This is a genomic window from Pseudomonas sp. SDO5215_S409 (assembly GCF_054071325.1).
In genome coordinates, this window is the sequence record NZ_JBSVWN010000027.1 from 1 (window position 1) to 55389 (window position 55389).

At 62.4% G+C, this 55389-nt stretch carries 54 protein-coding genes and 2 pseudogenes (1 of these 56 only partly in view); 40 read left to right on the plus strand and 16 right to left on the minus strand.

Features of this window, described 5'->3' with window-relative positions; all coding sequences use genetic code 11:
- The first annotated feature begins 230 nt into the window (after window positions 1-230).
- The 14 genes from ACW9H9_RS15355 to ACW9H9_RS15420 all read left to right on the plus strand — a co-directional run bounded on the left by ACW9H9_RS15355 (window position 231) and on the right by ACW9H9_RS15420 (window position 16425).
- Window positions 231-1412, plus strand: coding sequence for a cystathionine beta-lyase (locus tag ACW9H9_RS15355; protein WP_457344131.1), 1182 nt, complete (start codon window positions 231-233; stop codon window positions 1410-1412).
- The gene (locus tag ACW9H9_RS15360; protein WP_457344130.1) at window positions 1409-2428 is read left to right on the plus strand and encodes an amino acid ABC transporter substrate-binding protein; all 1020 of its coding nucleotides are present in this window, start codon (window positions 1409-1411) and stop codon (window positions 2426-2428) included. Before ACW9H9_RS15355 ends, ACW9H9_RS15360 begins: the two co-directional genes overlap by 4 nt.
- Before the next feature lie 217 nt (window positions 2429-2645).
- On the plus strand, window positions 2646-3554 hold the full coding sequence (locus tag ACW9H9_RS15365) for an alpha/beta hydrolase (protein WP_457344129.1): 909 nt from the start codon (window positions 2646-2648) through the stop codon (window positions 3552-3554).
- An 81-nt stretch (window positions 3555-3635) separates the two neighbouring features.
- A complete protein-coding gene (locus ACW9H9_RS15370) occupies window positions 3636-4265 on the plus strand; it encodes a LysE family translocator (RefSeq protein ID WP_457344128.1) in 630 nt (209 codons plus the stop codon).
- A 124-nt stretch (window positions 4266-4389) separates the two neighbouring features.
- Window positions 4390-6579, plus strand: coding sequence for an OsmC domain/YcaO domain-containing protein (locus tag ACW9H9_RS15375; protein ID WP_457344127.1), 2190 nt, complete (start codon window positions 4390-4392; stop codon window positions 6577-6579).
- A gap of 118 nt (window positions 6580-6697) precedes the next feature.
- The gene (locus ACW9H9_RS15380) at window positions 6698-8353 is read left to right on the plus strand and encodes a ShET2/EspL2 family type III secretion system effector toxin (protein WP_457344126.1); all 1656 of its coding nucleotides are present in this window, start codon (window positions 6698-6700) and stop codon (window positions 8351-8353) included.
- A gap of 66 nt (window positions 8354-8419) precedes the next feature.
- On the plus strand, window positions 8420-9718 hold the full coding sequence (locus ACW9H9_RS15385; protein WP_457344125.1) for an ankyrin repeat domain-containing protein: 1299 nt from the start codon (window positions 8420-8422) through the stop codon (window positions 9716-9718).
- Window positions 9719-9879: 161 nt separating this feature from the next.
- The gene (locus ACW9H9_RS15390) at window positions 9880-10383 is read left to right on the plus strand and encodes a sigma-70 family RNA polymerase sigma factor (RefSeq protein ID WP_457344124.1); all 504 of its coding nucleotides are present in this window, start codon (window positions 9880-9882) and stop codon (window positions 10381-10383) included.
- A 29-nt stretch (window positions 10384-10412) separates the two neighbouring features.
- Window positions 10413-11387 (plus strand): FecR family protein, encoded by a 975-nt coding sequence (locus ACW9H9_RS15395; protein ID WP_457344133.1) that lies wholly within the window; start codon window positions 10413-10415, stop codon window positions 11385-11387.
- Window positions 11388-11494: 107 nt separating this feature from the next.
- Window positions 11495-13900, plus strand: coding sequence for a TonB-dependent siderophore receptor (locus tag ACW9H9_RS15400; RefSeq protein WP_457344123.1), 2406 nt, complete (start codon window positions 11495-11497; stop codon window positions 13898-13900).
- A 231-nt stretch (window positions 13901-14131) separates the two neighbouring features.
- Complete coding sequence (locus ACW9H9_RS15405; RefSeq protein ID WP_457344122.1) at window positions 14132-15070, plus strand: type III secretion effector protein; 939 nt, start codon at window positions 14132-14134, stop codon at window positions 15068-15070.
- A gap of 79 nt (window positions 15071-15149) precedes the next feature.
- Window positions 15150-15428 (plus strand): type III secretion protein, encoded by a 279-nt coding sequence (locus ACW9H9_RS15410; protein ID WP_457344121.1) that lies wholly within the window; start codon window positions 15150-15152, stop codon window positions 15426-15428.
- Window positions 15429-15590: 162 nt separating this feature from the next.
- Entirely contained in the window at window positions 15591-15818 is a 228-nt protein-coding gene (locus tag ACW9H9_RS15415) for a hypothetical protein (protein ID WP_457344120.1), read from the plus strand.
- Window positions 15808-16425, plus strand: a complete 618-nt coding sequence (locus ACW9H9_RS15420; protein WP_457344119.1) for a type III secretion effector protein — start codon at window positions 15808-15810, stop codon at window positions 16423-16425. The genes ACW9H9_RS15415 and ACW9H9_RS15420 overlap by 11 nt, the downstream gene beginning before the upstream one ends.
- A gap of 35 nt (window positions 16426-16460) precedes the next feature.
- Here the strand turns inward: ACW9H9_RS15420 and ACW9H9_RS15425 are convergent, their stop codons facing one another.
- The gene (locus tag ACW9H9_RS15425; protein WP_457344118.1) at window positions 16461-17612 is read right to left on the minus strand and encodes an MFS transporter; all 1152 of its coding nucleotides are present in this window, start codon (window positions 17610-17612) and stop codon (window positions 16461-16463) included.
- A 319-nt stretch (window positions 17613-17931) separates the two neighbouring features.
- Between ACW9H9_RS15425 and ACW9H9_RS15430 the strand changes: the two genes are divergently transcribed.
- Window positions 17932-18891 carry a diaminopimelate epimerase gene (locus ACW9H9_RS15430; RefSeq protein WP_457344117.1) on the plus strand — a complete coding sequence of 320 codons (960 nt, stop codon included), beginning with the start codon at window positions 17932-17934 and terminating at the stop codon, window positions 18889-18891.
- Here the strand turns inward: ACW9H9_RS15430 and codA are convergent.
- The 3 genes from codA to ACW9H9_RS15445 all read right to left on the minus strand — a co-directional run bounded on the left by codA (window position 18885) and on the right by ACW9H9_RS15445 (window position 21825).
- Window positions 18885-20123 carry a cytosine deaminase gene (gene codA / locus ACW9H9_RS15435; RefSeq protein ID WP_457344116.1) on the minus strand — a complete coding sequence of 413 codons (1239 nt, stop codon included), beginning with the start codon at window positions 20121-20123 and terminating at the stop codon, window positions 18885-18887. The two genes, ACW9H9_RS15430 and codA, sit on opposite strands and share 7 nt — an antisense overlap.
- Window positions 20124-20312: 189 nt before the next feature.
- Window positions 20313-20669 carry a 6-carboxytetrahydropterin synthase QueD gene (gene queD / locus ACW9H9_RS15440; protein ID WP_457344115.1) on the minus strand — a complete coding sequence of 119 codons (357 nt, stop codon included), beginning with the start codon at window positions 20667-20669 and terminating at the stop codon, window positions 20313-20315.
- A gap of 76 nt (window positions 20670-20745) precedes the next feature.
- Window positions 20746-21825, minus strand: coding sequence for a patatin-like phospholipase family protein (locus tag ACW9H9_RS15445; RefSeq protein WP_457344114.1), 1080 nt, complete (start codon window positions 21823-21825; stop codon window positions 20746-20748).
- Between the two features lie 148 nt (window positions 21826-21973).
- Between ACW9H9_RS15445 and ACW9H9_RS15450 the strand changes: the two genes are divergently transcribed.
- From ACW9H9_RS15450 to ACW9H9_RS15465, 4 genes are read left to right on the plus strand one after another with little or no spacing between them, the layout of a single operon-like run.
- On the plus strand, window positions 21974-22102 hold the full coding sequence (locus tag ACW9H9_RS15450; protein WP_457344113.1) for a hypothetical protein: 129 nt from the start codon (window positions 21974-21976) through the stop codon (window positions 22100-22102).
- Entirely contained in the window at window positions 22102-22425 is a 324-nt protein-coding gene (locus ACW9H9_RS15455; RefSeq protein WP_457344112.1) for a PepSY domain-containing protein, read from the plus strand. The genes ACW9H9_RS15450 and ACW9H9_RS15455 overlap by 1 nt, the downstream gene beginning before the upstream one ends.
- Window positions 22425-23093, plus strand: a complete 669-nt coding sequence (locus ACW9H9_RS15460; RefSeq protein ID WP_457344111.1) for a response regulator transcription factor — start codon at window positions 22425-22427, stop codon at window positions 23091-23093. The genes ACW9H9_RS15455 and ACW9H9_RS15460 overlap by 1 nt, the downstream gene beginning before the upstream one ends.
- Window positions 23090-24409, plus strand: coding sequence for a sensor histidine kinase (locus ACW9H9_RS15465; protein WP_457344110.1), 1320 nt, complete (start codon window positions 23090-23092; stop codon window positions 24407-24409). Before ACW9H9_RS15460 ends, ACW9H9_RS15465 begins: the two co-directional genes overlap by 4 nt.
- Before the next feature lie 93 nt (window positions 24410-24502).
- Here ACW9H9_RS15465 and ACW9H9_RS15470 read toward each other — a convergent pair whose 3' ends face one another.
- Window positions 24503-26650: a methyl-accepting chemotaxis protein gene (locus ACW9H9_RS15470; RefSeq protein ID WP_457344109.1), complete on the minus strand. Its 2148-nt coding sequence runs from the start codon at window positions 26648-26650 to the stop codon at window positions 24503-24505.
- A gap of 253 nt (window positions 26651-26903) precedes the next feature.
- Here ACW9H9_RS15470 and ACW9H9_RS15475 point away from each other — a divergent pair, with 253 nt between their 5' ends.
- From ACW9H9_RS15475 to ACW9H9_RS15485, 3 genes and pseudogenes are all read left to right on the plus strand, one after another.
- Window positions 26904-28226, plus strand: a complete 1323-nt coding sequence (locus ACW9H9_RS15475; protein ID WP_457344108.1) for a Na+/H+ antiporter family protein — start codon at window positions 26904-26906, stop codon at window positions 28224-28226.
- A 70-nt stretch (window positions 28227-28296) separates the two neighbouring features.
- Window positions 28297-29118: pseudogene (locus ACW9H9_RS15480) on the plus strand (cache domain-containing protein); the annotation flags it as partial.
- Between the two features lie 102 nt (window positions 29119-29220).
- Window positions 29221-29976, plus strand: coding sequence for a methyl-accepting chemotaxis protein (locus tag ACW9H9_RS15485; RefSeq protein ID WP_457370433.1), 756 nt, complete (start codon window positions 29221-29223; stop codon window positions 29974-29976).
- Window positions 29977-29979: 3 nt separating this feature from the next.
- Here ACW9H9_RS15485 and ACW9H9_RS15490 read toward each other — a convergent pair whose 3' ends face one another.
- Window positions 29980-30654, minus strand: a complete 675-nt coding sequence (locus ACW9H9_RS15490) for a GntR family transcriptional regulator (RefSeq protein ID WP_457344107.1) — start codon at window positions 30652-30654, stop codon at window positions 29980-29982.
- Window positions 30655-30728: 74 nt separating this feature from the next.
- Window positions 30729-32312, minus strand: a complete 1584-nt coding sequence (locus tag ACW9H9_RS15495; RefSeq protein ID WP_457344106.1) for an aldehyde dehydrogenase (NADP(+)) — start codon at window positions 32310-32312, stop codon at window positions 30729-30731.
- Between the two features lie 375 nt (window positions 32313-32687).
- Here ACW9H9_RS15495 and ACW9H9_RS15500 point away from each other — a divergent pair, with 375 nt between their 5' ends.
- The 9 genes from ACW9H9_RS15500 to ACW9H9_RS15540 all read left to right on the plus strand — a co-directional run bounded on the left by ACW9H9_RS15500 (window position 32688) and on the right by ACW9H9_RS15540 (window position 40369).
- A complete protein-coding gene (locus ACW9H9_RS15500) occupies window positions 32688-33446 on the plus strand; it encodes an ABC transporter substrate-binding protein (protein WP_457344105.1) in 759 nt (252 codons plus the stop codon).
- Window positions 33447-33739: 293 nt separating this feature from the next.
- A complete protein-coding gene (locus ACW9H9_RS15505) occupies window positions 33740-34405 on the plus strand; it encodes an amino acid ABC transporter permease (RefSeq protein ID WP_457344104.1) in 666 nt (221 codons plus the stop codon).
- A 10-nt stretch (window positions 34406-34415) separates the two neighbouring features.
- Entirely contained in the window at window positions 34416-35066 is a 651-nt protein-coding gene (locus ACW9H9_RS15510) for an amino acid ABC transporter permease (protein ID WP_457344103.1), read from the plus strand.
- A complete protein-coding gene (locus ACW9H9_RS15515; protein WP_457344102.1) occupies window positions 35059-35781 on the plus strand; it encodes an amino acid ABC transporter ATP-binding protein in 723 nt (240 codons plus the stop codon). The genes ACW9H9_RS15510 and ACW9H9_RS15515 overlap by 8 nt, the downstream gene beginning before the upstream one ends.
- 103 nt (window positions 35782-35884) lie before the next feature.
- Entirely contained in the window at window positions 35885-36820 is a 936-nt protein-coding gene (locus tag ACW9H9_RS15520; protein ID WP_457344100.1) for a dihydrodipicolinate synthase family protein, read from the plus strand.
- Window positions 36821-36897: 77 nt separating this feature from the next.
- Entirely contained in the window at window positions 36898-37935 is a 1038-nt protein-coding gene (locus ACW9H9_RS15525; protein WP_457344099.1) for a trans-3-hydroxy-L-proline dehydratase, read from the plus strand.
- Window positions 37936-37945: 10 nt separating this feature from the next.
- Complete coding sequence (locus tag ACW9H9_RS15530) at window positions 37946-38140, plus strand: tautomerase family protein (RefSeq protein WP_457344098.1); 195 nt, start codon at window positions 37946-37948, stop codon at window positions 38138-38140.
- A 205-nt stretch (window positions 38141-38345) separates the two neighbouring features.
- Window positions 38346-39209 carry a dioxygenase family protein gene (locus tag ACW9H9_RS15535; RefSeq protein WP_457344097.1) on the plus strand — a complete coding sequence of 288 codons (864 nt, stop codon included), beginning with the start codon at window positions 38346-38348 and terminating at the stop codon, window positions 39207-39209.
- A gap of 98 nt (window positions 39210-39307) precedes the next feature.
- Window positions 39308-40369: an AI-2E family transporter gene (locus ACW9H9_RS15540; protein ID WP_457344096.1), complete on the plus strand. Its 1062-nt coding sequence runs from the start codon at window positions 39308-39310 to the stop codon at window positions 40367-40369.
- Window positions 40370-40408: 39 nt separating this feature from the next.
- Here the strand turns inward: ACW9H9_RS15540 and mgrA are convergent, their stop codons facing one another.
- Entirely contained in the window at window positions 40409-41440 is a 1032-nt protein-coding gene (gene mgrA / locus ACW9H9_RS15545) for an L-glyceraldehyde 3-phosphate reductase (protein WP_457344095.1), read from the minus strand.
- 247 nt (window positions 41441-41687) lie between these two features.
- Between mgrA and ACW9H9_RS15550 the strand changes: the two genes are divergently transcribed.
- Entirely contained in the window at window positions 41688-42602 is a 915-nt protein-coding gene (locus tag ACW9H9_RS15550; RefSeq protein ID WP_457344094.1) for a LysR family transcriptional regulator, read from the plus strand.
- 279 nt (window positions 42603-42881) lie between these two features.
- Here the strand turns inward: ACW9H9_RS15550 and ACW9H9_RS15555 are convergent, their stop codons facing one another.
- From ACW9H9_RS15555 to ACW9H9_RS15565, 3 genes are all read right to left on the minus strand, one after another.
- Window positions 42882-43061 carry a hypothetical protein gene (locus tag ACW9H9_RS15555; RefSeq protein WP_457344093.1) on the minus strand — a complete coding sequence of 60 codons (180 nt, stop codon included), beginning with the start codon at window positions 43059-43061 and terminating at the stop codon, window positions 42882-42884.
- Window positions 43062-43165: 104 nt separating this feature from the next.
- Window positions 43166-43360: a hypothetical protein gene (locus tag ACW9H9_RS15560; protein ID WP_457344092.1), complete on the minus strand. Its 195-nt coding sequence runs from the start codon at window positions 43358-43360 to the stop codon at window positions 43166-43168.
- 230 nt (window positions 43361-43590) lie between these two features.
- Window positions 43591-43938 (minus strand): hypothetical protein, encoded by a 348-nt coding sequence (locus ACW9H9_RS15565; RefSeq protein ID WP_457344091.1) that lies wholly within the window; start codon window positions 43936-43938, stop codon window positions 43591-43593.
- Between the two features lie 155 nt (window positions 43939-44093).
- Between ACW9H9_RS15565 and ACW9H9_RS15570 the strand changes: the two genes are divergently transcribed.
- Window positions 44094-44912 carry a shikimate 5-dehydrogenase gene (locus ACW9H9_RS15570; RefSeq protein WP_457344090.1) on the plus strand — a complete coding sequence of 273 codons (819 nt, stop codon included), beginning with the start codon at window positions 44094-44096 and terminating at the stop codon, window positions 44910-44912.
- A 43-nt stretch (window positions 44913-44955) separates the two neighbouring features.
- Here the strand turns inward: ACW9H9_RS15570 and ACW9H9_RS15575 are convergent, their stop codons facing one another.
- Window positions 44956-45597 carry a YceH family protein gene (locus ACW9H9_RS15575; protein ID WP_457344089.1) on the minus strand — a complete coding sequence of 214 codons (642 nt, stop codon included), beginning with the start codon at window positions 45595-45597 and terminating at the stop codon, window positions 44956-44958.
- Window positions 45598-45724: 127 nt separating this feature from the next.
- Here ACW9H9_RS15575 and ACW9H9_RS15580 point away from each other — a divergent pair, with 127 nt between their 5' ends.
- A complete protein-coding gene (locus ACW9H9_RS15580) occupies window positions 45725-46234 on the plus strand; it encodes a DUF1993 domain-containing protein (RefSeq protein ID WP_457344088.1) in 510 nt (169 codons plus the stop codon).
- A gap of 92 nt (window positions 46235-46326) precedes the next feature.
- On the opposite strand, the gene nhaR is transcribed toward ACW9H9_RS15580, so the two are convergent.
- Window positions 46327-47226 carry a transcriptional activator NhaR gene (gene nhaR / locus ACW9H9_RS15585; protein WP_457344087.1) on the minus strand — a complete coding sequence of 300 codons (900 nt, stop codon included), beginning with the start codon at window positions 47224-47226 and terminating at the stop codon, window positions 46327-46329.
- 135 nt (window positions 47227-47361) lie between these two features.
- Between nhaR and ACW9H9_RS15590 the strand changes: the two genes are divergently transcribed.
- Together ACW9H9_RS15590 and ACW9H9_RS15595 are read left to right on the plus strand one after the other, a co-directional pair.
- The gene (locus ACW9H9_RS15590) at window positions 47362-47613 is read left to right on the plus strand and encodes a hypothetical protein (protein ID WP_457344086.1); all 252 of its coding nucleotides are present in this window, start codon (window positions 47362-47364) and stop codon (window positions 47611-47613) included.
- A gap of 28 nt (window positions 47614-47641) precedes the next feature.
- Window positions 47642-48388 carry a TerC family protein gene (locus tag ACW9H9_RS15595; RefSeq protein ID WP_457344085.1) on the plus strand — a complete coding sequence of 249 codons (747 nt, stop codon included), beginning with the start codon at window positions 47642-47644 and terminating at the stop codon, window positions 48386-48388.
- A gap of 13 nt (window positions 48389-48401) precedes the next feature.
- On the opposite strand, the gene ACW9H9_RS15600 is transcribed toward ACW9H9_RS15595, so the two are convergent.
- Entirely contained in the window at window positions 48402-49103 is a 702-nt protein-coding gene (locus tag ACW9H9_RS15600; RefSeq protein ID WP_457344084.1) for a histidine phosphatase family protein, read from the minus strand.
- A 218-nt stretch (window positions 49104-49321) separates the two neighbouring features.
- Between ACW9H9_RS15600 and ACW9H9_RS15605 the strand changes: the two genes are divergently transcribed.
- The 4 genes and pseudogenes from ACW9H9_RS15605 (at window position 49322) to ACW9H9_RS15620 (ending at window position 53100) form a co-directional block, all read left to right on the plus strand.
- Entirely contained in the window at window positions 49322-50020 is a 699-nt protein-coding gene (locus ACW9H9_RS15605; RefSeq protein ID WP_457344083.1) for a glutathione S-transferase N-terminal domain-containing protein, read from the plus strand.
- A gap of 8 nt (window positions 50021-50028) precedes the next feature.
- Entirely contained in the window at window positions 50029-50871 is an 843-nt protein-coding gene (locus ACW9H9_RS15610) for a PhzF family phenazine biosynthesis protein (protein WP_457344082.1), read from the plus strand.
- A 111-nt stretch (window positions 50872-50982) separates the two neighbouring features.
- Window positions 50983-51957: a porphobilinogen synthase gene (gene hemB / locus ACW9H9_RS15615; RefSeq protein ID WP_457344081.1), complete on the plus strand. Its 975-nt coding sequence runs from the start codon at window positions 50983-50985 to the stop codon at window positions 51955-51957.
- A gap of 69 nt (window positions 51958-52026) precedes the next feature.
- Window positions 52027-53100, plus strand: a pseudogene (locus ACW9H9_RS15620) (DUF1615 domain-containing protein).
- Between the two features lie 9 nt (window positions 53101-53109).
- Here the strand turns inward: ACW9H9_RS15620 and ACW9H9_RS15625 are convergent.
- Both ACW9H9_RS15625 and ACW9H9_RS15630 read right to left on the minus strand, forming a co-directional pair.
- Window positions 53110-54693: a methyl-accepting chemotaxis protein gene (locus tag ACW9H9_RS15625; protein WP_457344080.1), complete on the minus strand. Its 1584-nt coding sequence runs from the start codon at window positions 54691-54693 to the stop codon at window positions 53110-53112.
- 188 nt (window positions 54694-54881) lie between these two features.
- On the minus strand, window positions 54882-55389 hold the end of the coding sequence (locus ACW9H9_RS15630) for an acetyl-CoA C-acetyltransferase (RefSeq protein ID WP_457344079.1). The gene runs 674 nt beyond the window's last position; only the last 508 of its 1182 coding nucleotides appear in the window; the start codon falls outside the window, past its right edge; it ends in the stop codon at window positions 54882-54884.

Consider the following 55389-nt stretch of genomic DNA (forward strand, 5'->3'; position numbering starts at 1 on the left):
CCTGCCTGACGGCAGGCCGTTACCGGCCCGCACACAAAAAATCTGACAGTCCCTTGTAGGGGATCACCTCTTGACGGGGTAAAGGCGGTTGATGGTTAAAAAACACATCGATCATGTCCGCCACTTAAATGCCCCCCTTCATTTTTATTTCCCAAAACCGCAAGAACGTTCAATTCCCCCCACGCCCCGCTTCTTATGATTTTCTCAACCCACACCGTTGAGCCCGTCCTATGTCCTTGCGTCCACAAACCTCGCTGCTAGACCCAACCCCCCGTGCCCCCGCCGGTTTTCGTTCCCTGGCCACTGCCACGCATCGCGGTTCCACCACGTTGTTCGACAATGCCCGTGCCGTGCGGGATGACTGGTGCCCCGAGCGCGTGGCCTATGCCTATGGCCTGCACGGCACGCCCACCAGCCTTGAACTGGCTGAGCGCATTGCGTTGCTGGAGGGCGCTGCGCATTGCTTTATCACGCCCGGTGGCCAGGCGGCGATTGCGCTGGTGTATTTGGCGTTTTGCGCCAGTGGCGATCATGTGTTGGTGCCGCAAAGTGCCTACGGCCCGAACAATGACCTGGCCCGTGACCTGTTGGCCAGGCTCGGGATTGTGGTGCAAACCTATGACCCGATGCTCGGCGCCGATATTGCCGCGTTGATCCGTCCCAATACGTCGCTGATCTGGTGCGAAAGCCCGGGCTCGGCAACGATGGAGGTGCAGGATGTGCCGGCCATTGTCGCCGTGGCCCGGGCCGCGGGGGTGGTGGTGGCGCTGGACAACACGTATGCGGCCGGTGTGTTGTTTGACGCGTTTGGCCATGGCGTGGATGTGTCGATTCAGGCGTTGACCAAGTACGTGGGGGGCCACAGTGATCTGCTGTTGGGCTCGGTGTCTACCTGCAACCCGGCGCATTACCAGGCGCTCGGGCAGGCCCGCTCGTTGCTGGGCATGGCGGTGTCGCCGGATGACTGCAGCCTGGCGCTGCGGGGGCTGCAAACCCTGTGGGTGCGCCTGGCACATTTGGAGGCCGCCACGCTGCAGGTGGCGCGTTGGCTCAAGGCGCGCCCGGAGGTTGAAGCGGTGTTGCACCCGGCCTTGCCCGACTGCCCCGGCCATGCGCTGTGGCAGCGTGATTTCACGGGCTCCAGCAGTGTGTTTTCGGTGGTCTTCGCGCCCGAGCTCAGCGGTGAGCCGCTGCTGGATTTCATCGATCACTTGAGCCTGTTCCATCTGGGCTACAGCTGGGGCGGTGTCACCAGCCTGGTGGCGCCGCATTTCAACCTCTCCCGCGACGTACGCCAGTACGGCGACCGGCTGGTGCGTTTCAACATCGGCCTGGAGCACGTCGACGACTTGATCGCCGACCTCGAACACGCCTTTTCCACCCATAAAAATCATTACGGAGATGCGCAATGAAAACCCTCACCGCTCTGATAGTCGCCGGCACCGTGCTTGGCGTCAGCGGCTTGGCCCAGGCTGGCGTCACCCTGGAGGCGATTCACAAAAAAGGTTTTATCCAGTGCGGCGTGTCCGACGGCATCCCCGGTTTTTCGGTGCCAGATAAAACCGGCAAGCAGCAGGGCCTGGACGTGGACGTGTGCCACGCCGTGGCCGCTGCGGTGTTTGGTGACGCCAATAAAGTGCATTTCACGCCCACCAACGGCAAGGAGCGTCTGGCGGCGTTGCAGTCCGGGGAGATCGATATTCTCTCGCGCAGCACCACCTGGACCAGCTCCCGGGACGCGGGCATGGGGTTGGTGTTTGCCGGGGTGACCTACTACGACGGCGCCGGTTTTATGGTCAACAAAAAGCTGGGCGTCAGCAGCGCCACGCAGCTGGACGGCGCCTCGCTGTGCATCCAGGCCGGCACCACCACCGAGCTCAACGCCTCGGATTTTTTCCGCAGCCATGGCCTTAAATACACGCCCATCACCTTTGACACGTCCGAAGAAACCGCCAAGGCCCTGCAAGCCGGGCGCTGTGATGTGATCACCGCTGACAAGTCGCAACTCAATGCGCAGCGCAGCCAGATGACCACGCCCGACGACTACGTGATCCTGCCCGAAACCATTTCCAAGGAGCCACTCGGCCCGGTGGTGCGTCGTGGCGATGACGAGTGGTTCAGCATTGTGCGCTGGACGCTCTTCGCCATGCTCAATGCCGAGGAGGCCGGGGTGACATCGGCCAATGTAGAGGCGCAGGCCGCGTCTACCCACAACCCCGATGTCGCGCGGTTGCTGGGGGCCGACGGTGACTACGGCAAGGACCTCAAGCTGCCCAAGGACTGGGTGGTGCAGGTGATCAAGCAAGTGGGCAACTACGGCGAAGCGTTCGACCGGGCCTTTGGCCCCGGCACGCCGCTGGCCATTGACCGGGGCCTGAACCGGCTGTGGAACCAGGGCGGCATCCAGTACGGCCCGCCGATTCGCTGAGGCGCCACCGGCAAGCGGGAGCGCGGCCCGTTCCCGCTTTTGATCTATGTTGACTGAATGACAAAGCCGTTTCGGTCACTCCCGCACGGCACTTTCACCCTGGTCCGCAACCTGCTGCTGGTGTGTCGCAACCCTTCAAACCCCTTTTGGAGTAACACCGATGCAGCTCAACCCCACCCATCAAAAACGCTTGATACAAGGACTGCAGGGCTTATGGATGGCCTTGATCCTCCTGGCCGCCTGCGTATGGCTGGCCCCCGCCGCCAAGGCCGACGGCGGCACGGTCGACGACACCTCGTCCATCAACAGCCAGGTGCTGGGCCAGGCCGTGAAATACACGGTCTACCTGCCGCCCGATTACCAGCGTTCCACCCGGTCCTACCCGGTGCTGTACATGATGCACGGCGGCGATGACGGTCGTTACAACGACTGGTTCGTGCAAGACAACCTGGGCAACCTGCTGGACCGCCTGATCACCGAAGGTGCGATCCCGGCGATGATCGTCATCACTCCCGATGGCCTGCGCAACCCGCAGAACCAGTACGCCACGTATTTCATGGACGATGCCGACGGCAAATTCCGCTGGGAAACCATGTTCATCACCGAGTTCATCCCGGCGATGCAAACGCATTACCGCATTCTGGACGACAAGCGTTTTCGCGCCATGGGCGGTTTGTCCATGGGCGGCTTCGCCTCGTTGATGTATGCCTTCAAATACCCGGACTTGTTCAGCGTGGCGGCGGTGATGAGCGCGGCGGTGCGCACCGATGAGCAAATCGTGCAGATGGACGCGCCGGGCTATGCGCGTCGCTATGGGCATGCCTGGGGGGAGGGGCTCAGCGGTGAGCAACGGCTCAACGCGCAGTACCATCACAAAAACGTGCTGGACCTGCTCAAGAGCACCCCGCTGGCCGACGTCAAAAAGACCCGCTATTACCTCGACGTCGGCACCGACGACCCGTTCTTCCAGGGCAATTCACTGCTGCACCTGGCGTTGAACAAGCTGGGCGTGCCCCATCAGTTTCACGCCCGGCCCGGCGCGCACAACTATGACTTCTGGGTGCCGGGCTCCGAGCCGTTGTTGCGGTTCGTGGGGCTGACCTTTGAGGAGCGCAACGCTCAATAAATGAAGGGCAGGTGTATTTGCCATGGCGTAGGCGATGGCAATACGCTTGGCCGGCGCACGTTGCGCAAGGAGCCTTCCCTAATGATCGACCTCTCGGTTCTGGCCCTGTTCGCAGGCGCCTGCATTGCCCTCAACCTCACCCCCGGCCCCGACATGCTGCTGATTGCCTCACGCAGTGTCAGCCAGGGGCGGGCGTCGGGTTTCATGTCGCTGGCCGGTATCCAGACGGGTACGTATTGCCATGCGTTGGCGGCGGCGCTGGGCCTGTCGCAGTTGTTTGTGACGGTGCCGGTGGCGTATGACGTGGTGCGTTTCGCGGGCGCTGCGTACCTGGCTTACCTGGCGTGGAAGTCCTTCACCGCCAAGGCCACGCCGCTTACGGTCAGCAGCGGGGCGGCGTTGCCCCTGGGGCAGATCTTCAAGCAGGGCCTGGTGACCAACCTGCTCAACCCCAAGATGGCCTTGTTCGTGCTCGCGCTGTTCCCGCAATTTGTGCAGCCGGGCCAGGGCTCGCTGGTGGTCCAGATGCTGGTGCTGGCCACGGTGCTGAATGTGACCGGGCTGCTGGTGAACGGCGCGGTGATCGTCCTGGCGGCCAAGTTGCGCCACAAAATGGTCAGCAACCTCAAGGTGGCCAGGCGTTTGAACCAGTTGCTGGGGGCGGTGTTCCTTGGCCTGGCGTGTCGGCTGGTGCTGGTGTCGGGGCGTTAGGCCCGGCATCCGGGCGCCGCGTTTGGTCGGATTACCCACGTGGCGTGATGTTTGACGACACACGCCGCCTGAAAACCCGGATAATGGCCGCCAAATTTTCGGCTCGCTATTGTGGTAATCCCCCATGGAAATCAAGGTCAACTTTCTCGACAACCTGCGGCTTGAAGCCAAGTTCGACGACTTCACGGTGGTGGCCGACCAACCGATCCGCTACAAGGGCGACGGCTCGGCGCCGGGCCCGTTCGATTATTTCCTCGCCTCGTCGGCGCTGTGCGCGGCGTATTTTGTGAAGCTGTACTGCCAGACCCGTGACATTCCCACCGACAACATCCGGCTGTCGCAGAACAACATCGTCGACCCCGAGAACCGCTACAACCAGATCTTCAAGATCCAGGTGGAATTGCCCGCCGACATTTCGGCCAAGGACCGCCAGGGCATCCTGCGTTCCATCGACCGTTGCACGGTAAAAAAAGTGGTGCAGACCGGCCCTGAATTCATCATCGAAGAGGTCGAAAACCTCGACGCCGATGCCCAGGCGCTGTTGATGCCCACTACCACCACCCAGGGCGGCACCTACATCGCGGGCAAGGACCTGCCGCTGGAAGACACCATCGCCAACATGTCGGGCATCCTGGCGCGGCTGGGCATGAAGATCGAGATTGCGTCGTGGCGCAACATCGTGCCCAACGTGTGGTCGCTGCATATTCGCGATGCGCAGTCGCCCATGTGCTTTACCAACGGCAAGGGCGCGACCAAAGAGGGCGCGCTGGCCTCGGCGTTGGGCGAGTTCATCGAGCGGCTCAACTGCAACTTCTTCTACAACGACCAGTTCTGGGGCGAAGACATCGCCAACGCCGCCTTTGTGCACTACCCCGACGAGCGCTGGTTTCAGCCGGGCCCAGACGATCAATTGCCAGCGGGGCTCCTGGACGACTACTCGCGCAAGATCTACGACCGCGAGGGCGAGCTGCGTGGCTCGCACTTGTACGACACCAACTCGGGCAATATCGAGCGCGGTATTTGCTCGCTGCCGTTTGTGCGCCAGTCAGACGGCGAGGTGGTGTATTTCCCGTCCAACCTCATCGAAAACCTCTACCTGAGCAACGGCATGAGCGCCGGTAACACCCTGGCCGAGGCGCAGGTGCAGTGCCTGTCGGAGATCTTCGAGCGCGCGGTGAAACGCGTGATCATCGAGCGCGAAATGGCCCTGCCGGACGTGCCACAGGACGTGTTGGCCAAGTACCCGGGCATCGTTGCCGGCATTCAGGGCCTGGAAGAGCAGGGGTTCCCGGTGCTGGTCAAGGATGCGTCCCTGGGCGGTGAATTCCCGGTAATGTGCGTCACCTTGATGAACCCGCGCACCGGCGGCGTGTTCGCCTCGTTTGGCGCGCACCCCAGCCTTGAAGTGGCGCTGGAACGCAGCCTCACCGAGTTGCTGCAAGGCCGCAGCTTCGAAGGCCTGAACGACCTGCCCCAGCCCACCTTCGAAGGCCAGGCGGTGACCGAGCCGAACAACTTCGTCGAGCACTTCATCGACTCCAGCGGCGTGGTGTCGTGGCGTTTCTTCAGCAGCCAGTCAGACTACGACTTCGTCGAATGGGACTTCACCAGCACCGGCGAAAACGCCAACGCCGACGAAGCCGCGACCCTGTTCGCCATCCTGGAGGGCATGGGCAAGGAAGTGTACATGGCCGTCTATGAGCACCTCGGCGCCACGGCGTGCCGCATCCTGGTGCCCGACTACTCGGAAATCTACCCGGTGGAAGACCTGATCTGGGATAACACCAACAAGGCGCTGTTCTTCCGTGAAGACATCCTCAACCTGCACCGCCTGGACGATGACGAACTGCACGCGCTGGTCGAGCGCCTGATCGAAAGCGAGCTGGACGACTACACCGACATCACCACCCTCATCGGCATCGAGTTCGACGACAACACGGCCTGGGGCCAGTTGACGATCCTAGAGCTCAAGCTGCTGATCTGCCTGGCCTTGCAGCAGTTTGAAGAAGCCAAGGAGCTGGTGGAAATGTTCCTGCAATACAACGACAACACGGTGGAGCGCGGCCTGTTCTACCAGGCGCTGAACGCGGTGCTGGAAATGCAGCTGGACGACGACCTGGAACTGGACGACTACGAAGTCAACTTCCGCCGCATGTTCGGCAATGAGCGGATGGACGCCGTCATCGGCTCAGTGGACGGCAGCGTGCGTTTCTACGGGTTGACGCCCACCAGCCTGAAGCTTGAAGGACTGGACCGCCACCTGCGCCTGATCGACAGCTACAAGAAGTTGCACGCGGCGCGGGCCGGGGTTTGATCCGCGCCCACGTACCGCTTATCTGAATAGGGGGCGGGCGGCACCCGCCCCCCGGAACCGTTGGGGCCTGGACGACACTCACTGATTTACGTCTGACGAAAATCGAGTCCCGGCACCCATGCCCAAGATCAGCTCCGCTCAACACGTTGTCCCTGTACCCCCCTCTTTTGGCGCCGAGGCTGCTGCGCCCGAGTCCGTAAAGGTCGCGCCAGCCAGCGCAGGCAGCCAGGCCAAGCCTGTCAGCCTGGAGCAACGAATCCTCAATGCCACTCGCACGCCACTGAACCGGGCCTCTCTGGAGCGTCAGCCATCGGTCAGCCTGGGATCGTCCCGCGCGGCGCTGCCTGCGCTGGAACGGGCCGCCCCAAAAGGCTTGAAAAGTGCGTTCTACCTGCCGACGTCACACACCAATATCAACTTGAATTGCATGGTCACGCTGCGGCCCGAAGAGGCTGAAGACGACAGGCCCAACAGCTCCTCCAAAGTGCAGTGCCGACACCTGGCTATGGAGTATTTCAACGCCCCCAAAAAGTCCGCTTACCTGGAGTCGGTCAACAGCGAGGCGAGGCTTACGCGCTACTTTTCCGGTGGCAAGCTGCGGGCCTCCCAGCAGCAAGTGACCGGCATGGTCAGCCAGGCGACGTCGCGCAATACCAATATGGTTTCCCTGGACAAGTTCCCCGAACAGGTGCGCGACATCGCAAGGATGCTGACGGCGAAGAGGCAGACGAACGCTGACTTTCTGATCGTCAACGGTCACCACGCTCGAGCGTTGAACGTCAAGATCAAGGACGCCGGGCGGGTGTGCGTGACGCTCTACAACCCCAACAACACGGGTAACCACTCAAGGCTGGAGGCCCGTGACTGCAACGACCTCGACACATTGCGCCAGCTCATCGTGCATTTTCGCGATCTTGAAGACGACGGGCATGCGTTTGCCTTCCACGCCAGGCACGACATGTTCAATCCCGAGCAGGCCATGAACTATCTGCAGGCCGGGGCGAAGTCCACGCCGACCCAGGTGACCGAGTCGGCCATGAATATCGCGTTCAAACGCAATGACCCGACGCTGACCTTGCAACTGATGGCGAAGGCCGTCAGCGAACACCCACGGGGCGGGCGCAGTTTAAAAGAGGCCCTGGCGGGCACGTGCAATGGCTTTCCCGGGTTTTTTACGGCGTTGCTCGACGGGCACACGTCCACTGTTTCGGCCTGGATGAGCCAGACAGCCAACCTCGCGGAGCGCGGGTTATTAAAGCCCGACGAGGTGTTTGAGTTGTTCCGGGCAGAGGGAGGGACCAGCAACGTCACGCGGGCGGGGTTGATCGCGCCGATGTTGAAAAAGAACAGTGCCGTCATCGGCCAGTTCCTGGCCCAGGTCAACGATGCCGCCGGGCGCGGCGCCTTGAAGCGCGACCACGTCAAAGCGCTGTTTTGCACGCCAAACGCTGTTTGCGGGAGCGGCATCAACTTGCTGTTTCGCAACCGCGACGTCGCGTCCTTGAACGCCGTCGTAGAGCAGCTGGTGCGTGCCCACCAGCAAAAAGTACTCTCGGGCAGTGACGTCAAAAAAGTACTGCAATGGCAGAAATCCCACGACAGGTACGCAACACCGCCTGCCGTGACTGCGCGGCAGCTCGAAGAGCTTACGCAGGTGATGCAGCCGTTGGTGAGCCGGGGGGCGATGAAGCCGGACGATGTGAATCAGTTGTTTGTGGCCCATGGGTTGGTCGAGAAGTCAGGCAAGTCGCTGGCGTCGAAGATCTTCCGGTAAGTCGTTGTTGAAGGAACCCGTTTCGGGTTTATGACACTCACTTTTATTTGAGCGTGTGGAAAACTTATGAATGTTTCCAGGCCTGGTCCCTCTCACTATCCCACCGATGTAAGTTCCCAGCCGCCGGCCTCGCCGCTGCATGCGGCGGTTGCCAGTGGCGATCCTGCCCTGGTGATGCAACTGCGCCAGAAGCGCGAGCGCGCCAACAAGCTGGATGCCAACGGGCAATCGCCGTTGGACATGCTGCAAAACATGCAGGGGCTTGATGAGCGCAGCCGCTCGGGTTTGCGCATGGCGCTGTTGCAATCGCTGAACCCCACGGCGCCGGTGGGTTACCTGAAACCCGAAGCGTTGCACGGCAGCCCCTGGGGCTTTGAGATTCTTGAGTCCAGAGCGCTCAAAGGCGGCGTCAACGACAGCAAGGGCGGCGCGCAATCGCTGGAAGGAAAAGTGTTTTTTTCGGACCGCACACCGGAGCTTGTCGGCTCGGATAAAACCCGCGGTGACCTGCGCGTCAAGGCGCGTGAATATTCTGCCGGCAAAGGAGCGCTCCCCAGCAACGCCTCCTCACGTGTACGCCAGCATCGCCTGACGCAAGCTATGCTCAGCGGGCGAACGCTGCAAACCGGCGCGCCACCGATGCGGATCCAGGTCAGTCATTTAAATGACCCCGACAGCCCGCAAGTCGTCGCCTGGTTGCAAAATTACTTGCACCACGCCTACATCGCGAAGGGGACGGAGAAAAATTTCGTCGCGGCGTCGCTCGAGCATCACGCGGCGACCTTGAATTTGCCCCAGGCGCTCACGCTTGAAGCGGGCGGGCGCGAAGTCACGTTGCAAGGCAAGGACCTGCAGCGTCTCTACCGGCATGCCGCCACTGGCCTGCAACAGCAATTGGAAGGTGGTAAAGCGCCTTTCCTGGGCCTGCTGAACCAGGGCGCCATCGTTCCGCTGGTGTTTGGCTTCGACAAGATCAACAACTTGTCCCAGCACAAAATCCACTACCAGATGACCGGCAACGTTAAACAGTACAGCTACCAGTCCGAAACCCATCCGCTTTCAGGCAGCCGAAATGGCGGCAAGCTCAAGGAGATTGAGGTGCGCAGCCTGGCAGACCTGGCCACGTTGTGCCTGGGCTGTGCTGCCAAAGGGGTCACCTTGCCGGCCGATGTGCTTATCCGGGTAAAACCCCAGAAAAACGTCAAGGCGCAGTACCTGGATGTGCGTAAATTCGGGCAGTTTCAGCAGAGTATCCGCCAACAGGTCAACCACGTGACGGGCGGCACCCTGCACGCCCAGAGCATGGAAGGCCTCCAGGCGCTCAATACACGATTGCGTGCCAGCGACTTGGCGTCTCTTCTCTAAGGACGGTGCTTCACGCGAGAGCCTGCGCATGTGGCCAGAATGGCGATGACACTCTGGCCTGCACATCCTTGAGCGGTACAACTGGCGCGGCGACGGGAAGCAATTGCCCCGTTTAATAGGAAGCATTACTATTCACGCCCCGCCTCCCCAGTGCTCTCGCGATGATTCCTCAGCCGCCCCGCAGAACAGGCTTTTTCGAGCACTACGAAGAGTTGATCGGGACCTGGACACGTCGCCTGAGAAACCGCTCGCAGGCCGAGGATCTGGCCCACGACACCTTTGTGCGGGTGCTTGAGTCCAAATCCGCCCAGGTTGAGCAGCCGCGCGCCTACCTGCACCAGACCGCACGTAACATTGCCGTGGACGCCTACCGCCGAGAGGACCGCCGCGAAGCGCTGGGCCTGCAAGAGACATTTGATCAGTGCTCGTCCACAAGCGGCGACCCGGAGCACTACATGCATGCCATCCAATTGGCAGACTCGATCGAGCGGGCGCTGGCCGAGCTGCCGCTCAATTGCCGCAAGATTTTCATCTGGCAGAAGATCGAAGGCCTCACCCAGCTGGAAATCGCCGAGCGGTTGGGGCTGTCAAAAAACATGGTGGAAAAGTATATGATCCGCACCCTGCGGCATCTGCGCGACCGCCTAGACGCGATGGCCCCATGACCCATGCCCGTGAAACAGGATCTTCCATGATGGATACCCGTGAGTGTGCAGGCGGCAATGCAACGGCCCGCGACGAGGCCGCGCAATGGTTTACGCGTGTACAAGACAGCCCGATGAGCGTTGAGGAGCGCGGCCGTTTCGATGCCTGGCGTAAGGAGGACCCTGCGCACCAGTACGAATTCGATGTGCTGCAAGGCCTGTGGCAGGCCGCCGACCTGCTGCCCAAGGCCCGCTTGCAGGCGCTGGTTGCTGCCCCGGTGCCATCACCCAGGCGGCGCCAGGCGCTGCGTTATGCGGTGGCCGCCGGGGTGATGGCGGTGGCGGTGGGGGTTGGTCTGTTCAGTGGTTTTAATCAGCCGGCCCCCTATGACGCCGAGTTCCAGACGGCCCTGGGCGAGCGCCGCCAAGTGGCGTTGCCCGACGGCTCGGTGATGGAGCTGAACGGCCGCAGCTGGGTGGCGGTGCACTATGTCAAAGGCCAGCGGGGCATCGAGCTCAAGCAGGGCGAAGCCATGTTCAGCGTCGAGCACGATACCGCGCGGCCCTTCGTGGTGAAGGCCGGGGCAGGGCAGGTGACGGTCACCGGCACGCGTTTCGACGTGCGCCGTGACGATGACCAGACCCGCGTGGTGGTGGAGGCCGGGACGGTCAAGGTCCAGGGCAACGGCACGCACGATGTGGTGATGCTCACCGCCGGGCGCGGCACGCACATTGACGGGCAGGGTCGGGTGGCAGCGGCCTACGCGGTCAATGCCCAGGAGCTCACCGCCTGGCGCACCGGCAAGCTGGTGTTCAGCAACGCATCGTTGGCGCAGGTGGCCCAGGAAGTCTCGCGTTACCGCGAGCAGCCGTTGCGGGTCAGCGGCGCGGCGGTGGCCAGCTTGCACTTGACCAGCGTGTTCAATGCCAACGACACCGATGCCCTGATCAAGGCCTTGCCGCACATCCTGCCGGTGGCCTTGCGTACCTTGCCGGACGGCAGCCAGGAAATAATTTCACGATAATTTCACATTGCATTCAGGTTTTTTTTGAGTTCTTCGTCTTCTTGTCCAACTGCAACTGGTTTGCATTAACAGCCGCATTCATTTGCGATCACAGGACCCAGGACGACGTGAAAAAACTCGCCGTGAAAAACAATAAATCCTCCCGCTGGGCGCCCCTCGCCCTGGCGTTGGCCGTAAGCGCAGCCATGCCTGCCGCCTTCGCTGCCGACGGTATTCACATCCAGGCGCAGCCCCTGGGTGCGGCCTTGAGCCAGTTGGGTCTGCAAACCTCGCTGCAAGTGTTCTTCAGCCCCGACATGGTGGCGGGCAAGCAAGCCCCGGCGGTAGACGGCAACCTGTCGCCCGAACAAGCCCTGCGCCAACTGCTGCAAGGCAGCGGCCTGGACTACCAGATCGATGCAGGCTCCGTGACCCTGCGCCCGCTGAGCGGTGGCAACGGCGCCGCGGGCTCGCCGCTTGAGCTGGGCGCGACGGACATCAAAGTGGTCGGTGACTGGCTGGGTGACGCCAATGCCGCCGTGGTGCAGAACCACCCGGGCGCGCGCACCGTTGTGCGCCGTGAGGCCATGGTGGAGCAGGGCGCAATGAACGTCGGTGACGTGCTGCGCCGCATCCCGGGCGTGCAGGTGCAGGAAGCCAACGGCACGGGTGGCAGCGACGTGTCCCTCAACGTGGGTGTGCGCGGCCTCACTTCGCGCTTGTCGCCACGTTCCACCGTCTTGATTGATGGCGTACCGGCAGCCTTTGCTCCGTACGGCCAGCCACAGCTGTCGATGGCGCCGATTTCGTCGGGCAACCTGGACAGCATCGACGTGGTACGCGGCGCCGGTTCCGTGCGTTATGGACCACAGAACGTGGGCGGCGTGATCAACTTCGTGACCCGTGCCATCCCCGAGAAATTCTCCGGTGAGGTGGGCACCACCTTGGAAACCGCCTCCCATGGTGGCTGGAAACACATCGACAACGCGTTTATCGGCGGCACCGCCGACAACGGTATCGGTGCGGCCCTGTTGTATTCGGGTACCAAGGGTGACGGTTACCGCGACCGCAATAACTCCAACGACATCGACGACGTGCTGTTCAAGACCCACTGGGCGCCGACCGATCAAGACGACTTCTCGCTCAACTTCCACTACTACGACGCCACCGCCGACATGCCCGGCGGCTTGACCCAGAAGCAGTACAACGACAACCGCTACCAATCGGTGCGCGACTGGGATGACTTCACCGGCCGGCGCAAGGACGTGTCCTTCAAGTACATCCGCCAGATCGACGACCGTACCCAGGCTGAAGTGCTGACCTACTACACCGACAGTTTCCGTGGCAGCCACATTGCCAACCGTGACCTGAAGACCATCGGCATCTACCCGCGCACGTACTACACCTTTGGTATCGAGCCGCGTGTGTCCCATGTGTTCGACCTGGGCCCGACCACCCAGGAAGTGGGCGTGGGCTACCGTTACCTCAAAGAAGGCATGCACGAGCAGGCCGGCAGCCTGGCGCTGGTCAACAACGTGCCCACGCCGGTTGGCCAGAACGACGGCCACATCTACCAGGACCGCACCGGCGGCACCGAGGCCAATGCGTATTACATCGATGACAAGATCGATATCGGCAAGTGGACCATCACCCCGGGCATTCGCTTCGAAGACATCCGCACGCACTTGCATGATCGCCCGGTCGTTGCCCTGAACGGCCAGCGTGTGCAAGAGAAAGACCGCAAGATCAACAGTAACGAGCCGTTGCCGGCCCTGAGCGTGATGTACCACGTCTCCGACGCCTGGAAGCTGTTCGCCAACTTCGAAACCTCCTTTGGCAGCCAGCAATACGCGCAGCTGATCCAGGGCGGTAACGGCAACCAGACGGCCGCGGGCCTCACGCCTGAAAAAGCCAAGACCTATGAAGTGGGCACCCGCTACAACGACAACGTATGGGGCGGCGAAGTCACCCTGTTCTACATCGACTTTACCGACGAGCTGCAATACGTCAGCAACGATGTGGGCTGGACCAACCTGGGCGCCACCAAGCACCAAGGTATCGAGACGTCGGGCCATTACGACCTGTCCAACCTCGACCCGCGCCTGGAGGGCCTGACCGCTAACGCCGGTTTCACCTACACCAAGGCGACGTCCGAGGGTGATGTGCCGTTCAAGGGCCGTGACCTGCCGCTGTACTCGCGCCAAGTCGTGACTGCGGGCCTGCGGTATGACGTTAACCACTGGACCCACAACCTGGACGTCTACGCCCAGTCGGGCCAGCGTGCGCCGGGCACCACCAGCACCTACATCACCCAAGGCACCGCCGATGGGCAGTACGGCGACATCCCGGGCCACGTCTCGGTCAACCTGCGCAGCGGTTATGACTTTGGCGCGCAGCTGTCGAACCTGAAAGTGGGCGTCGGCGTTAAAAACGTGTTCAACCAGGAGTACTTCACGCGCTCCAGCGACAACAACGCCGGGATCTACCCAGGCCAGCCGCGTACGTTCTTTGTGCAGGCAAGCGTCGGGTTCTGATCGCCCGGTGCATGAAAAATCGCAGCCTTGGCTGCGATTTTTTTTGCCTGGGGTTTATCCAGGGGCTGCGTCTGACCGTTTGCGGGCTATTTGCCGGGGGCGCAGGAACCGTTTCTGACAGGTGCGCCACACAAGGGTCGCCTGCTTTCCTTCACATCGAAACGCAGAAACCGTGCGCACAGAATGTGGACGCGACAGGTGAACCTTGTATCCGCTGGATTGGAGAACGCTATGTCGGTATCAACGCTTGATAGACCTGTCCCTGCCTCGACCCCGGGCCTGCCCACGGCCCGTGCCGCCCGGCCGGCCTCTGCGCCTGCGCACCACAACGCCGGTCATGTGAGCTTCAGCGCACGGCAACACCCCACGGGCCCGGTGTTCAATGCCGGGCAACACGCCGAGTACCGCCACAACGGTCAAGGGCAGACGCCTCACGCCGCCCTGCTGGAAACCCCGGTGAACACCTTAATGGCGCTGCTGCGCAAAATGTTTGGCAACGGTTTTGGCGACCACCGCCCGGCCCACGCCGCCCCCTGCCAGGGCAAACCACGCCCGCACGAGACGCACCGGCCCGATCCGGCCCATGCCAAGCCCAACCGCCCTGGCAGCCCTTACGCAAAACAAAGCAACGAGCAACTGGCCCAACGCCTGCTGGACAACTTCGACGCCTTCAAAGACCCGAAGAGCCCCGACTACATCACCACGCAGGCCCTTGAAGCCATGGCGAGCCGCGCACTCACCGGCAACCCGTCGGTGGACCAGAACATCCGCCTGGCCCGGGAACTGCTCAAGCGCCCGGAACTGGTGCAGGCCCTCGACCGCAACAGCGGCACCGGCGCCACGGACGGCCTGATCAGCCGGGAAACCCTTACACGCACCCTCAAGAGCCAAAGCCCGTTCAAATACCAGGACGACAAGCAACTGGCGGGCGAAATGCTCAAACATTTCGATGAACTCAAAGGCGGCTTCTGGAGCCGCACCATCAACATCGACGACCTGAAAGACCTGGCTTCGCGCAAGCTGACCGGCGACCCGGCCAAAGACCGCCTTATCTGGCTGGCCCGGGAAATCACCCAGCGCAGTGATGTGCTGATGAAGATGGACAACACCGGCAGCCGCGATGACGACGGTTTGATCAGCAAGAAAGCCTTGCGCAAGCTGTCACGCTGACCCGTACCCATCCTGAGGGAGCCACGCGTCACGAGCGGTTCGTGGCGCTTTTTCTTGAACGGCATGCCAGGGCCTGAATATGACGTCCGCTTCTTTTGAATCCCGCCGAGTACCCAACCCGGGTACGTTTGCACCACTGCCCGAGGCGCCGCCGCCACATGCCTGCCAGGCCCGGCGCATGAAAGGCTATGCCGGCCAGCGAAGGTTCCAGGCGCCGGTCCCTGATGACTTCGCCAAAGGCATGCTGGCCCCCGAACACGCGCCCGGTGAAGGCGATTCGTTCAAGCCGTTCCAGCGGGCCCTGGCATCGGTGCTCAACCGCCTGGGGGCGCTGTGGCGCGGTCACAGGCCAGGCTGAGCATTTACATGCTGTCACCGCTTGGCCGCCCGCCGCCGGAACTATCGACGCTTGCCTGCCACATACCAAAAGCTTGTTTCACCGCGATCATAGGCATGATTTCGGCCCTTAAGGTGGCGCTCGCCAGGCAAGCATGGACTTGAAAAAGGCTGGAGAAAAAGCATGAAAATTGACGGTGCCCCCCCTCGCGCATGGCCCGACCCTGAACCTGCCCAGGCCCGCTGGCAGAACGACGAGCCGGGCCGGGCACGGCCTGCGGCCTTGCCCCCTCGCGACTTGCAGCACTTCCCCGGTGCGGCGCTGAACCCCTACATCAACTGGTCCGACAGCCGCCTGGCAGAAGAACTGGGCCGCCATTTTTCAGCGATGGAAACCCGCTATGACCGCTAACGGCCTGACGCTTGCGACCCTGCAGCGCATCGCCGCCCAAGCGTTGGGCGAGAGCGAGGCGCAGGACACCACTATTTTGCTGGTGAGGGCGATCCTCAGGCGCCCGCGGCTGGTCGATGCGATCGTTGACGAGCAAGGGCGCGTCACCCGCGACAGCCTGGCCGACGCGGCGGCAAAACTGTTTGGCAACAGCGATACCGGCGCCTTCAGCCACGACCCGTTTCACGCCACTAACAATGTCCAACTGGTGCAGGCGTTCAAGGCAATGTTCGACGAACTGCGCGACAGCCTGCAGGACCGGACCTTCTTTTTTGAAAAGCACCGGTACGTGAGAATCGAGAAGCTGGTGGCCATCAGCCAAGACCCGAACGAACTCGACGGCCATGGGCTGCCGGTGCTGGACCGGTCGACGGGCTTGCCCCGCAAACGCTACAGCGAGCAGCACGTGTACATGGCCAAAAACCTGGTCGAACGCCCGGGTTTGTTGCGGGCCCTGGACAACGCCAACGCCCGTGGCCTGTTCGGTCGCCAGCATCAGGACGGCTGGCTGAACAATAAAAGCCTGGACCGCTGGTTGGAGCAGGACAGGGCGCAGGATGGCCTCTGACAGGGACGCGCACACGCACGTCCCTCAACCGACGGTTATACCCGCAGGATTTTGCCGCTGATCGCCACCCCAGCCAGTAACACGGCAATCAACACAAACGCAGTGCTCAGGCTGCTGCCATGGGCGATAAAGCCGATGACGGCGGGGCCGGCCAAAATGCCCGCGTACCCCAGGGTGGTGATGGCCGGCACAGCAATGTGTTCGGGCATGACGTTTTGTTTGCCGACGGCGGTGTACAGCACCGGCACGATGTTCGAACAGCCAGCGCCCACCAGCGCGTAGCCCAGCAAGGCGGTTTCCCAGGCCGGGAGCAACGTCGCCAACAGGATGCCGCCCGCCGCCAGCGCGCCGCCCAGCACAATCACGCGGGTGGCGCCCAGGCGGCGCACGATGACATCACCGGTCAGGCGGCCAGCGGTCATGGTCAGCGCAAAGGCCGCGTAGCCAAGCCCTGCGTAGGCCTCGTCCAGGCCACGTTCGGCACTCAGGAACACGGCGCTCCAGTCCAGCACCGCGCCTTCGGCCAGAAACACCACAAAACACAGGCAGCCGATAAACAGCACCACGCCGTGGGGCACGGCAAAGGGCGGGCCGGAGCTTTCGCTGCCGTAGGGCAACAGGTGGGGCCCGGCCTTGAGCAGCGCCAGTGCCAGGATGATCAGCACCACCCACGTGGCGTGCAGTGGCGACAGGCCAAGGCCAAGCAAGCCGCTGACGCCCGCGGCGCCGACGATCCCGCCCAGGCTGAACAACCCATGAAAGCCCGACATCATGTTTTTGCCACTGGCCCGCTCGACGATCACCGCCTGCAGGTTGACGGTGGAGTCCACCGTGCCAAGGCCTGCGCCAAACACGAACAGCGCGGCGATCAGCATCGGGATCGACGTGACGGTGGCCAGCAGCGGCAAGGCCACACCGATCAAAATCGTCCCGGCCGTGGTCACCCGGCGAATGCCAAAGCGCGAGGCCAGCGCACCGGCCAGCGGCATCGCGAGAATCGAACCCACCCCCAGGCACAACAGCAGTAACCCCAGTGTGCCTTCATCGAGCTGCGCGCGAGCCTTGGCGTACGGCACCAGCGGTGCCCAGGCGGCGATGCCGAAACCGGCGATGAAAAAGGCGATACGGGTCGACATTTGTTCCAGCCGCCCGGGAACCACGGGCGCTGGGGTGCTGATGGCAGTCATGACAAATCCTTTGTTTGGCGTTCGACGAACAGGGTGCGGCGCCACATCGTTACACATCAGGCCTGACGGTGCGAGCGGGGTTCCTTGGACAGCGCCCCGGCAGAAGTTTATTTTTACCCATCCGGAACCCGACCCACGCCGCCCGCCACACAGAGGCGTGGTGGATGAGGGGGTCTGCAAGGTGCGTAATCCCCGCGTGAACTGGTGAACCCCAGGCTTCACGTGGGTGATTACCACCTTCCAGACCCATCCTTGGCAGTGGCATCGATACGCCACTTGCTGGACAATCGCGAGCCATCCCCCAAGGCGAGCGCCCCCCATGACGGTGTTCTACGACGCACGCGGCAATCTCTACGCCGTGGTCAGCCCCGACCAACTGCGCCGCCAGGGCATCGACCTGCCGGACACCGCCGCCCACGCCGCCGCCGTTAAAGACCGCTGGGCGCCAGCGGCGATTGCTGCCGAGTGTGGCTGGGGTTCGGTGCCGCGCCCACCCGGGGCCAAGTCCCACCGCTGCGATGGGTTGTTGGTCGGGCCGTTCCAGCACCAGGCGCCCTTCGACCTGCTGATCGTCAACACCGACGGCACCCTGGCCGAGCGCAGCGGCAATGGCCTGACCATCTTTGCCCAGGCCCTGACCGACCAGGGGTTGATGACGAGCGCCTGCGCCCTGCGGGTGCATCACGATAAAACCGACGCCCCCTCGCCCGTGGTCACCCAGGTGGAGCCCGCGTCCTACGAACAGGTGCCGGGTTTCTGGCTGTCGCTGGGCCGTCCGGCGTTTGGGCCGGACGCCGTGGGCGCCGTGGGGCAGGGGCCGGTCGCGCCGCTCACGGCGATCAACCCCCAGTGGGGCTGCAACCAGTTTGTGCGGGTGGGCAATCCACATTGCGTGACGCTGGTGGCGCAGGCTTCGCTGCTGCCGGACTATCAACAGATGCACCGGCCTGAGCTGTTTGACCCTTTGCGGGCGATTGCCTTTGCGCCGCCCGTTGGCGGCGGCCAACCCTGTGGCGCCGGGGTCAACCTGCAATGGGCCGCGCGTGAGTCCGCCACGCGGGTCATCGCCCGGGTGTTCGAGCGGGGCGAGGGGCCCACCGCGTCCTCCGGCACCAGCGCCAGTGCGGTGGCCTGCGCTGCCTGGCGGGCCGGGTGGGTCACCGACGGCGTGATCGCCGTGGTGATGCCCGGCGGCACGGCGCCGGTGCGGTTACAGGTACAGGCGGGCGAACTGCTGGGCGTTAGCCTGTTTGGCGTTGCCCGCGTGCAGGCTCACTGAGCGAACTCGACCCGTGCCGGTTGGCGTTTCATCAAGACCTTTCCTGCGCGAATCGAATACAACGGCAAACCTTGGCTGCGAATCACCTCGTAGTCGCTGCTGGCAGAGAGGATGAGCATGTTCGCCGGCCGCCCCGGCTCCAGGCCGTAGCGCTCACCGAGTGCCATGGCCTTGGCGCTGTTGTCGGTGACCAGGTCCAGCGCGTGTTGCAGGGTGCGGTAACCGAGCATATGGCAGATGTGCAACCCGGCTTCCAGTACCCGCAGGATGTTGCCGTTGCCCAGCGGATACCACGGGTCGACGATGGAGTCCTGGCCAAAACACACGTTCATGCCGGCCTCCAGCAGTTCGTTGACGCGGGTCACGCCACGGCGTTTCGGGAACGTGTCGAAGCGCCCTTGCAGGTGAATGCTTTCGGTGGGGCAGGACACAAAGCTGATCCCCGAATGCCCCAACAGGCGGAACAGTTTGGCGCAGTAGGCGTTGTCATAAGAGCCCATCGCCGTGGTGTGGCTGGCGGTCACGCGCGCGCCCATGCCACGGCTGCGGGCTTCTTCGGCCAGCACTTCAAGAAAGCGCGAATGCGGGTCGTCGGTTTCATCGCAATGCACATCGACCAGGCAACCGGTGCGCTCGGCCAGGTCCATCAGGAACTTGACCGAACTCACGCCCTGGTCGCGGGTGTATTCAAAGTGTGGAATGCCGCCGACCACGTCGGCGCCCAGGCGGATGGCTTCTTCCATCAGCTCGCGGCCGTTGCGAAACGACTCGATGCCTTCTTGGGGAAACGCGACGATTTGCAGGTCGACCAGGTGCGAGGTTTCTTCACGCACCTGCAGCATGGCCTTGAGCGCGGTCAGGTTGGGGTCGGTGACGTCGACGTGGGTGCGCACGTGCTGGATGCCATGTGCGGCGAGGGCCTCAAGGGTCTTTTTGGCGCGGGTGCGGGTGTCTTCGGCGGTGATGGTGGCCTTGCGCTCGCCCCAGCATTCGATGCCTTCAAACAGCGTGCCGCTCATGTTCCAGCGTGGCTCGCCCGCAGTCAGGGTGGCGTCGAGGTGGATGTGCGGCTCGACAAAGGGCGGCACCACCAGGTTGCCCGCGGCGTCGAGGTCATCGGGGCCGGCGAGCGGCGCGGTGGTTTGCGGGGTGATGCTGGCGATCCGGCCGTGTTCCAGGTGCAGATCATGCAGGCCTTCACGGTGGCGCAGGCGGGCGTTGATGATGTGCATGGGCAAGTTCCTCTTGGCTATAAACGGGTCAGGCAGACAGTCGCCGGGTGAGCACAATAGGTATAGCCAAACAGGGAAAACAGGTGCGTCGGGTGGGGGGCTTTCTGCCTGGGGATGCAGGCCAAGCCAGTACTCACCGGGCAAGGGCTGAAGGGCCACCCGGTGAGCGCTGCCTGGACATTCGCGGGCTTATTCGCCGCGATAGATGCAACCGCTGGTGCACGTCTCGTGGATACGGATGGCGCTGAGTTCCGGCAGCAGGGGCTTGAGCTCATTCCAGATCCACTTGGCCAGCACTTCGCTGGTGGGGTTTTCCAGGCCGGGAATGTCGTTGAGGTAGTTGTGATCGAGGCGCTCGTACAGCGGGTTGAAAATCGCCTTGATCTCGGAGAAGTCGCGCAGCCAGCCGGTGTGCGGATCCAGGTCGCCGCTCAGGTGGATGGCCACCTTGAACGAGTGGCCATGCAGACGCCCACATTTGTGGCCGTGCGGGACGTGGGGCAGGCGGTGGGCGGACTCGAAGGTAAATTCTTTGAAGATTTCCACGGGGTTCTCGGCTCGGTCAGGTGTCTGGCAGCGAGCGAGTCTAACAGCTTGCCCACCCGCCGCGCATACCACTGGGTCAAAGGGCTTGCAGGTGCTCGCCCAATTGGCCGTTGTCGGCCAGTTGCAGAAACGCATCGCCCAGGCGCTGGCTTTCGCTCATTGCCGTTTGCCAGTATTTATTGCGGGTCGCGTCGTCGCCCATGAAGCGCTTGAAGTCGCTGCGGTCCGGCAGTTTGCCGTGGGGCAGGCGGGCCAGGTACTCCCGGGAGGGGGCCAGCAGCAACACGTCCTGCAGGCCTTGCTGGCTGGCGCGGCGCCACGGCAGGCTTTTGTCGAACCAGCCGGGGATGACCCGGTCGGTGAAGTGCGGGTACAGCACAATGTCGTCGCCGTGGTAGGGCAGGTCGAGGTGATAGTCCAACAACCCGCCGTCGCGGTAGGTGCCGCTGCCCGCGCCGGGCAGGTCGCGCACGCCTTGCATCACCATGGGGATTGAGCCTGAGGCGAGCAGTGCCTGGCGCAGGTTGTTCACGTCCAGTGCAAGAAAGCGCGAGGGAAAGTCATTCAAGGGGTGCAGCGGGGGCGCCTGGCGCGGGTCGTGGAGGATCAGCCGTTCAAAGTGGCGTGACAGCCGGGCGCGACCGCGCAGGTTATTGGCGATCACTGAGGACAACCCCAGGCCCAGGCGGCCACGGTGGTCGTCGGCGAGCAGGCCGTGGCTTTTGACCACCAGGATGTTCAGTCGATAGTCTGGGGTGCCGAGCACCTGGGCATCGCGCCCGGCCAGCAGGTCATCGAGCATGCGCTGACAGCTGCGGCTGATCTCGGCCATGGTCACGCCCTTGGCAAAGCGCTGCTCGTTGTAGAGGCGGCCCAGGTCCAGCAGGCCTTGCACCGGGTCGGGCAGGCAGGCGCTGGCGAACCGCCAGGCGCCAATCGAGGCACCGATCAGCGCGCGTGGGCGGGGCGCGCGGGGGAGCCAGTCGCCGAACAGCGCCAGGTCCAGGCCCTGGATGCCCAGTGCCTTGGGCCCGCCCGCCGCGCCGGGCAGAATGCCGACGTCGGCCGGTGCCAGGCCCTGCTCGCGGATGCGCGCAAACGCGCGTGTACCGGCCTTGAGCGTCAGGGCGGGGAAGTTTATGTGGATGGCCGTCATATCAGTCTCTGTGGCAGCAAGCGGGGCAGTATAGGAAAACTTCCCGGGCGGCAGGCAGGCGATTGCCATGATGGCAATTCAGTTTCAGTTAAGTTGGATCCATTATTGTGCGACCTGTAGGCAAAATATCCTGAAACGGAGACGCTTGATGAAAACCCTCACAGCCTCTGTCGCCCCCCGTATCATCGCCCAGGCCTGCGTCCTGGTGGCGGACGCGGCATTGCACGCATTGGACGCTGTCACAGGCGGTGTCCTCAAGGATCATCAGGAAACGTAATGAAGGTAAATCTGCGCGGCGGCGGTCATGTGGCGCTGGTGCTTGTGCTCTTTTGCTCGGCGCTCAAGGCCCATGACCTGAGCCAGGATCAGGCACTGCACCTGCGTCGGTCGGGGGCCATCGCGCCGCTGGAGCAATTGTTGGGGCCCGCATTGGCGCGTTATCCGGGCGCGCGGTTGTTGGATGCCGAGCTTGAAGAGCATAAGGATCGCCCTGTGCGCTACATCTATGAAATCGAGTTGTTGACCGTCGAAGGCGTGGTGCGTGAGATCGAACTCGACGCCAATACCGGTGAGTTGCTCAAAGACAAGGAAGACGACTGATGCGCCTGCTGTTGGTGGAAGACCACGTGCCGTTGGCCGATGAACTGATGGCCGGGCTCAATCGTCAGGGGTACGCCGTGGACTGGCTGGCCGACGGGCGCGACGCGGTCTATCAGGGGCGCAGCGAACCGTACGACCTGATCGTGCTCGACCTCGGCCTGCCCGGCGTGCCAGGCCTTGAAGTGTTGGCGCAATGGCGCGCGGCGGGGCTGGCCACGCCGGTGCTGATCCTCACTGCCCGTGACTCCTGGGCCGAGCGCATCGAGGGGCTCAAGGCCGGTGCCGACGACTACCTGAGCAAGCCGTTTCACCCCGAAGAGTTGCACTTGCGCATCCAGGCGTTGCTGCGCCGCTCCCACGGGCACGCCAACCAGCCGACCTTGCAGGCGGCCGGGTTGCACCTGGATGAGGGGCGCCAGTGCGTGATGCGCGAAGGCGAAGAGGTGCAACTGACCGCCGCCGAGTTTCGCCTGCTGCGCTACTTCATGCTGCACCCCGAGCAGATCCTTTCCAAAAGCCACTTGGCAGAGCACTTGTACGACGGCGAAACCGAGCGCGACTCCAACGTGCTGGAAGTGCACGTCAACCACCTGCGCCGCAAACTGGGCCGTAGCGTGATCGAAACCCGGCGCGGCCAGGGTTATCGCTTCGGCGCCAACCCTGCATGAAGTCGATCCAGCGGCGCCTGAGCCTGGGGCTGATCAGCGTGATGCTGATCATCGGCCTGGTGCTGGCGCAGACCAGCCTGTGGCTGTTTGAGATGGGCCTGCAACGCTACCTGGAATCGGGTTTGCGCAACGACAGCGAAAACCTGCTGGTGGCACTGGTGCGCGGCCCCAATGGCGTCAAGCTGGATGAGCACCGGTTGTCTCCTGCGTATCAACGGCCGTTTTCCGGCCACTATTTTCGTATCGACTTTTCCGACGTGCATTGGCGTTCCCGCTCACTGTGGGACCAGGAACTGCCGCGCCTGCCCCAGGCCGAGCTCAAGGGCAACCTGCAGCTGGGCCCGGAAGGCCAGCAGTTGCTGGTGCTGCGCTCGGACTACAAGCGGTTTGGCCAATCGATTTCCATCAGCGTGGCGCAGGACTACACCCCGGTGCGGGAAAGCTTTCGCCTGATGCGTCAAATCGGTCTGGTGCTCGGGTTGGCGGCGCTGTTGCTGATCCTGGTGTTGCAACGCGTCACCGTGCGCCGGGCCTTGCGCCCGCTGGAAACCGCCCGTGAGCAGATCGCCCAATTGCAGCAGGGCCGTCGCTCGCAATTGGACACCCAGGTGCCGGTGGAACTGGAGCCGCTGGTGGCGCAGGTCAACCACCTGCTGGCCCACACCGAAGACAGCCTGAAACGCTCGCGCAACGCCTTGGGCAACCTCGGCCACGCCCTGAAAACCCCACTGGCGGTGCTGTTGAGCGTGGCCTCCAGTGAACAGCTCAAAGACCACCCGCACCTGAGCAAACTGCTGCGCGAACAGCTGGAGCACGTGCAGCAGCGCCTCAACCGCGAACTCAACCGCGCCCGCCTGGCCGGTGACGCCTTGCCGGGTGCGATGTTTGACTGCGATGGCGAACTGCCGGGGCTGCTGGCGACGCTCAGGATGATCCATGGCGAGCACCTGGACTTGCGGTATCACGTGACCCCCGGCCTGCAATTGCCGTGGGACCGTGAAGACCTGCTGGAGTTGCTGGGCAACCTGCTGGACAACGCCTGCAAATGGGCGGATGCGGAGATTGTGCTGAGCATCGACGAAACCGCTACGGGTTACCGGCTGACGGTGGAAGACGACGGCCCGGGTGTTCCGCAGGCCCAGCGTGACCAGGTGTTCAGCCGGGGCACGCGGTTGGACGAGCAGACCGACGGCCACGGCTTGGGGCTGGGGATCGTGCGCGATATCGTCGAAGTGTGGGGCGGGGTGCTGCAGTTGCAGGAGAGCGGATTGGGCGGCCTGAAAGTGCTCATCGAGCTGCCAAGGCGCCAGCCCTGAAAACAGTGATGGGTGTCAGCTAAACCGGGGAGGGGCCGCGAGGCGGCCCGGCGCAGGGCAAGCCTGCTCACTCCGGCGGGGTTTGGCCGCCCGTCACACCCGGAACTGGTCCATCAGGCCTTGCTGCTGGTTGGCCAGGCTGTTCAGCGCCTGGCTGACCCGCGCCGATTCATTGGCCTGTTCGGACAGCGACTCGGTCACATCCCGAATCGTTGCGACATTGCTGTTGATCTCTTCGGCCACCGCGCTTTGTTGTTCGGCAGCGCTGGCGATTTGCAGGTTCATGTCGGTGATCACCGTCACCGCATCACCAATCTGGCGCAAGGCTGTCACGGCCTGGCCCACCTGCTCGACGCTGCCCTGAGCCTGGCGATGGCGCTTGCCCATGGAACTGACCACCTCTTGGGTGCCGCTCTGCAACTGCTCGATCACGACGCGGGTTTCTTCCACCGACTCCTGGGTGCGCCGCGCGAGGTTGCGCACCTCGTCGGCGACCACCGCAAACCCCCGGCCCGCTTCACCGGCGCGGGCGGCCTCGATGGCGGCGTTGAGCGCCAGCAGGTTGGTTTGCTCGGCAATGGCGCGGATCACTTCCAGCACCGAGCCGATTTTTTCGCTGTCGGCGGCCAGGCCTTCGATCTGGCCCATGGCTGTGTTCATGTCGGCGGCCAGGCTGTCGATGCTGGTGGTGGTGCGGTCGATCACGCTCAGGCCCTGGCGGGTGGCCTGGTCGGCGTCGCGGGCGGCCTGGGCGGCCTGGGCCGCGCTGCGGGCTACGTCCTGGGCGGTGGCGCTCATTTCGTGGGATGCGGTGGCCACTTGATCCACCTGGCGGTATTGCTGCTCCATGCCCGCGCTGGTTTGCGTGGCGATGGACGCCGACTGGTCGGCCGTGCCACGCGCGTCTTGCACCGAGCGTTTGACCTGGGCAATGACCGGTTGCAGTTTGTCGAGGAAACGGTTGAACCAACCGGCCAGTTCGCCCAGCTCATCGCGTTTGTCATAGGCCAGGCGGCGGGTCAGGTCGCCTTCGCCGCTGGCGATGTCTTCCAGCATGTGCGCCACGCCGAGGATCGGCCGGGTCACGCTGCGGGCCATCAGCCACACCAGCAACAAGCCGGCGACCGCTGCCAGCAGGCCCAGGCCCAGCTCGAGCAAGGTGCCCTGGGTGTTGTCGGCATCCAGCCGGGCCTTCAGGCCTTCGGCGGGTGCCATCAGGACTTTTTCCTGCACGTCCAGCAACACGCCCCAGGGTTTGCCACCGGGCACCGGTACGAACGGCGCGAGCACCTTCAGTTGCTGATTGGCGCGCAGGCTGTGGGTCTGCTGGCTGCTGGCCAGTGAGCCGATCAACTGCGCACCACTGGCGGGATCGACCTTGTCCAGGCGCTGACTGAGTTTGCTTGCATCCGGGCTGTAGCCTGCCAGCAGGCCCACCGGGCTGATGATGCTCACGGCGGTCTGGCCGTCATACAGGTTGTGGCTGGCCTGTTGGCTGATGGCCTGCAAGCTGTTGAGGTTGATGTCCACCGACAGCGAGGCGATGACTTTCCCGTCGACCATCAGTGGGAAAACGATGCTGGTCATCAGCACGTTTTGCCCGTCGATCACATAAAAATACGGCTCGATCACGCAGGGCTTGAGGGTGGCACGCACGCACGTGAACCAGGCGTTGGCTTTTTCGCCGCTGGGGCCCACGCTTTCGTCGGCCATGTCGCTTTCGGGCAGCGGCATCGAGGTGAGCTTGCCGGGGACTGGCTGGGACCAGTACAGGGCGAAGCGGCCTTTTTCGTTGCTGCCCAGGTCTTGCTGGTGGGCGAACAGTTCGTCCTTGCCATCCAGGGCGTTGGCTTCAAAGACCAGCGACAGGCCCAGCAGGTCGGGGTTGGCTTGCAGCGCGGCCTTGACCTGATGCGTCAGGTCTTCACGCAGGTCAAAGGCATCCAGGAAGCGTTTTTGCGCCTGTTCACGCAGGAACAATACCTGGCGGGAAAACCCGTGGCCGTACTGGTAGGCGTCCATAAACTGCTGGCGAATGCTCAGCGCCTGCACGTCCCCCTGGGCCTCGATGCGCGCCTGGGCGGCCTCGTCGAGCATGTGCATGCTGGACGTCTTGACCAGGCTGGCGCTCTGGTCCATGCGGTACAGCGACAGACCCACCAACAGGGTCACGATTCCCAGCAGGCAGAGGCCGGCCAACAGGGTGATTTTCCATTGAATGGACAGCTGTCTGAGGGACATGGCGGCTTCCTTAACCTTGCGTAACGACAGGGGAGAATCAGGGTATCGACCGCCATGGGTTTTTCTTTATTCAAGCGTTCAATTAAAAACTGTTTGCGACGTCGCGCTTTGACATGTCTGCCCGCCTGCTGCACAGTGCGCGCCCTCTAATAAAACGCCTTTGTGCCCGCATTCCGGCAGCCGTCCCCTCGGCCGCCCGGGGCGGGCTTGTCCGTGTTTTGCCGTTTTTTGATGTTTCTACCTTGAGGTATCCATGGTTAATGCAGTCATTGCCGCGGTCGGCACCATGCTCGTGCTGAGCCTGTCGCGCGTGCATGTGGTCATCGCGATTATTGTTGGGGCGCTGGTAGGGGGGCTGACGGGCGGGTTGGGGATCGACGCCACGCTCAAGGCGTTCAACAGCGGCCTGGGCGGGGGGGCCACGGTGGCGTTGTCTTACGCCTTGCTGGGCGCTTTCGCGGTGGCGATTGCCAAGTCCGGGTTGGCCCATGCGCTGGCCGACAAAGCCCTGCTGCTGGTGGATCGCCAGGAGGCCACGGGCGGCAGTCACGTCAAATGGCTGTTGATCGGGTTGCTCTGGGTCGTTGCGATCGCTTCGCAAAACATCTTGCCGATCCACATCGCGTTTATCCCGCTGCTGGTGCCACCGCTGCTGTACGTACTGACCAAGCTGCAACTGGACCGGCGCCTGATCGCCTGCGTGATGACGTTTGGCCTGATCACGCCCTACATGTTTCTGCCGGTGGGCTTTGGCAACATCTTCCTCAACCAGATCCTGCTGGCCAACGTGGCCAGGAGCGGGGTGGATGTCAGCCAGGTCAACGTCACCCATGCCATGGGGCTGCCCGCATTGGGCATGGTGGTGGGGCTGTTGGTGGCGGTGTTTGTCAGTTACCGCAACAAACGCGTGTACGACCTCGAGAAAATCGAGCGGGTCGAGCAGGTGGCGGTGCAGTACAACCCGTTGACCCTGCTGGTGGCCGGCCTTGCGATCGCCGCCGCGTTCATCATTCAGCTGTGGCTGGACTCGATGATCATCGGCGCGCTGGCCGGGTTCCTGATTTTTTCGGTGTCGGGCATCGTGCGCTGGCGCGAAACGGATGACCTGTTCACCGAAGGCATGAAGATGATGGCGATGATCGGCTTCATCATGATCGCCTCGTCGGGGTTCGCCGAAGTGCTCAAGGCCACTGGCGAGGTGCGCACCCTGGTGCAAGCATCTGCCGCGTTTATCGGGCACAGCCGTGGTGTGGGCGCGCTGCTGATGTTGCTGGTGGGCCTGCTGGTGACCATGGGCATCGGCTCGTCGTTTTCCACGGTGCCGATCCTGGCAGCGATTTTTGTGCCGCTGTGCGTGCAATTGGGTTTCAGCCCGCTGGCCATCGTGTGCATCGTCGGCACCGCGGGCGCGCTGGGCGACGCCGGGTCGCCCGCGTCGGATTCCACCCTGGGGCCGACGTCCGGGTTGAACATCGACGGTCAGCATCACCACATATGGGACACCGTGGTCCCGACCTTCTTGCACTACAACCTGCCGCTGCTGGCGTTTGGCTGGTTGGCCGCCATGACGTTATGACCGACGGCGCCTACAGAATAATGGCAATTGGCCGTTAACCTCTTATAGCCGCCTAATAAGAGAGAAAACCATGCGTCTGAGTCTGAAGGCCAAAGTGCTGTCCTTGGCTGTCCTGCCGGTTTTGATATTTGCCGTGGTCATCAGCCTGACCACGGTCTGGATCCTTCGGGAACAGGCCCGTCACGAGGTGGAAGAAACCCGCCAGAACCTGCTCAACGACGCCAAGACGACCCTCAAGGGGTATGTCGAAGTGGCCATGAGCAGCATCAAGCCGTTGTATGACGCCGCCGCTCCCGGTGATACGAGCGCGCGGGCGCAGGTGGTCAAACTGTTGTCCAACACCGCGTATGGCAAGGACGGCTACTTCTTTGGCTACGACTCCGACACCATTCGCCTGTTCAAGGGCAACAGCCCGGACGGCGTGGGCAAGAGCTTCAAGGACAACCGCGACCCCAATGGCGTCTACCTCAACCGCGACCTGGTGAAAGTCGGCAAGGACGGCACCCACTACCTGCAATACAGCTCGACCCAACCGGGCCAGGCAGCGTTGGTGCCCAAGCTCGGCTACACCGAATACCTGCCCAAATGGGACATGGTGATCGGCACCTCGGTGAACCTCGACGGCATCGAGGCGCAGGTGGCGGTGGTGCAGGCCAAGGTCGAAAAACGCATGGAAGGCGTGGTGCTGAGTATCGTCGGGGTCGCCGGGGTGGTGTTACTGGTGATTGCGGCGGTGGGGCTGGTGGTGGTCAATACCATTTTGCGGCCGCTGCAATTGATGAAGGTCAACCTTGACGATATCGCCGCAGGCGAGGGCGACCTGACGCGCCGCCTGGCCCTGACCAGCCAGGACGAGCTGGGCGAGCTGGCAGGCTCGTTCAACCGCTTTGTCGACAAGATCCACGGCCTGGTGCGCCAGATCACCGAAATGACCACGCAACTCACCGGCCTTGTAGGCCAGGTGTCCGAGCAGGCCCAGCGCTCGGAACAGGCCATGGAACGCCAGCGCCAGGAGACGGATCAGGTGGCCACGGCCATTAACCAAATGTCATCGGCCGCCCAAGAGGTTGCACACAGCGCCCAGGGCGCGGCAGTGGCGGCGCAGCAGACCGACGCTGAAGGCTACGCGGCCAAGCGCGTGGTAGACGCCAGCATCGCGCAGATCCATGCGTTGGTCAGTGATATCCGCAGCAGCGGCGTGTCCCTGGACGGTTTGCAGCAAGACGTGTCGTCGATTGTCGGCGTGCTGGGGGTGATTCGTTCCATTGCCGAGCAGACCAACTTGCTGGCGCTCAACGCGGCCATCGAAGCGGCACGGGCCGGGGACGCGGGGCGCGGGTTTGCGGTGGTGGCCGACGAAGTGCGTGCGCTGGCCAGCCGCACCCAACAGAGCACCCAGGAAATCCAGGGCATGATCGACCGCCTGCAAACGGGTACACAAGCGGCGGTGCACTCGATGCGCCGCTCCAGCGACGCGGGCGACGGCACTTCGGCGCAGGCCAACGAGGCCGGGGCGTCACTGGACACCATGGCGCAACTGATCGGCACCATTAACTTAATGAACGCACAAATCGCCAGTGCGGCCGAGCAGCAGACGGCGGTGGCCGAAGCCATCAACCGCAGCGTGCACCAGATCGCCGTGGCCGTGGACAGCGTGGCCGATGAAACCCGCCAGGGCGCCCAGACCTCGCGCAGCCTTGCGGACCTGGGCCAGCGCCTGGGTCAACTGGTGGGGCAGTTCCGCATCTGAGGCTTAAGGCCGTGGCTTGGGCAAGTGGTCGAACAGCGCGGCGCAGACGCCATGGATGTGTTCTTCGATAAGCCGCGCAGCCAGCGCCACATCCCGCGCCTGGCAGGCCTGGACGATGGCGCGGTGCTCCGCATCGGCGGTGGCCTTGCCGTCGGACAACACGATTTGCATGCGCAGGTAGCGCTCGATCTTGTCGTGGATGGACCGGATCATGTTGAACATGAACGGGCGCTGCGCCGCTTCATAGATGCAGGCATGAAACGCCCAGTTCATCTCGGCCCAGCGGCCTGCGTCGTCCCCGGAGAGGAAGTCGTCGAGGATGGCATAGGCGCGGGTGAAGTGTTCTTCGGTCAGGTTGGGGATGGCGTAGCGCGTGATCTCCACTTCGAGCAGTACCCGCACCTCGAAGATCTGCGCCAGTTCCGCCTCGCTGATGCGCGTGACCATCGCCCCGCGGTTGCGTTGAAACTCCACCAGGCCTTCGGCCTCCAGGCGCTTGAGGGCTTCACGCACCGGGATTTTGCTGACGTTGAAGGTTTTGGCGATGTCGTCTTGGCGAATCGGATCGTCTTCGGCGATTTCGCCGGTGATGATCGCGTTTCGCAGGTATTTGGCAATGACTTCCGAAGCCGAAGGCGCCACACCGAGGTTAGGGGCATTTGAAAGAGATAGTGACACGGTGGCTCTCCTGAGCGGGCGAAGGCGTATATGTTATACGGATTGTCCTGGCGCCCGCTATGGTCCTCTGACGGCTACTGGGCGAGCACGGGGGCGTCGGTGACCACGCCATTGACCAGCCGCCGGATGTTCAGCGGGTTGGCGTCCTTGAGCGCGTCGGGCAGTGCGAAGTCCGGGAAGTTCTGGAAACACACCGGGCGCAGGAACCGGTCGATGGCCAGCGTGCCGACCGACGTGCCCCGCGCATCCGACGTGGCCGGGTAGGGGCCGCCGTGCACCATGGTGTCCGTCACTTCCACGCCGGTGGGGTAACCATTGATCAGCAGGCGCCCGGCTTTGGTTTGCAGCAGTGCGAACAGGTGCGCAAAGTCCTTGAGGTCGTCGGGCTCGGCCAGCAAGGTGATGGTCAGTTGGCCTTGCAGGCTTTCCAGCGCCTGGGTCAGGTGGGCAACGTTGGAGGCGGTTACGACAACACTTGCAGGACCGAATACTTCTTCTTGCAGGACTTCTTCACCGCCGATCAACAACTCTTCATCGGCGCTGAACAGCTGCGGTTCGGCTTGAGGCCCCAGGGCACGCCCGCACAGGTGTTCCACGCCAAAGGTTTTGCGCAGGCGTTCCACCCCGGTGCGGTAACTGGCCAGCGTGCCGGCGTTGAGCATGGTTTGCGCCGGTTTCTGCGCCATGTGCTCGGTCAGGGCGGTGACCACCCCGCAAAAGTCCGTACCGGCCAGGCCAATGATCAGCCCGGGGTTGGTGCAAAACTGCCCGCAGCCCAGGACCACGGAGTTGGCCAGGTCTTCGGCGATCTTCTGGCCGCGCAGCCTGGCTGCGTGGGGCAGGACGATCACCGGGTTGATGCTCGACATTTCTGCAAACACCGGAATCGGCTCGGGCCGCGCGGCCGCCATGTCGCACAACGCGCGTCCGCCCTTGAGCGAGCCGGTAAAACCAACGGCTTTGATCGCCGGGTGTTTGACCAGTTGCTCGCCGACACCACTGCCGTAAATCATGCTGAACACGCCCGCAGGCATGCCGCAGCGTTCGGCCGCACGGCCAATGGCGGCGGCGACGCATTCGGAGGTGGCCATGTGGCCGCTGTGGGCCTTGAACACCACCGGGCGACCCGCCGCCAATGCAGAGGCGGTGTCCCCCCCGGCCGTGGAAAACGCCAGCGGGAAGTTACTGGCCCCAAACACCGCCACCGGCCCCAGGCCAATCTTGAACTGACGCAAGTCGGGGCGGGGGGCGGGCTGGCGCTCGGGCAGGCCGAGGTCGATGCGCGCACCGTAGAAATCGCCGCGCCGCAGCACGCTCGCAAACAGCCTCAGTTGGTGGGTGACGCGGCCACGTTCGCCTTGGATGCGGGCGGTGGGCAACGCCGTCTCGGTGCACACCAGTTCGATGAACTCTGGCCCCAGGGTGTCGATTTCCTGCGCGATGGCTTCCAGGAACTCGGCACGCCGGGCGCTGGGCAGGTCGCGAAACGTGAGGGCGGCCTGTTGGGCGGCGTCACAGGCGGCGTCCACTTCGGCCTCGGTGGCCTGGACAAAGGTGTAGGGCAGGGCGCTGCCGGTGGTGGCGTTGTGGCTGACGTGGGTTTGGGTCCCCAGTGCGCTGCGCTGACCGGCAATAAAGTTGTGTCCGAGAATGTTCAACGACAAGACTCCTGGGGCAGTGGGGTGAAAGTGATTCAAGGTATTTCGTATACCATATAGCACGCGTTATTTTTCTGTCGATGATTTTGTGTGCTTATCTGCAATGACCGGAGTGGGAACACCCGCTGCCCGGCTTTGGGTCGATCAGCGCTTTTACGCTCCATTTCGTAACACCGTTGAGGCAAGCGCCTGGGCCAGGCCAGGCCCTTGAGCCTCAAGAGCCGCATTGCAGAGCGACATGCTTGCACATTGAAATCACGGCATGGTTAATGCTTATACCGTATACGAAATCCAAACCACCGTAACGTTTCGAGGTTTTCCGTGAATAAATCCGCCTTAACGATCGCTATGCTTGGCTGCCTTACCGCTGGTTTCATGAGCGCCGCTCACGCCGACAAGCTCGATGACATTATTGATTCCGGCAAACTGCGTTGCGCGGTGACGCTCGATTTCCCGCCGATGGGCATGCGTGACGAGTCCAACAAGCCGGTGGGCTTTGACGTTGACTACTGCAACGACCTGGCAAAAGTGTTGGGCGTGACTGCCGAGATCGTTGAAACCCCGTTCCCGGATCGCATTCCGGCGCTGGTGTCCAACCGGGCAGACATTATTGTGGCGTCCACGTCCGACACCCTGGAGCGCGCCAAGGCCGTGGCCATGACCATTCCTTACTTCGTGTTCTCGGTTCAGGTGATGACTCACGAAGGCAGCGGCATCGAAAAATTCGAAGACCTGAAGGGCCGTTCGGTCGGCGCCACCACCGGTTCCTATGAAGCCAACGCCCTGGGCAAAACGCTCAAGGAGTGGGGCACCGGCACCGTCCAGACCTACCAGTCGCAAAACGATACCTTGCTGGCAGTAGCGCAAGGCCATGTCGACGCGACCATCGTGACCAGCGCCGTGGGCGCTTCAGCGATCAAGTCCGGCAAGTACAAGGGCCTGAAACTGGTGGGTAACGCGCCGTATACCCCTGACTACGTGTCGCTGGCGGTCAAGCGCAGCGAGTATGGCCTGCGCGACTACCTGAACCTGTTTATCAACCAGCAAGTGCGCAGCGGCCGTTACGCCGAACTGTACAAAAAATGGCTGGGCGGCGAGCCGCAGTCCCTGCTGGTGCCAGGCGTTTACTACTAAGCGCAACCTGTGAACCCTGAAGACGCCCGCTTATGCGGGCGTCTTTGTTTAGGCGCACGGCTTTTGCAAGGGGGGTAACGCCACATTTTGGTCACCGCCGCGCAAAAATGTTCCCAAATGTAGCAACGCTTGAACGACGCGGGCCGGGCAGGGGACTGATGGCAGCGCGAAACCCCCTGTCGGCGGGGCTCCACTATATTTCCAGGAGCGTGTCGTTAACTGGCACTGCTATTGCTTTATATAACGTATACGAAATCCGATAAGTCTGATCCAGCCCGACGAGGTGCCTATTAATGCTCGATTACACCTTCCACTGGAGGAGCGCCTTCCAGGCGTTGCCCGATCTGTTAGCGGGGGCCTGGGTCACGATGCAGACCGCCGTCCTCGCGATGGTGTTGGGCATGGTGCTCGGCTTGTTGCTGACGGCCATGCGCCGGGCTAAAAACCCGTTGCTGCGCGGGTTTGCCGAGGCCTGGGTGTCTATCGCGCGTAACACGCCCTCGCTGTTTCAGATCTACATCCTGTATTTCGGCCTGGGCTCTTTCAACATCCAGGTGGGTTCGTGGGCCGCGTTGATGGCGGGCATCACGTTTAACAACGCCGGCTACCTGGCCGAAATTTTCCGCGGGGGCCTCAAGGCCATCCCCGACACTCAGGTGCGGGCCGCACGGTCATTGGGCATGAATGCCTTTCAGGCGTACCGCTTGATTGTGGTGCCGCAATTGTTACGCGTGGTTTTTCACCCCCTGAGCAACCAGATGGTGTGGTCGGTGCTGATGACGTCCGCCGGTGTGATCGTGGGCCTCAACAACGACCTGACCGGCGTCACCCAGGAACTGAACGTGCGCACGTTCAGAACGTTCGAGTTCTTCGCCTTGGCGGCAGCGCTCTATTACCTCATCGCCAAAGCCATCGTCGTAGGCGCCCGCATCGTGGGCTGGCGCCTGTTCCGTTATTAAGGGTGAAGACATGTTCAACACAAGCCTTACGCTAAACGACTGCATTTATCTGTTACAGGGCGCCTGGACCACCCTGCAGCTCACCTTCGCGGCCATCGCCGTCGGCACCGTGGTGGGCGTGGTGTTTGGCTGGCTGCGGGCCATGGCGCCCAGGCTCACGTTGCCGTTGGCGTTGATTCTGGATGTGTTCAAAAGCGTGCCGCTGCTGATTCAGTTCGTGCTGTTCAACTCCATGAAAAGCATGGTGGGCCTCAACTGGAGCGTGTTTACCGTGGGCTGCCTGGTGCTGGGCATTTACGCCGCCGCCTACTGCACGGAAATCGTGCGCGCCGGGATCCTCGCGGTGCCGCCGCAGGTTCGCCGCGCCAGCCGTTCGTTGGGCATGAGTTACTGGCAGGACCTGCGCTACATCGTCCTGCCGCTGGCCAGCCGGGTGGCGTTTCCCGGGTGGTTGAACCTGCTGCTGAGCCTGATGAAGGACACTTCGTTGGTCATGTGGATCGGGATCGTCGAACTGCTTCGCGCCTCCCAAAGTATCGTCACCCGCATCCAGGAGCCGCTGCTGGTGCTCTGCATCGTGGGTCTTATTTACTACGTCATGAGCTGGGCCCTGTCCCGTCTGGGCGCACAGTTGGAAAAAAGGTGGCAGGAAAATGATTGAGATCAGCAACGTTCACAAATCCTTTGGCGACCTTGAAGTGGTCAAGGGCGTCAGCCTGACGGTTGAAAAGGGTGAGGTGGTGTCCATCATCGGGGGCTCGGGCTCGGGCAAATCCACCTTGCTGATGTGCATCAATGGCCTTGAGTCCATTCACAAAGGCAGCATCCGCGTGGACGGCATCGAGGTGCACGACAAGCACACCGACTTGAACAAACTGCGCCAGAAGGTCGGTATCGTTTTCCAGCAGTGGAACGCTTTCCCCCACCTGACCGTGCTGGAAAACGTCATGCTCGCCCCGCGCAAGGTGCTGGGTATCAGCAAGGCCGAAGCCGAAGCCATCGCGGTCAAGCAACTGCGCCACGTGGGGCTGGGCGAAAAGCTCAAGGTGTTTCCCAGCAAGCTGTCGGGCGGCCAGCAACAGCGCATGGCCATTGCCCGGGCACTGGCGATGTCGCCGGACTACATGCTGTTTGACGAAGCCACCTCGGCCCTCGACCCGCAACTGGTGGGGGAGGTGCTGGACACCATGCGCATGCTCGCCGAAGACGGCATGACCATGATCCTGGTGACCCACGAAATCCGCTTTGCACGGGATGTGTCCGACCGGGTGGCGTTTTTCCGCAATGGCATCGTTCACGAGATCGGCACGCCCGACCAGGTGATCGGCAACCCGCAAAAGCCGGAAACCATCGAGTTTCTCAAGTCCGTGGTTTGACCCCGGTAGGAGGCCGGTTAACGGCCTCTTGCCCACGAAATTAACCGTATACCATATCCAATAAATGATTTTTAAACCCAGCAATGATTCTGTAGGAGCCAACATGAGCGACAACATTTTCTCCGGCTGCATGCCAGCCCTGATGACCCCCTGCACCCCCGATCGCCAACCGGACTTCGACGCCCTGGTGGCCAAGGCTCGCGAGCTGATCGACATCGGCATGAGCGCCGTGGTGTATTGCGGCTCCATGGGCGACTGGCCGTTGCTGACCGAAGCCCAGCGCCAGGAGGGTGTCGCCCGCCTGGTGGCGGCAGGCATCCCGACCATCGTCGGCACCGGTGCGGTGAACTCCCGCGAGGCCGTTTCCCATGCCGCCCACGCGGCCAAGGTCGGTGCCCACGGTTTGATGGTGATTCCTCGCGTGTTGTCCCGTGGCGCGTCGGCCGCCGCGCAAAAAGCCCACTTCGCGGCTATTTTGAGTGCAGCGCCGACCTTGCCTGCGGTGATCTACAACAGCCCGTACTACGGGTTTGCAACGCGGGCGGACCTGTTCTTTGACCTGCGCCGCGAGTTCCCGAACCTGATTGGCTTCAAGGAGTTCGGCGGCGCCGCCGACCTGCGCTACGCGGCTGAATTCATCACGTCCAAGGACGATGCCGTGACCCTGATGGTGGGCGTGGACACCCAAGTGGTGCATGGTTTCGTCAACTGCAACGCCACCGGCGCCATCACCGGCATCGGTAACGCCCTGCCACGTGAAGTGCTGCACCTGGTACAACTGAGCAAAGCGGCCGCCAAGGGCGACGCCAAGGCGCGCCAACAGGCCAAAGAACTGGAGTCGGCCCTGGCCGTGTTGTCGTCGTTCGACGAAGGCACCGACCTGGTGCTGTACTACAAGCACTTGATGGTGCTTAACGGTGACCTGGAATACACCTTGCATTTCTACGACACCGACGTACTGAGCGACTCGCAGCGCCATTACGCCGAAGCGCAATACACCCTGTTCCGCGAGTGGTACGCACAGTGGTCTAAAGCTTAAGACAGACGAGGCGGTGCACATGCACCGCCTTGAACGCGCCATTCACTCAGCCAGCTGAATCGAGAGGGAAACGTCCCGTGAGATCGACAAAAATTGTGCACGTTGTGGGCTGCCACGCCGAAGGCGAAGTAGGGGATGTGATCGTCGGTGGCGTCATGCCGCCGCCCGGTAACACCCTTTGGGAACAATCGCGCTTTATCGAACGCGACAACGTGCTGCGCAACTTCGTGCTGAATGAGCCGCGCGGTGGCGTGTTCCGTCATGTGAACTTGCTGGTGCCGGCCAAAGACCCGCGCGCGCAGATGGGCTTCATCATCATGGAACCGGCCGATGTGCCGCCGATGTCCGGCTCCAACTCGCTGTGCGTGGCCACTGTGCTGCTCGACAGCGGCATTGTGCCCATGGTCGAGCCGATCACGCGCCTGGTGCTCGAAGCGCCGGGCGGGGTGATCGAAGCCACCGCCCATTGCCGCGATGGCAAGGTGCAGCGCGTGGAAGTGAAAAACCACCCGTCTTTTGCCGACAAGCTGGACGCGTGGATCGAGGTGGAAGGCCTGGGTTCGATTCAGGTCGACACGGCCTACGGTGGCGACAGCTTCGCGATCTGCGATTCGACCAAGCTTGGCTTCTCGCTCACCGCCGACGAAGCGGCGGACCTGGTGGCCACGGGCCTGAAAATCACCGCCGCGGCCAACGAGCAACTGGGCTTCACCCACCCGCTCAACAAAGACTGGAACCATATTTCGTTCTGCCAGATCGCCGCGCCGCTGTCGCGTGAAGGCAATGTGGCCAGCGCCGCCAACGCGGTGGTGATCCGCCCCGGCAAAATCGACCGCTCGCCGTGTGGCACCGGCTGTTCGGCGCGCATGGCGGTGTTGCATGCCAAGGGGCAACTGGCGGTGGGCGAAACGTTCATTGGCCGCTCGATTATCGGTTCGGAGTTTCACTGCCGTATCGACAGCGCCACCGACATTGCGGGCCGGGCGGCGATTGTGCCGATCATTTCCGGTCGCGCCTGGATCACCGGCACCTCGCAACTGATGCTGGACCCCAGCGATCCGTATCCCGAGGGCTATCAGTTGTCCGACACCTGGCCACGTGGCCTGGTGCTTTGAGGGTTTTTGCATGCCAATCGTAAAGATCGAGTTGTTTGCCGGGCGTAGCGATGAACAAAAAGCGCGCCTGGCCGAGGCCATCACCCAGCAGTTCGTGAACGAACTGGCGTCCGACCCCGCCGAGGTCACGGTGTTGTTTCAAGACGTGCCGCCTTCGGACTGGTTTGTGGCCGGGCGATCCCTGGGGGCGCCGAGCACAGCGTGATTCGCGCCCGAGCGGAAGCGCCCGAAAGGGCGTTTTCCGGGATGTTGCCCCGCAACATGATTGACCGATTTGACGGTTAAACAGGGTATTTGCGTTCCTATCGTCGATGTTTTCCAGGCGGGCTCATCCAGCCGTTGCGTTGGGCAACCTGTACGCGGCATGGTCGCTGTTTTAAACGGCCAGGCACACCTGCAGAGGCACGGTTATGCGTAATTTCAACGAACACACTATCACTGACGCCGTCATCAATCGCTTGGAAAACACCCGCACGCCGCGGGTCAAAGCGATCAGCACGGCGCTGGTAAAACACCTGCATGCCTTTGTACAGGACGTCCAGCCGAGCCAGCAGGAGTGGGAGCAGGCCATCGATTTTCTGACCCGCACCGGGCAGATGTGCAGTGACACCCGCCAGGAGTTCATCCTGCTTTCGGACGTGCTGGGCGTGTCCATGCAGGTGGACGCCATCAACCACCGTGCGGCCGGCAACACCACCGAGACCACCGTACTGGGCCCGTTTTTTGTCGAACACGCCCCCGAAGTCGCGCATGGCGCGTCGATCAGTGCGCTGCGCGAAGGCGTGCCACTGTTGATTGAAGGCCGTGTGTATGCCCAGAACGGCGCGGTAGTGGCGGGGGCGACGGTGGACATCTGGCACGCCGATGCCGAGGGTTTATACGACGTGCAACGGGCCGGCGAACCGCTGGACTCGCGGGCGCGAGTGCGCACCGATGAGCAGGGTAACTTCAATGTGGTGGGCGTGGTGCCGGTGAGCTACCCCATCCCTGACGATGGGCCCGTCGGGCAGATGCTGGCGGCGCAAGGTCGACACACCAATCGTCCCGCCCATGTGCATTTCATGATCGCGGCTCCCGGGCACGACACCCTGGTGACACACCTGTTTCTGGCCGACAGCGATTACCTCGATTCCGACGTGGTGTTTGGCGTGAAAGACTCATTGATCGAGCCGCTGGTGCAGGCCGAGGCTGGGGTCACACCCTATGGGGCTGTGGTGGAGCGGCCGATGGCGGCGCTGCGGCGTGACTTCGTCCTGGCGGACCAGAAGGACTGATCAGCCCCGGGTTGAATAAACAGGGCACTCGGCGCTCTGGCAGTGGACTAAACATCATGGCGCACGCACGCGCCGGTTGTTTTGGACATGGACCGGATATGAATCAAACTACGCTGCAATTCAAAACCCTGCTGTTGCTGCTCGCGTTGGTGAGCCTGGCTTTTATCTGGATACTGCTGCCGTTCTACGGCGCAGTGTTCTGGGCGGTGATCCTGGGCATCATCTTTGCGCCCCTGCAGCGCCGCCTGCTGCTCAAGTTCGGCTGGAACCGCAACCTCACGTCCCTGTGCACGTTGACGGCGTGCCTGGTGATCGCGATTTTGCCGGTGATCATCACCAGTGCCTTGCTGGTGCAGGAGGGGGCCACGCTGTACAAGAACATTTCCAGCGGCAAGCTCGACCTGGCCGGTTACATTGACCAGTTCAAGCACGTACTGCCGCCCTATGCCCAGCAGTTGCTCGATCGGTTCGGCCTGGGCAATTTTGAAGGGCTGCGCGAGAAAATCGTCAAAGCGGCGATGCAGGGCAGCCAGTACTTTGCCAGCCAGGCCTTCAGTTTTGGCCAAGGCACGTTTCAGTTCCTGGTGAGTTTTTTCATCATGCTGTACCTGCTGTTTTTCCTGCTGCGCGACGGCCCCGAGCTGGTGCGCAAGGTGCGTACCGCCGTGCCGCTGGCCGAGCCGCAAAAACGCCGCCTGCAACTCAAGTTCAACCGCGTGGTGCGTGCCACGGTCAAAGGCAACGTACTGGTAGCGGTGACGCAAGGGGCGTTGGGCGGTTTGATGTTCTGGCTGTTGGACATCCCCAGTGCCTTGCTTTGGGCCGTGATGATGGCGTTTCTGTCGCTGTTGCCAGCGGTGGGGGCGGGCATCGTGTGGGGCCCGGTGGCGTTGTATTTCCTGCTCAGCGGGATGATCTGGCAGGGCGTGGTGCTGGCGGCATTTGGCGTGTTCGTGATTGGCCTGGTGGACAACCTGCTGCGGCCGATCCTGGTGGGCAAGGACACCAAGATGCCGGACTACCTGATCTTGATCTCCACCTTGGGCGGTTTGTCGATCTTTGGCCTGAACGGCTTTGTGATCGGCCCGTTGATTGCCGCGTTGTTCATGTCTTGCTGGGCGTTGTTCGTGGAAACCAAACCCCGGGTGCAATTGCCCTGAGGGTAAAAGAGCGGCGCAATGCTTGCGCCGCTCACAGGCTTACAGAGAAGCGGAGCCTCGCCACAGGTCCGTGCCGCCGTCTACCGCATAGCGGTCGATCTCGGCCAGTTCTTCGCTGGAGAACGCCAGGTTTTCCAGGGCCCCCAACGAGTTGTCGAGTTGCTCGACGGTGCGGGCGCCGATCAGTGCCGAGGTGACGCGTGGATCGCGCAGCACCCAGGCAATCGCCATTTGCGCGAGGGTCTGGCCACGGCGCTGGGCAATCTTGTTCAGGGCCTGGATGCGCTCAAGGTTGGCCGCGCTGAGCATGTCTTGCTGGAACGAGCCGCCGCGGGTGACACGCGCATCCGAGGGGACGCCTTGCAGGTATTTATCGGTGAGCAGGCCTTGGGCCAGGGGCGAAAACGCGATGCAACCCGAGCCGGTTTCGTCGAGCGTGTCCAGCAGCCCGTTTTCGATCCAGCGGTTAAACAGGGAGTAATTGGGCTGGTGGATGAACAGCGGCACACGTTCTTCGGCCAGGATGGCGGCGGCCTGCTTTGTCAGCTCCGGTGAGTAGCTGGAGATGCCAACGTACAACGCCTTGCCCTGGCGGTGGAGATGGGCCAGGGCGCGCATGGTTTCTTCAAGCGGGGTGGTGGGGTCTACCCGGTGCGAATAAAAGATATCCACGTAGTCCAGGCCCATGCGTTTGAGCGACTGGTCGAGGCTGGCGACCAGGTACTTGCGGCTGCCGCCGATGCCCCCGTACGGCCCCGGCCACATCTGCCAGCCGGCCTTGGTGGAGATAATCAGTTCATCGCGATAGGCCTTGAAGTCACTGCTCATCACGCGGCCAAAGTTTTCTTCGGCTGAGCCTGGTGGCGGGCCGTAGTTGTTGGCCAGGTCAAAGTGAGTGACGCCGCGATCAAAGGCACGCTGCAGGATCTTGCGGCCGGTTTCAAACACGTCCGTGCCGCCGAAGTTTTGCCATAACCCCAGGGAAATCGCCGGAAGATCAATACCGCTTTTGCCGCAACGGCGAAAGGGCATGGCGCTGGTGTATCGGTTTGGATCCGGTTGATAAGTCATCGTAAGTTACTCGTCTACGGTTGAACGTGAGGGCTTGGATAACAGAGCGGTGGTAGAGGCGGGTTGTTATGGGCGACAGTCGCCGGGGGGCCAATCATAAAGAAATGTGTTAATCATGAAAGGCAAAGGGTGCTGAAAATAAATCAATAGTGTGCTGATTTATTTTCAGGCATTCCATGTTGTGAAGACGCAGGCGGTTGTTCAGGATAAGGCATTTAAAATGACGAAGTGTGAGGGTTAATCATCAATGGCTGCATTTAAGCGCTCGGACCTCGCCGACTTGAACGTGTTTTTCACCATTGCCCGGCGCGGCAGTTTTATCGACGCGGCCAATGAGTTGGGCCTGACGGCTTCGGCGTTAAGTCACACCATGAAGAAGTTGGAAAGCCGCCTGGAAGTTCGGTTGTTGAACCGCACCAACCGCTCGGTTGCATTGACGGCGGCGGGACATGATTTGATGCAGTCGCTGGCCAACGGTTTTGAAGCCATCAGCCAGGGGCTCAATAACCTGGAAGATCACCGCAATACCCCGGCCGGCCGCCTGCGCCTCACGCTGTCCCATGACGCGGCGCGCTTGCTGGTGTTGCCGGTGTTGAGTGAATTCACTTCACTGTTCCCTCAGGTCTACCTGGACCTGGTCATTGATGATCACCTGGTGGAGATCGTGTCTGAAGGCTTCGATGCCGGCATCCGCTTTGGTGCGACCGTGCCGCAGGACATGGTGGCCGTTCCTTTGACCGGGCCGCTGCAATGGGTGGTGGTGGGGACGCCGGCCTACTTGCAGGCACACGGCACGCCGACCTCTCCCGAAGACCTGAAACACCACCGTTGTATCCAGACGCGCATTGGCGACGACTCGGTGTACCCCTGGGAGTTGGGGGACGGTGAGCAGATGGTGCGGATCGAAGGGGCGGGTTCGGTCAGGATCAACACCACGGACGTTGCCATCGGGGCGGCCCTGCAAGGGATAGGCCTGGCGTACTGCCTGCAAATCAGGGTGCTGGACGAGTTGCAGGCCGGGGTGTTGGAGTGGGTCATGCCGCAATGGGCGTCCACCGGGGAGCCCTACGTCATGTACTACCCCAGCAGGCTGCAGACGCCGCCCGCGTTGCGCCAGTTGATCGACCTGATCCGTGTCAACCAAGGCTTGCCGGCACGTTAGTGCAGGGTGTTCCGGCATCATCTAGCCCGGCAGCCGGTACAGGGGGCATGGCGAAGTAAGCACTCTGCTGGTTGTTGAACCAGGTCACGCTGGACAGGCCAACGTGTTCAACTTTGCAGCAGTGGGAAAGTTCATGGAACGGCCCTGTACAGAGAGTGGGGCCTGATTCTAATAAGTTAAATATTGTCGTGTCATAGAGGGCGTGCTGATGTTTATTCACTGCCATACTGACGTTTTACGCACCGCTGTAACTGCCTGCACGCCCGGGCAACTAAGCCCTCAGGCCACAAAGCCATGCGCCATCTTGCGCGACAGGTCCTGTGCGGCGGTGAGGGAGGTGAGCGGGCCGCTGATGGGCTCGCCATCGCGTACCAGATACCAGCAGGCCAGCAGGCCCAGGTCCCTGAGCGAGGCGGGGACGGCGCTGCCGATGACAGACATGATTTGAATAGCGGGCATGATGACTACCTCCAATGCGCAATGGAGGTCACATTACGGGGCGAGGGGCTTAAGGAAAAATTAACCTGCTCGATAGTCGACATCAGCGCTATCGAGGCACGCCGTCAATCGACGACCTGGTCAAGCATGTTGACCACTTCCTGTTCATTGAGCAGGCCCTTGCGGACCAGGTTCTCGGCCAGCAACGAGAGGAATTTGGCGCTGCGGTGGCCTTCCAGGTGCTTGAGTTCGGTCAGGGCACTGTAGACCTTGCTGGAGGTGCACAGGCCGGCAGTGCGGTGCGGGTTTTGCGTGGGCATGGCCAGTCGTCCTTGTTGTTATTGGGGACTGCTTCGATAGTGGAAGCGCGAGATGACACAAACATGACAGCCCCTGCCCCGGGCGGGCAAGTGGCTATTGACGGTCAATCATGTGGGATTTCGCCACAGCCATTGTCCTTATAGCGACCTCGACAAGATTTATTCAGACTCGCGGGCACAAAAAAGGCCCCGCTTTGAAGGCGGAGCCCATTGGATGTATCAGCCAGCGGTTACCAGCGGCCGTAGTAACCACCACGGGGCGGGCCGTAATAGGCCGGGTGGTAGTAAACCGGCGCCGGGCGGTAATAAACCTGTTGCTGTACATACACCGGTGGCGGTGGTGCGTAGTAGACCGGCGGCGGGGCGGCGTACACCGGCTGCGGCTGGACATACACAGGCTGTTGTACGTAAACCGGCTGGGACTGGTTGGCAACCACTGAGCCAACGACGGCCGCGCCGACAAAAGCACCCAACAAGGCCGGGCCACCCCAACCACCACCGTGGGCGGAGGCCTGACCTGCTACAGCGAGTGCACCGATAAGCAAGGCGATCTTGGGGATTTTACGAATCATGGTCATTCCTCGGTTAGCCCCTGCGCTTGTGGTCTGCAATCGATAGACTCAAGGATTGTCGCGGGGATACTTTTAAGACAACGTATTTCGAGAAAACAGCACAGCCCAAAGGTAAAGGTTGTGTAAGGTCTGTACCGATTTGCTTACTCAAGGAGCTTCACATGCAGATGCACCCCAACAAAGACACCCAATTGTGCATGTCACTGTCGGGGCGTCCCGGGAATTTCGGGCTGCGCTTTCATAACCACCTGTACGAACAATTGGGCCTGAACTTCTACTACAAGGCCTTCAGCAGCCAGGACCTGCCCGGCGCCATCGGCGGTATTCGCGCGCTGGGCATCCGCGGATGCGGCGTGTCGATGCCGTTCAAGGAAGCCAGCATCGCACTGGTGGACGAACTGGACGCATCGGCCCGCGCCATCGACTCGATCAACACCATCGTCAACACGGCCGGGCACCTCAAGGCCTACAACACCGACTACATCGCCGTCGAGCAACTGCTGCAAAAGCACGCGGTGCCCAAGGACTCGACCTTCGTCCTGCGCGGCAGCGGCGGCATGGCCAAGGCCGTGGCCAGTGCCCTGCGTGACGGCGGGTATGCGCGGGGTGTGATCGTCGCCCGCAACGAAGCCGCCGGCAGTGCGCTGGCGCAAGGGCTGGGGTACGCCTGGCAGGCGGAACTGGGCGACTTGCGCCCGCAAATGTTGGTCAACGTGACGCCCATCGGCATGACCGGCGGGCCGGAGGCCGATGAACTGGCCTTTGCCGAGGCGGTGATCGAAGCGGCGGACACCGTGTTCGATGTGGTGGCCATTCCTTCCGAAACCCCTTTGATCGTGGCCGGGCGCCGCCACGGCAAGCGGGTGATCACCGGGCTTGAAGTGATCGCGATTCAGGCATTGGAGCAATTCGTGCTGTACACGGGCGTGCGGCCCACGCAGGAACAGTTCGAAAAAGCCGTGGCGTTCGCACGCAGCTAAACAGCCGCACCCGTGGCGCGGTCACGCGCCACGGGTGGATGGCTCACTCCAGCCGTGCCAGGCGTTCTTCCAGCGCCGCAATGCGCGCTTCAAGCTCTTCGATCCGCTCGACTGACACCCCGGCGCTGCGTTCCACCGGGTTTCCCCGCGCCGCCAGAATGGCCTCGATGTCTGCCGGGTCACCCAGGGCGTGGGTATAGCGGTCTTCGCGTTGCCCCGCCTGGCGGGGCACCAGCAGCGCCAGCCCCCGTGCAATCAGGCGTTCAAGCTGGTGCACAACCTGTTCGGCGTCTTCAAATTCATGCATGCGCCCGCTGCGGGTCAGCAGTTCGTTGACGGTTTGCGGCCCACGCAAAAACAGCAGCCCGGTCAGAATCACCTGGGCGGGCACCAGTTCCAGCGCCTTGTCCACGCGGTGTTCCCAGCGGTCGGCCCGGCTGCCCATCACCAGGCGGGTAAACCCTTGGCCCTCCAACGCCCGCAGGCTCTGGCCGACCTGGCCCTGGCTGAGGTTGGTCACCGGTTCCCGGCTGGTTTTCTGGTTGCAGGCCAGCACCAGGGCGTTAAGGGTCAGGGGATAGGTTTCCGGGTTGGTCGCCTGTTTCTCGATCAGGCAACCGAGGATGCGTATTTCGGTGCTGTTCAGGCGTGGCTCGTTGCGGGGGGGGTCAAGTTCAGTGGTCATCGCGCATTTCCCTGATGCAGTGAGCCCACTAGCCTAATCCTGAAAAAATAAAAGACAAGCGGCGCCGCCCGCTGGCGTGTCTATAATCGCCGCTGTTTTGAACCCTGCCACAACCGTTGAGACTGCCATGACTATTTCCCTGTACGCCGCTTCTGTTCCTGTCTTCAAACAAATGCTCAACGCCCTGAGCGATGTGCTGAAAAAAGCCGAAGCCCACGCCACCGAAAAGAACATCGACCCGAACGCCTTCCTGCAAGCGCGTCTGTACCCGGACATGTTCCCGCTGGTGCGTCAGGTGCAGATCGCCGTGGACTTCGCCAAAGGCGTCTGCGCGCGCCTGGCCGAAGTCGAAGTGCCTAAGTACGACGACAGCGAAGTGACCTTCGCCGACCTGCAAGCCCTGCTCGCCAAGGCCCTGGCGTTTGTCGACACCCTGACCGCGGCCCAGATCGACGGCAAGGAAGGTATCGAGATCGTGACCCGCCCAGGCACCCCCAAAGAAAAACGCTTCACTGGCCAGTCCTACCTGCTGACCTACGGCCTGCCGCAGTTCTTCTTCCACGTCACCACCACCTACGCATTGCTGCGCCACAACGGCGTGGAAATCGGCAAGCGCGACTACATGGGCGCGTTCTAACGCCACGGGGCCCGGGCCGGTGTTGAGTCGCCGCCCCGGGCCTTTTTGTTCACCCTTGGCCTTCGGGCTGTCCCTGGCTGCCCCGCTGCGCGTCAGGGCAGTGACGTGAACAACTCGCGTCGGGCACCTTCGGTGATCGCAACGATGCCCGGGTGCTTGACCTTGCGCTCCACCGAAATAGCATGAAATGACTCGGTCACCGCATCGGTCTGGCCAATCAACACCACGCCGTACTGGCGCTGTACCTCCTCGGCAATCACGCTGGGCGCGATAAAAATCCCGCTGCCGGATTGGCCAAAGGCCTGCATCAAGGCGCTGTCATCGAACTCCCCGACAATGCGCGGTTGAATCTGCTGCTCGGCAAACCAGCGCGACAAACGGCTGCGCACCACCGTTTCTGCCCCGGGGATCAGCAGGGGCGCGCCGTGCAGGCAGTGTGGGAACTCGCCGCCATGTGCGTCAGCCAACGCCTGTGTGGCGAAAAAGCTGATGCCACATTCGCCCAGTTTCTGGCTGTAGCCCTTGATGTCCAGGTGTGTGGGCATGGGGCTGTCGGAAATCACCAGGTCCAGGCGCTGGATCGCCAGGTCTGCCAGCAGCCGTTCCAGCTTGTCTTCGCGACAGGTGATGCGGATTTTGCTCAGCTCCATGGTCGGCGCGATTAGACGGTAGACGATGGACTTGGGCACCACATCCGCAACGCCCACGCGAAACAGCATCTGCTGTTCATGGGGTTGTGCGCGCAGCATCGCTTCCAATTCATTACCGGTCTGGAACATCTGCTCGGCGTAGGGCAGGGCCTGGCGCCCGGCTTCGGTCAACTCCAGCTGGCGGCCCACGCGCTGGAACAACGCCACGCCAAACGTCTGCTCCAGCAGGCTGATCTGCCCGCTGATGGTTTGCGGGGTGAGGTTCAGTTGCTCGCAGGCGCGCACGATGCTGCCGGTCTTGGCGACGACCCAGAAGTAATGCAGTTGTCGGTAATTGAGCATGGGGGGCGGTCACTTCGTGAAAATCGAAGTATATCCGAAGAAAATACGAATTTTTCTGAAGTGTTCGCCTGCATAGAATGCGGCGCTATCGACGGGCCACCCCCGGGCCCGCCTGATTCTTGTGAGGAACGCATCATGAAACTCAATTGGCTGGGCGCAACCGCGTTAGTTGCGCTTTCATTAACCATGCTCAGCGGCTGCGACCAGGCAGAAAAAAGCGCGCAGCAACTGATGGGCAAGGCGGCCGAGTCGGCCAAACAAGCGATCGACGACACCCACAAGGCTGCCGAACAGGCCTTGAATGATGCGACCCGGGGCCTGCTGGCCCCAGAAGACAAGGCGGAACAGGAAGGCAAGCCGTCTGAATCCACCTCGCAAGAAACCTAACGTGTGCTCAACTTTTCAGGACTGACCTATGGACTACCTTGTACAACTGGCCGCCAGCCCCACCGCCTGGATCGCCCTGGCGACCCTGATCGTCATGGAAATCGTGCTGGGCATCGACAACCTCATCTTTATTTCGATCCTGACCAACAAGTTGCCGGTGCAGCATCGGGCCAAGGCCCGGCGCATCGGCATCAGCATGGCGCTGTTCCTGCGCCTGGGCCTGTTGAGCACCATTGCGTTTATCGTGCAGTTGACCGCGCCGGTCTTCGAGGTCTTCGGCCAGGCGTTCTCCTGGAAAGACATGATCCTGATCGCCGGTGGCCTGTTCCTGGTGTGGAAGGCCACCACCGAAATCCATCACAGCATGGACCTGCAGGTCGATAAGCAAGAAAGCCAGGCATCGGGCGTTTCGCTGGGCTTTGCCGCCGCCATCGGGCAAATCCTGTTGCTGGACCTGGTGTTTTCCATCGACAGCATCATCACTGCCGTGGGCATGACCGAGCATTTGCCGATCATGATCATCGCCGTGGTGGCGTCGGTCATCGTGATGCTGGTGGCGGCCGAGCCGTTGGCCAAGTTCATCAACGACAACCCGACCATCGTCATGCTGGCCCTGGGCTTTTTGATCATGATCGGCATGACGCTGATCGCCGAAGGCTTTGGCGCCCACGTGCCCAAGGGCTATGTGTATGCGGCCATGGGCTTCTCGGCTGCCATTGAGTGCCTGAACATGCTGCGGCGTAACCGTCACAAACGCTTGGCCCAAAGCCAGTAAGCGGCCAAGGCGTTCAGAGTTCGGCGCTTGTCTGGGTGGCATCCGGGCAGGCCTGCTCGCCGTTATCCAAGCCTTGCTTGTAGTTGCGGCTGAGCAGGCTGGCCTTGCCGTTGTGCCAGGTCAGGGTCAGTACGTAGAGGGTGTCGTAATCGCTGCCGGACCAATCTTCGGTGATGGTGTGTTTTTCACCGGCCGCTTCGCTCGCCACTTTGTTGATCAGCTCGGGCAGGTAGCCGTGGGACCAGGCGGTGTAGATGATCGCATTGTGGTACTTGTCTTCCATCAGCTCGTCGGCCAGGGCGCTGGTGTCATTGGCCGAAAACTTGATGTTGACGGGCAGGCCGAGCTTGATGGCGCTGGGGCTGATGGTCATCAGTGGGCGGATGTAGCTGTAGGAGTTGTCTTTCTCGCCTTCTTCCACGTTGCGCGTGGGGTTGGCGGCAAACACGAAGTCGGCCTTGCCGAATTTTTGTGGCAGCACCGTGGCCAGGTTCATCGCGCGGTTCAGGCCCTGGCAATTGAGCTGGCCCAGGCCGCCGGCGGGTTTTTCGCCATGCCGCAGGAACACCAGGGTTTGCACGCCGTCCACCGGCTGAGCGCGGCTTATCGTGGGCTCGAGGGCAAGGCCCAGCGCACCGCTCACCAGCAATAACGGCAAGACAACGTAGGAATAGCGTTTAAGGCGTTTTACGACGTGTAGCGGCTTGAGTGTCATGGGTGTTTGAATCTTCGGCGCAGGAAAAGTAGGACGCGCAAGTCGTCCCTTATGCGCACTTTTAAGAGTGTGTTAACGCACTTTGGTTCGATTCTTGAGGGAAAAGGGGCGGCGTCCCTGCCGTTCACACGAGCATATCGGGCTCATATTGCGGATTTAAGACGGGTGCATGACCGGCGTTGTGCCGCTACTCTGCTGTTTTTGCCAGGGACTTTGCGATGAACTCACTTTCGGCTTTCCCGATTAATACCAAATGGCCAGCCCAACACCCTGAGCGCTTGCAACTCTACTCCTTGCCCACCCCCAACGGCGTCAAAGTCTCGATTTTGCTGGAGGAGTTGGGCTTGCCGTATGAGGCGCACAAAGTCAGTTTCGACACCCAGGACCAGTTCTCCGCCGAATTCCTCTCGCTGAACCCCAACAACAAGATCCCCGCCATCATCGACCCCGACGGCCCGGGCGGCCAGGCGCTGGCGTTGTTCGAGTCTGGGGCGATCCTGATTTACCTGGCCGAGAAGTGCAGCCGGTTCCTGCCCGAAGACCCGGCGATGCGCTACGAAACCCTGCAGTGGCTGATGTTCCAGATGGCGGGAATCGGGCCCATGTTTGGCCAGGTGGGGTTTTTCAACAAGTTCGCGGGCAAGGCCTACGAAGACAAACGCCCCCGCGACCGCTACGCCGCCGAAGCCCGGCGCTTGCTGCAGGTGCTGGAAAAACGCCTGCTGGGCCGCACCTGGATCATGGGCGACGAGTACAGCATCGCCGACATTGCCACCTTCCCGTGGGTGCGCAACCTCATCGGCTTTTATGAGTCGGGCGACTTGGTGGGCATCACTGACTTCCCCAACGTACTGCGCGCCCTCGACGGTTTTGTCGCACGCCCCGCGGTGCTTCGCGGCCTGAATATTCCTGCCTGAGTTGCCTTATGCCTGCCTACGATTTTAAACAACTGGATGTGTTCAGCCGCGTGCCCCTCAAGGGCAACCCCCTGGCGGTGGTACTGGGCGCCGACGGCCTGAGCGACCAGCAGATGGCCGACCTGGCCAACTGGACCAACCTCAGCGAAACCACGTTTTTGCTGACGCCCCGCGACCCTCGGGCGGACTACCGGGTGAGAATTTTCACCACCGTGAAAGAGCTGCCGTTCGCGGGCCACCCCACCTTGGGCAGTTGCCGGGCGTGGCTGCAAGCCGGTGGCATGGCCAAGGGCGAAGAGATTGTGCAGGAGTGCGAAATCGGTTTGGTGCGCATCCGCCGCCAGGGCGACGAGCTGGCGTTTATCGCGCCGCCGCTGTTGCGCTCCGGCCCGGTGGAGGCCGGGTTGCTGGAGCGCGTCCGCCAGGCCCTCAGGCTTGAACCGGGCGCTATCGAGCGGGCCCAGTGGGTGGACAACGGCGCTGGCTGGCTGGCGGTGATGCTGGCCGATCGCGAGCAAGTGCTGGCGCTGCAGCCCGACTATGCGCAGTTGCAAGGTCTGGCGGTAGGCGTGGTCGCGCCCTGGAACCCGCAGCGTGAGGGGGATGAAGCGCAATTTGAAGTGCGCGCGTTTATCGCCGGGGACGGCTCGCCGGAAGACCCGGCCACCGGCAGCCTGAATGCCGGGGTCGCTCAGTGGTTATTGGGCGAGGGCCTGGCGCCAAGCCGTTATGTGGTGAGCCAGGGCACGGCCATGGGCCGGGCAGGGCGGATTCGGGTCGAGCAATTGGGCGACGAGATCTGGATCGGCGGCGCCGCCGTGGTCTGTATCGAAGGGCGCTTGCAGCTGTAGCCGCGAGTTATTGTTACCGGCTCTGCAACAAGCTGTTTCGTACTGGGCGTTTGTGCTCGGTGGCGGGCCGGGCATAAGCTCTTGGCCCGATCATTTTCCCCAGGAGCCTCCATGCCCAGCCAGTTTCCCGACGCCCGTCCACGCCGCCTGCGCCGCTCACCGCAGCTGCGTGGGTTGTTCCAGGAAACCGAATTTACCCTGAGCGACCTGGTATTGCCGATCTTCGTCGAAGAAGACATCGACGACTTCGTGCCGATCACCAGCATGCCGGGCGTGGTGCGCATCCCCGAGAAAAAACTGGCCAGCGAAATCGAGCGCTTTGCCCGGGCCGGGATCCAATCGGTGATGACCTTTGGCGTGTCTCACCACCTGGACGCAGACGGCAGCGACACCTGGAACGAGCGCGGCCTGGTGTCGCGCATGTCGGCCATCTGCAAGGATGCCGTGCCGGAAATGGTGGTGATGTCCGACACCTGTTTTTGCGAGTACACCAGCCACGGCCACTGCGGCGTGATGCATGGCCACGAAGTGGACAACGACCGCACCCTGGCCAACCTCGGCAAGCAAGCGGTGGCGGCTGCGCGTGCAGGCGCTGATGTCATCGCACCGTCGGCGGCGATGGACGGGCAGGTTCAGGCCATTCGCCGCGCCCTGGATGCCGAGGGCTTCAGCCACGTGCCGATCATGGCGTATTCGACCAAATTCGCCTCGGCCCTCTACGGCCCGTTCCGCGAAGCGGGTGGCAGCGCGCTCAAGGGCGACCGCAAAAGCTACCAGATGAATCCGATGAACCGCCGCGAAGCGGTGCGCGAGTCGCTGCTGGACGAACAGGAAGGCGCGGATGCGCTGATGGTCAAGCCGGCCGGCGCCTACCTGGACATCATCCGCGACATCCGCGAGGCGTCGCGTTTGCCCGTGGCGGCGTACCAGGTCAGCGGCGAGTACGCGATGATCAAATTCGGCGCCCAGGCCGGGGCCATCGATGAGGCGCGTGTGGTGCGCGAAACCCTGGGTTCGATCAAGCGGGCGGGTGCGGACCTGATCTTCACGTACTTCGCGCTGGACCTGGCCTTGGCCGGTATCTGACCGATCGATCACAGGTTTCGCATTATTTGTGCGCTAGTATCGGTGCATTCGATCTTGCGGAACCTGCTTATGCCCACCCGTGTTCTCCTCGTTTTGCTGCTGGTGCTGGCCGGTTGTTCCAGTCACGCGCCTGCGCCACCTGCGCGCACTGAACCCGAAGTGAAAGCGCAACTCCTGCGCCTGATTCCCGCCAGCGTCAACGACCGCAGCGGCTGGGCCCAAGACATCTACACCGCCTTTCACGCCCAGCAACTGGACCCCAGCACCGAAAACCTCTGCGCGGTATAGGCGGTGACCGAACAGGAGTCCACCTACCAGGTCGACCCGGCGGTGCCAAACATGGGCAAGATCGCCCAGGACGAAATCCTGCGCCGCGCCGCCAAGGTCTATGTGCCGGCGCCTGTGGTGCGGGCGGCCTTGCAACTGCGTTCACCCACGGGCAAGTCCTACGCCGAACGCCTGAGCGCTGCACGCACCGAGAAAGACCTCAGCGGGATTTTCGATGACTTCATTGGCGCTGTGCCGCTGGGCAAGACCCTGTTCAGTGGTTTTAACCCGGTACACACCGCGGGCCCCATGCAAGTGAGCATCGCCTTCGCCGAGCAGCACACCCAGGATTACCCCTATACGGTAGACGGGAGTATTCGCCGGGAAGTCTTCTCCCGCCGCGGTGGCCTGTATTTCGGCATCGCCCACCTGCTGGGTTACCCGGTGAACTACGATCAGCCGCTGTACCGGTTTGCCGATTTCAATGCCGGTTGGTACGCCAGTCGCAACGCGGCGTTCGAGGCAGCGGTCAGCCGCGCGTCGGGCACCACGCTGGCGCTGGACGGTGATTTGATCCGCTATGGCTCGATCCTGCCCGGCACCACTGAGTTGGCGGTGCGTTCACTGGGCACGGCGCTGGGCATGCGCAACCCGGTCATCCGCAGCCAACTGGAGCAGGGCGAGCGCCTGGCGTTCGAAGACACGGCCCTGTACCAAAAAGTGTTTGCCCTGGCCGACAAGGCCGCCGGTAAACCGCTGCCCCGGGCGATTTTGCCGGGCATCGTGCTCAAGAGCCCCAAGATCACCCGCAACCTGACCACGGCCTGGTTCGCCCAGCGGGTGAATGAGCGTTATCAGCGCTGCCTGAAGCGTTAGGCCATCGCGTCAGAGCTTGAACGTGCTCACCAGGGTTTGCAGGTGCACACCCAACCGCGCCAGTTCGATGCTGGAGGCGGCGGTTTCATCACTGGCCGCTGCGGTCTGCTCGGAAATATCGCGCACGCTCAGCACGCTGCGGTTGATCTCCTCGGCCACCGCGCTTTGTTGCTCGGACGCGGCGGCGATTTGCAGGTTCATCGACTCGATATCGGCCACACACCGGCTGATGGTGGTCAGCGAATCCCCGGCCCGACGCGTCAGTTCGACGCTGCTGTCGGTGAGTACGCGGCTGTTTTCAAGACGTTGCGAGACCTGCTGCGTGCCACGGTGCAGCCCGGTGATCAGCCCTTCGATTTCTTCGGTCGAGGTCTGGGTGCGCTGCGCCAGGCTGCGCACTTCATCGGCCACCACGGCAAAGCCGCGTCCTGCTTCGCCCGCTCGGGCGGCTTCGATCGCCGCGTTCAAGGCCAGCAGGTTGGTTTGCTGGGCCACCGACTTGATCACATCCAGCACGGTGCCGATCTTGTCGCTTTCACGCTTGAGCCCGTCCATCGCGTCGGTTGAATAACCCACTTCGGTGGCCAGCAGGGTGATTTGCGCGATGGCCTCATGCACCACCTCGTCGCTGGCGCGCGCTTCTTGCCCTGCATTGACGGCTGCGCCGGACGCGTGCCCGGCATTGCGGGCCACTTCCTGCACGGTGGCGGCCATTTCGTTCATGGCGGTGGCCACCTGGTCGGTTTCAACCTTCTGGCTATTGACGCCTGCGCTGGTCTGCTCGGTTACCGCCGACAGTTCCTCCGCGGCGCTGGCGATTTGCACCACGCCGTCGCGCAACTCGCCGATCAGGCCGCGCAAGTTGACGGTCATGCGTTGCATGCTGGCTTGCAGCGCGCCCAGCTCGTCGCGCCGCGACACCTGCACGTCCTGGCTCAAATCACCGGCCGCCACCCGTTCGGCGGTTTTCAGGGTGTCGCTCAACGGGCCGACGATCAAACGGGTAATCACCCAGGCGGCCAGCATTCCCACCACCAGGGCCAGCACGCTGGCGCCGAGCAACAGTTGCCCGGCCATGCTCACTTCCTGGTCGCGTTTACCGGCCTGGATGTCTGACAGTTGTTTGCAGGCTTCAAACAGGCTGGCGATGTCGCGGTTCAAGTCTTCCTGGGCCTGGGTGGACGCGGCTTGATCCTGCCCCTCGTTGGCGTGCACGAACTGCTGGAAATGCACGCGGTAGTTTTTAATCGCGGCGTCGGCCTGCTTGACCCAGAGCAGGTCGACCGGGGCCTTGAGCAACGCATCGAGCACCACGGCGCGGCGGTCCAGGTCATCGAGGAACGTCACCACGGCCGTGGCGTGCACCGCGTCCGGCTTGAGGGTGTAGCTCAAGCGGGCGATGCGCATGTCACGCGCCGAATCGTTGAGCTTGGCGATTACCCCCAGCTTGTCGCCGCGCTCCCCCAGGTTGGCCAGCCCCAGCCAGCCGGTACCGGCGATGATCAGGGTCAGCAGTAGAACCAGCGCAAACCCCAGGGTGAGCTTGGCCCGCACACTCACATCCCCCAACACCCTTGCCACCGAATTGAACATTGCCCCATCCCTGTCTTTTTAGATTTTTTTGAGCAAGGGTGTCCATGCGTGGCGCATCCCTGCCGTCTGCTGTGTGGACATGTATCGACAAGGGGCGATAAAAGATGAGGGCACGGGCTGCAAAGTTTTTGCGCAAAGAAAAGGCCCGGTTTTCGTGGAACCGGGCCTTGTCCGTGTTGCTCGTTAAATCAGCTGCGTTCGAGTGCCAGTGCTACGCCTTGGCCACCGCCGATGCACAGGGTCGCCAGGCCTTTTTTGGCATCGCGCTTGATCATTTCATGCAGCAGGGTCACCAGCACCCGGCAACCCGATGCGCCAATCGGATGGCCGATGGCGATCGCGCCGCCATTCACGTTGACCTTGCTCGCATCCCATTCCAGCTCTTTGCCCACGGCCAGGGACTGCGCGGCGAAGGCTTCGTTGGCTTCGATCAGGTCCAGGTCGCCCAGGCTCCAGCCCGCCTTGTCCAGGCAGCGGCGGGTGGCCGACACCGGGCCGATGCCCATGATGGCCGGGTCCACCCCCGCATTGGCGTAGCTGGCGATACGGGCCAGCACCGGCAACCCCAGCGCCTGGGCCTTGCTGGCGCTCATCAACAGCACCGCCGCGGCGCCGTCGTTGAGGCTCGATGCGTTGCCAGCGGTGACGCTGCCGTCTTTTTTGAAGGCCGGCTTGAGTTTGGCCAGCGACTCGGCG

Bases quoted from the DNA above. Each gene is read 5' to 3' on its own strand.
- ACW9H9_RS15355 (WP_457344131.1), top strand. From the start codon at position 231: ATGTCCTTGCGTCCACAAACCTCGCTGCTAGACCCAACCCCCCGTGCC.
- ACW9H9_RS15360 (WP_457344130.1), top strand. From the start codon at position 1,409: ATGAAAACCCTCACCGCTCTGATAGTCGCCGGCACCGTGCTTGGCGTC.
- ACW9H9_RS15365 (WP_457344129.1), top strand. From the start codon at position 2,646: ATGGCCTTGATCCTCCTGGCCGCCTGCGTATGGCTGGCCCCCGCCGCC.
- ACW9H9_RS15370 (WP_457344128.1), top strand. From the start codon at position 3,636: ATGATCGACCTCTCGGTTCTGGCCCTGTTCGCAGGCGCCTGCATTGCC.
- ACW9H9_RS15375 (WP_457344127.1), top strand. From the start codon at position 4,390: ATGGAAATCAAGGTCAACTTTCTCGACAACCTGCGGCTTGAAGCCAAG.
- ACW9H9_RS15380 (WP_457344126.1), top strand. From the start codon at position 6,698: ATGCCCAAGATCAGCTCCGCTCAACACGTTGTCCCTGTACCCCCCTCT.
- ACW9H9_RS15385 (WP_457344125.1), top strand. From the start codon at position 8,420: ATGAATGTTTCCAGGCCTGGTCCCTCTCACTATCCCACCGATGTAAGT.
- ACW9H9_RS15390 (WP_457344124.1), top strand. From the start codon at position 9,880: ATGATTCCTCAGCCGCCCCGCAGAACAGGCTTTTTCGAGCACTACGAA.
- ACW9H9_RS15395 (WP_457344133.1), top strand. From the start codon at position 10,413: ATGGATACCCGTGAGTGTGCAGGCGGCAATGCAACGGCCCGCGACGAG.
- ACW9H9_RS15405 (WP_457344122.1), top strand. From the start codon at position 14,132: ATGTCGGTATCAACGCTTGATAGACCTGTCCCTGCCTCGACCCCGGGC.
- ACW9H9_RS15410 (WP_457344121.1), top strand. From the start codon at position 15,150: ATGACGTCCGCTTCTTTTGAATCCCGCCGAGTACCCAACCCGGGTACG.
- ACW9H9_RS15415 (WP_457344120.1), top strand. From the start codon at position 15,591: ATGAAAATTGACGGTGCCCCCCCTCGCGCATGGCCCGACCCTGAACCT.
- ACW9H9_RS15420 (WP_457344119.1), top strand. From the start codon at position 15,808: ATGACCGCTAACGGCCTGACGCTTGCGACCCTGCAGCGCATCGCCGCC.
- ACW9H9_RS15425 (WP_457344118.1), bottom strand. From the start codon at position 17,612: ATGACTGCCATCAGCACCCCAGCGCCCGTGGTTCCCGGGCGGCTGGAA.
- ACW9H9_RS15430 (WP_457344117.1), top strand. From the start codon at position 17,932: ATGACGGTGTTCTACGACGCACGCGGCAATCTCTACGCCGTGGTCAGC.
- codA (WP_457344116.1), bottom strand. From the start codon at position 20,123: ATGCACATCATCAACGCCCGCCTGCGCCACCGTGAAGGCCTGCATGAT.
- ACW9H9_RS15445 (WP_457344114.1), bottom strand. From the start codon at position 21,825: ATGACGGCCATCCACATAAACTTCCCCGCCCTGACGCTCAAGGCCGGT.
- ACW9H9_RS15450 (WP_457344113.1), top strand. From the start codon at position 21,974: ATGAAAACCCTCACAGCCTCTGTCGCCCCCCGTATCATCGCCCAGGCC.
- ACW9H9_RS15455 (WP_457344112.1), top strand. From the start codon at position 22,102: ATGAAGGTAAATCTGCGCGGCGGCGGTCATGTGGCGCTGGTGCTTGTG.
- ACW9H9_RS15460 (WP_457344111.1), top strand. From the start codon at position 22,425: ATGCGCCTGCTGTTGGTGGAAGACCACGTGCCGTTGGCCGATGAACTG.
- ACW9H9_RS15465 (WP_457344110.1), top strand. From the start codon at position 23,090: ATGAAGTCGATCCAGCGGCGCCTGAGCCTGGGGCTGATCAGCGTGATG.
- ACW9H9_RS15470 (WP_457344109.1), bottom strand. From the start codon at position 26,650: ATGTCCCTCAGACAGCTGTCCATTCAATGGAAAATCACCCTGTTGGCC.
- ACW9H9_RS15475 (WP_457344108.1), top strand. From the start codon at position 26,904: ATGGTTAATGCAGTCATTGCCGCGGTCGGCACCATGCTCGTGCTGAGC.
- ACW9H9_RS15485 (WP_457370433.1), top strand. From the start codon at position 29,221: ATGGAACGCCAGCGCCAGGAGACGGATCAGGTGGCCACGGCCATTAAC.
- ACW9H9_RS15500 (WP_457344105.1), top strand. From the start codon at position 32,688: ATGAGCGCCGCTCACGCCGACAAGCTCGATGACATTATTGATTCCGGC.
- ACW9H9_RS15505 (WP_457344104.1), top strand. From the start codon at position 33,740: ATGCTCGATTACACCTTCCACTGGAGGAGCGCCTTCCAGGCGTTGCCC.
- ACW9H9_RS15510 (WP_457344103.1), top strand. From the start codon at position 34,416: ATGTTCAACACAAGCCTTACGCTAAACGACTGCATTTATCTGTTACAG.
- ACW9H9_RS15515 (WP_457344102.1), top strand. From the start codon at position 35,059: ATGATTGAGATCAGCAACGTTCACAAATCCTTTGGCGACCTTGAAGTG.
- ACW9H9_RS15520 (WP_457344100.1), top strand. From the start codon at position 35,885: ATGAGCGACAACATTTTCTCCGGCTGCATGCCAGCCCTGATGACCCCC.
- ACW9H9_RS15530 (WP_457344098.1), top strand. From the start codon at position 37,946: ATGCCAATCGTAAAGATCGAGTTGTTTGCCGGGCGTAGCGATGAACAA.
- ACW9H9_RS15535 (WP_457344097.1), top strand. From the start codon at position 38,346: ATGCGTAATTTCAACGAACACACTATCACTGACGCCGTCATCAATCGC.
- ACW9H9_RS15540 (WP_457344096.1), top strand. From the start codon at position 39,308: ATGAATCAAACTACGCTGCAATTCAAAACCCTGCTGTTGCTGCTCGCG.
- mgrA (WP_457344095.1), bottom strand. From the start codon at position 41,440: ATGACTTATCAACCGGATCCAAACCGATACACCAGCGCCATGCCCTTT.
- ACW9H9_RS15550 (WP_457344094.1), top strand. From the start codon at position 41,688: ATGGCTGCATTTAAGCGCTCGGACCTCGCCGACTTGAACGTGTTTTTC.
- ACW9H9_RS15555 (WP_457344093.1), bottom strand. From the start codon at position 43,061: ATGCCCGCTATTCAAATCATGTCTGTCATCGGCAGCGCCGTCCCCGCC.
- ACW9H9_RS15560 (WP_457344092.1), bottom strand. From the start codon at position 43,360: ATGCCCACGCAAAACCCGCACCGCACTGCCGGCCTGTGCACCTCCAGC.
- ACW9H9_RS15565 (WP_457344091.1), bottom strand. From the start codon at position 43,938: ATGACCATGATTCGTAAAATCCCCAAGATCGCCTTGCTTATCGGTGCA.
- ACW9H9_RS15570 (WP_457344090.1), top strand. From the start codon at position 44,094: ATGCAGATGCACCCCAACAAAGACACCCAATTGTGCATGTCACTGTCG.
- ACW9H9_RS15575 (WP_457344089.1), bottom strand. From the start codon at position 45,597: ATGACCACTGAACTTGACCCCCCCCGCAACGAGCCACGCCTGAACAGC.
- ACW9H9_RS15580 (WP_457344088.1), top strand. From the start codon at position 45,725: ATGACTATTTCCCTGTACGCCGCTTCTGTTCCTGTCTTCAAACAAATG.
- nhaR (WP_457344087.1), bottom strand. From the start codon at position 47,226: ATGCTCAATTACCGACAACTGCATTACTTCTGGGTCGTCGCCAAGACC.
- ACW9H9_RS15590 (WP_457344086.1), top strand. From the start codon at position 47,362: ATGAAACTCAATTGGCTGGGCGCAACCGCGTTAGTTGCGCTTTCATTA.
- ACW9H9_RS15595 (WP_457344085.1), top strand. From the start codon at position 47,642: ATGGACTACCTTGTACAACTGGCCGCCAGCCCCACCGCCTGGATCGCC.
- ACW9H9_RS15600 (WP_457344084.1), bottom strand. From the start codon at position 49,103: ATGACACTCAAGCCGCTACACGTCGTAAAACGCCTTAAACGCTATTCC.
- ACW9H9_RS15605 (WP_457344083.1), top strand. From the start codon at position 49,322: ATGAACTCACTTTCGGCTTTCCCGATTAATACCAAATGGCCAGCCCAA.
- ACW9H9_RS15610 (WP_457344082.1), top strand. From the start codon at position 50,029: ATGCCTGCCTACGATTTTAAACAACTGGATGTGTTCAGCCGCGTGCCC.
- hemB (WP_457344081.1), top strand. From the start codon at position 50,983: ATGCCCAGCCAGTTTCCCGACGCCCGTCCACGCCGCCTGCGCCGCTCA.
- ACW9H9_RS15625 (WP_457344080.1), bottom strand. From the start codon at position 54,693: ATGTTCAATTCGGTGGCAAGGGTGTTGGGGGATGTGAGTGTGCGGGCC.